The 56,580-nt window shown below is 72.2% G+C and carries 50 protein-coding genes and 3 pseudogenes (2 of these 53 cut by a window edge); 31 read left to right on the top strand and 22 right to left on the bottom strand.

Annotated elements, in window-relative coordinates; translation table 11 throughout:
* Positions 1 to 638 carry the 3' portion of an urease accessory protein UreG gene (ureG, locus tag KSK32_RS31380; RefSeq protein ID WP_374226734.1) on the top strand. The gene continues 154 nt to the left of window position 1, outside the view, so the window shows 638 of its 792 coding nt (coding positions 155-792); its start codon lies off the left edge, out of view; its stop codon occupies positions 636 to 638.
* Here ureG and KSK32_RS34685 read toward each other — a convergent pair.
* Positions 593 to 853: a hypothetical protein gene (locus KSK32_RS34685; RefSeq protein ID WP_289256450.1), complete on the bottom strand. Its 261-nt coding sequence runs from the start codon at positions 851 to 853 to the stop codon at positions 593 to 595. The genes ureG and KSK32_RS34685 overlap by 46 nt on opposite strands.
* Here KSK32_RS34685 and KSK32_RS31375 point away from each other — a divergent pair.
* From KSK32_RS31375 to KSK32_RS31355, 5 genes and pseudogenes are all read left to right on the top strand, one after another.
* Positions 755 to 1,162: pseudogene (locus KSK32_RS31375) on the top strand (urease accessory protein UreD); the annotation flags it as partial. The gene KSK32_RS34685 and the pseudogene KSK32_RS31375 overlap by 99 nt on opposite strands.
* Before the next feature lie 58 nt (positions 1,163 to 1,220).
* Entirely contained in the window at positions 1,221 to 1,730 is a 510-nt protein-coding gene (locus KSK32_RS31370) for an ATP-binding cassette domain-containing protein (protein ID WP_254187268.1), read from the top strand.
* Complete coding sequence (gene urtE / locus KSK32_RS31365; RefSeq protein WP_254187267.1) at positions 1,727 to 2,422, top strand: urea ABC transporter ATP-binding subunit UrtE; 696 nt, start codon at positions 1,727 to 1,729, stop codon at positions 2,420 to 2,422. The genes KSK32_RS31370 and urtE overlap by 4 nt, the downstream gene beginning before the upstream one ends.
* Before the next feature lie 199 nt (positions 2,423 to 2,621).
* Entirely contained in the window at positions 2,622 to 3,689 is a 1,068-nt protein-coding gene (locus tag KSK32_RS31360) for a lytic polysaccharide monooxygenase (RefSeq protein WP_216935395.1), read from the top strand.
* Between the two features lie 141 nt (positions 3,690 to 3,830).
* On the top strand, positions 3,831 to 4,415 hold the full coding sequence (locus KSK32_RS31355; protein ID WP_216935386.1) for a hypothetical protein: 585 nt from the start codon (positions 3,831 to 3,833) through the stop codon (positions 4,413 to 4,415).
* A 134-nt stretch (positions 4,416 to 4,549) separates the two neighbouring features.
* Here the strand turns inward: KSK32_RS31355 and KSK32_RS31350 are convergent, their stop codons facing one another.
* Positions 4,550 to 5,299 (bottom strand): maleylpyruvate isomerase family mycothiol-dependent enzyme, encoded by a 750-nt coding sequence (locus tag KSK32_RS31350; protein WP_216935385.1) that lies wholly within the window; start codon positions 5,297 to 5,299, stop codon positions 4,550 to 4,552.
* A gap of 144 nt (positions 5,300 to 5,443) precedes the next feature.
* Between KSK32_RS31350 and KSK32_RS31345 the strand changes: the two genes are divergently transcribed.
* From KSK32_RS31345 to KSK32_RS31340, 3 genes and pseudogenes are all read left to right on the top strand, one after another.
* Positions 5,444 to 5,845 (top strand): nitroreductase family deazaflavin-dependent oxidoreductase, encoded by a 402-nt coding sequence (locus tag KSK32_RS31345; protein WP_289256449.1) that lies wholly within the window; start codon positions 5,444 to 5,446, stop codon positions 5,843 to 5,845.
* A 156-nt stretch (positions 5,846 to 6,001) separates the two neighbouring features.
* A pseudogene (locus KSK32_RS35020) lies at positions 6,002 to 6,127 on the top strand (sugar hydrolase); the annotation flags it as partial.
* Between the two features lie 195 nt (positions 6,128 to 6,322).
* Entirely contained in the window at positions 6,323 to 7,552 is a 1,230-nt protein-coding gene (locus KSK32_RS31340) for a serine protease (protein WP_216935383.1), read from the top strand.
* A gap of 141 nt (positions 7,553 to 7,693) precedes the next feature.
* Here KSK32_RS31340 and KSK32_RS31335 read toward each other — a convergent pair whose 3' ends face one another.
* Genes KSK32_RS31335 through KSK32_RS31320 form a run of 4 tightly spaced genes read right to left on the bottom strand, consistent with a single transcriptional unit; the run spans position 7,694 to position 11,012 of the window.
* Positions 7,694 to 8,581 carry a cytochrome c biogenesis CcdA family protein gene (locus tag KSK32_RS31335; protein ID WP_216935381.1) on the bottom strand — a complete coding sequence of 296 codons (888 nt, stop codon included), beginning with the start codon at positions 8,579 to 8,581 and terminating at the stop codon, positions 7,694 to 7,696.
* Between the two features lie 2 nt (positions 8,582 to 8,583).
* Entirely contained in the window at positions 8,584 to 9,171 is a 588-nt protein-coding gene (locus KSK32_RS31330; protein ID WP_216935379.1) for a redoxin domain-containing protein, read from the bottom strand.
* 46 nt (positions 9,172 to 9,217) lie between these two features.
* A complete protein-coding gene (locus KSK32_RS31325; RefSeq protein WP_216935376.1) occupies positions 9,218 to 9,688 on the bottom strand; it encodes a hypothetical protein in 471 nt (156 codons plus the stop codon).
* Entirely contained in the window at positions 9,681 to 11,012 is a 1,332-nt protein-coding gene (locus KSK32_RS31320) for a molybdopterin-dependent oxidoreductase (protein ID WP_216935375.1), read from the bottom strand. Before KSK32_RS31320 ends, KSK32_RS31325 begins: the two co-directional genes overlap by 8 nt.
* Positions 11,013 to 11,198: 186 nt before the next feature.
* On the opposite strand from KSK32_RS31320, the gene KSK32_RS31315 reads away from it, so the two are divergent.
* Positions 11,199 to 12,260: an NAD(P)-dependent oxidoreductase gene (locus tag KSK32_RS31315; protein ID WP_216935373.1), complete on the top strand. Its 1,062-nt coding sequence runs from the start codon at positions 11,199 to 11,201 to the stop codon at positions 12,258 to 12,260.
* A gap of 45 nt (positions 12,261 to 12,305) precedes the next feature.
* On the opposite strand, the gene KSK32_RS31310 is transcribed toward KSK32_RS31315, so the two are convergent.
* Positions 12,306 to 13,787: a hypothetical protein gene (locus KSK32_RS31310; RefSeq protein WP_216935371.1), complete on the bottom strand. Its 1,482-nt coding sequence runs from the start codon at positions 13,785 to 13,787 to the stop codon at positions 12,306 to 12,308.
* A 145-nt stretch (positions 13,788 to 13,932) separates the two neighbouring features.
* On the opposite strand from KSK32_RS31310, the gene KSK32_RS31305 reads away from it, so the two are divergent.
* The 3 genes from KSK32_RS31305 to KSK32_RS31295 are packed head-to-tail and all read left to right on the top strand — an operon-like array spanning position 13,933 to position 15,922.
* Entirely contained in the window at positions 13,933 to 14,607 is a 675-nt protein-coding gene (locus KSK32_RS31305) for a glycosyltransferase family 2 protein (protein WP_216935369.1), read from the top strand.
* Entirely contained in the window at positions 14,604 to 15,278 is a 675-nt protein-coding gene (locus KSK32_RS31300; protein ID WP_216935362.1) for a DUF2064 domain-containing protein, read from the top strand. The genes KSK32_RS31305 and KSK32_RS31300 overlap by 4 nt, the downstream gene beginning before the upstream one ends.
* Positions 15,275 to 15,922 carry a bifunctional 2-polyprenyl-6-hydroxyphenol methylase/3-demethylubiquinol 3-O-methyltransferase UbiG gene (locus KSK32_RS31295; RefSeq protein ID WP_216935360.1) on the top strand — a complete coding sequence of 216 codons (648 nt, stop codon included), beginning with the start codon at positions 15,275 to 15,277 and terminating at the stop codon, positions 15,920 to 15,922. Before KSK32_RS31300 ends, KSK32_RS31295 begins: the two co-directional genes overlap by 4 nt.
* Positions 15,923 to 16,003: 81 nt before the next feature.
* On the opposite strand, the gene KSK32_RS31290 is transcribed toward KSK32_RS31295, so the two are convergent.
* Positions 16,004 to 19,081 (bottom strand): hypothetical protein, encoded by a 3,078-nt coding sequence (locus tag KSK32_RS31290; protein WP_216935359.1) that lies wholly within the window; start codon positions 19,079 to 19,081, stop codon positions 16,004 to 16,006.
* A 266-nt stretch (positions 19,082 to 19,347) separates the two neighbouring features.
* On the opposite strand from KSK32_RS31290, the gene KSK32_RS31285 reads away from it, so the two are divergent.
* A complete protein-coding gene (locus KSK32_RS31285) occupies positions 19,348 to 22,761 on the top strand; it encodes a BTAD domain-containing putative transcriptional regulator (protein ID WP_216935357.1) in 3,414 nt (1,137 codons plus the stop codon).
* A gap of 33 nt (positions 22,762 to 22,794) precedes the next feature.
* Here KSK32_RS31285 and KSK32_RS31280 read toward each other — a convergent pair whose 3' ends face one another.
* From KSK32_RS31280 to KSK32_RS31270, 3 genes are all read right to left on the bottom strand, one after another.
* Complete coding sequence (locus KSK32_RS31280; protein WP_216935355.1) at positions 22,795 to 23,475, bottom strand: hemerythrin domain-containing protein; 681 nt, start codon at positions 23,473 to 23,475, stop codon at positions 22,795 to 22,797.
* A gap of 130 nt (positions 23,476 to 23,605) precedes the next feature.
* Positions 23,606 to 24,424, bottom strand: a complete 819-nt coding sequence (locus KSK32_RS31275; protein ID WP_216935353.1) for a formate/nitrite transporter family protein — start codon at positions 24,422 to 24,424, stop codon at positions 23,606 to 23,608.
* On the bottom strand, positions 24,421 to 24,567 hold the full coding sequence (locus KSK32_RS31270; protein WP_216935351.1) for a hypothetical protein: 147 nt from the start codon (positions 24,565 to 24,567) through the stop codon (positions 24,421 to 24,423). The genes KSK32_RS31275 and KSK32_RS31270 overlap by 4 nt, the downstream gene beginning before the upstream one ends.
* A 190-nt stretch (positions 24,568 to 24,757) precedes the next feature.
* Between KSK32_RS31270 and KSK32_RS31265 the strand changes: the two genes are divergently transcribed.
* The 7 genes from KSK32_RS31265 (at position 24,758) to KSK32_RS31235 (ending at position 32,519) form a co-directional block, all read left to right on the top strand.
* Positions 24,758 to 26,014 (top strand): cyanophycinase, encoded by a 1,257-nt coding sequence (locus KSK32_RS31265; RefSeq protein ID WP_216935349.1) that lies wholly within the window; start codon positions 24,758 to 24,760, stop codon positions 26,012 to 26,014.
* Positions 26,015 to 26,146: 132 nt separating this feature from the next.
* On the top strand, positions 26,147 to 27,574 hold the full coding sequence (locus KSK32_RS31260; RefSeq protein WP_216935347.1) for a pre-peptidase C-terminal domain-containing protein: 1,428 nt from the start codon (positions 26,147 to 26,149) through the stop codon (positions 27,572 to 27,574).
* Between the two features lie 96 nt (positions 27,575 to 27,670).
* Positions 27,671 to 28,555, top strand: a complete 885-nt coding sequence (locus KSK32_RS31255) for a MurR/RpiR family transcriptional regulator (RefSeq protein WP_289256448.1) — start codon at positions 27,671 to 27,673, stop codon at positions 28,553 to 28,555.
* A 92-nt stretch (positions 28,556 to 28,647) separates the two neighbouring features.
* Complete coding sequence (locus KSK32_RS31250; protein ID WP_216935345.1) at positions 28,648 to 29,589, top strand: transporter substrate-binding domain-containing protein; 942 nt, start codon at positions 28,648 to 28,650, stop codon at positions 29,587 to 29,589.
* 115 nt (positions 29,590 to 29,704) lie between these two features.
* Positions 29,705 to 30,562, top strand: a complete 858-nt coding sequence (locus KSK32_RS31245) for an amino acid ABC transporter permease (protein ID WP_216935337.1) — start codon at positions 29,705 to 29,707, stop codon at positions 30,560 to 30,562.
* Positions 30,559 to 31,320 carry an amino acid ABC transporter ATP-binding protein gene (locus KSK32_RS31240; protein WP_289256447.1) on the top strand — a complete coding sequence of 254 codons (762 nt, stop codon included), beginning with the start codon at positions 30,559 to 30,561 and terminating at the stop codon, positions 31,318 to 31,320. The genes KSK32_RS31245 and KSK32_RS31240 overlap by 4 nt, the downstream gene beginning before the upstream one ends.
* Positions 31,320 to 32,519: a M20/M25/M40 family metallo-hydrolase gene (locus KSK32_RS31235; RefSeq protein ID WP_216935335.1), complete on the top strand. Its 1,200-nt coding sequence runs from the start codon at positions 31,320 to 31,322 to the stop codon at positions 32,517 to 32,519. The genes KSK32_RS31240 and KSK32_RS31235 overlap by 1 nt, the downstream gene beginning before the upstream one ends.
* Positions 32,520 to 32,617: 98 nt before the next feature.
* On the opposite strand, the gene KSK32_RS31230 is transcribed toward KSK32_RS31235, so the two are convergent.
* Genes KSK32_RS31230 through KSK32_RS31220 form a run of 3 tightly spaced genes read right to left on the bottom strand, consistent with a single transcriptional unit; the run spans position 32,618 to position 34,574 of the window.
* Complete coding sequence (locus KSK32_RS31230) at positions 32,618 to 33,184, bottom strand: TetR/AcrR family transcriptional regulator (RefSeq protein WP_216935333.1); 567 nt, start codon at positions 33,182 to 33,184, stop codon at positions 32,618 to 32,620.
* Positions 33,181 to 34,074 (bottom strand): NmrA family NAD(P)-binding protein, encoded by an 894-nt coding sequence (locus KSK32_RS31225; RefSeq protein WP_216935331.1) that lies wholly within the window; start codon positions 34,072 to 34,074, stop codon positions 33,181 to 33,183. The genes KSK32_RS31230 and KSK32_RS31225 overlap by 4 nt, the downstream gene beginning before the upstream one ends.
* A complete protein-coding gene (locus KSK32_RS31220; protein WP_216935329.1) occupies positions 34,071 to 34,574 on the bottom strand; it encodes a nitroreductase/quinone reductase family protein in 504 nt (167 codons plus the stop codon). Before KSK32_RS31220 ends, KSK32_RS31225 begins: the two co-directional genes overlap by 4 nt.
* A 124-nt stretch (positions 34,575 to 34,698) precedes the next feature.
* On the opposite strand from KSK32_RS31220, the gene KSK32_RS31215 reads away from it, so the two are divergent.
* The 4 genes from KSK32_RS31215 (at position 34,699) to KSK32_RS31200 (ending at position 38,387) form a co-directional block, all read left to right on the top strand.
* Entirely contained in the window at positions 34,699 to 35,880 is a 1,182-nt protein-coding gene (locus KSK32_RS31215) for a sensor histidine kinase (protein ID WP_216935327.1), read from the top strand.
* Positions 35,877 to 36,554, top strand: coding sequence for a response regulator transcription factor (locus KSK32_RS31210; RefSeq protein ID WP_216935325.1), 678 nt, complete (start codon positions 35,877 to 35,879; stop codon positions 36,552 to 36,554). Before KSK32_RS31215 ends, KSK32_RS31210 begins: the two co-directional genes overlap by 4 nt.
* A gap of 91 nt (positions 36,555 to 36,645) precedes the next feature.
* Positions 36,646 to 37,566: an ATP-binding cassette domain-containing protein gene (locus KSK32_RS31205; protein ID WP_216935323.1), complete on the top strand. Its 921-nt coding sequence runs from the start codon at positions 36,646 to 36,648 to the stop codon at positions 37,564 to 37,566.
* Positions 37,563 to 38,387, top strand: coding sequence for an ABC transporter permease subunit (locus KSK32_RS31200; protein ID WP_216935321.1), 825 nt, complete (start codon positions 37,563 to 37,565; stop codon positions 38,385 to 38,387). Before KSK32_RS31205 ends, KSK32_RS31200 begins: the two co-directional genes overlap by 4 nt.
* 138 nt (positions 38,388 to 38,525) lie before the next feature.
* Here KSK32_RS31200 and KSK32_RS31195 read toward each other — a convergent pair whose 3' ends face one another.
* Entirely contained in the window at positions 38,526 to 39,572 is a 1,047-nt protein-coding gene (locus KSK32_RS31195) for a hypothetical protein (RefSeq protein WP_216935320.1), read from the bottom strand.
* A 508-nt stretch (positions 39,573 to 40,080) separates the two neighbouring features.
* Here KSK32_RS31195 and KSK32_RS31190 point away from each other — a divergent pair.
* The 3 genes and pseudogenes from KSK32_RS31190 to KSK32_RS35015 form a co-directional block, all read left to right on the top strand.
* On the top strand, positions 40,081 to 40,341 hold the full coding sequence (locus KSK32_RS31190; protein ID WP_216935319.1) for a hypothetical protein: 261 nt from the start codon (positions 40,081 to 40,083) through the stop codon (positions 40,339 to 40,341).
* Positions 40,342 to 40,638: 297 nt separating this feature from the next.
* Positions 40,639 to 43,635: a BTAD domain-containing putative transcriptional regulator gene (locus KSK32_RS31185; protein WP_216935317.1), complete on the top strand. Its 2,997-nt coding sequence runs from the start codon at positions 40,639 to 40,641 to the stop codon at positions 43,633 to 43,635.
* Positions 43,636 to 43,769: pseudogene (locus KSK32_RS35015) on the top strand (SDR family NAD(P)-dependent oxidoreductase); the annotation flags it as partial. It abuts the gene before it with no gap.
* 115 nt (positions 43,770 to 43,884) lie between these two features.
* Here KSK32_RS35015 and KSK32_RS31180 read toward each other — a convergent pair.
* The 7 genes from KSK32_RS31180 to KSK32_RS31150 all read right to left on the bottom strand — a co-directional run bounded on the left by KSK32_RS31180 (position 43,885) and on the right by KSK32_RS31150 (position 53,005).
* On the bottom strand, positions 43,885 to 44,880 hold the full coding sequence (locus KSK32_RS31180; protein ID WP_216935309.1) for a LacI family DNA-binding transcriptional regulator: 996 nt from the start codon (positions 44,878 to 44,880) through the stop codon (positions 43,885 to 43,887).
* Between the two features lie 197 nt (positions 44,881 to 45,077).
* Positions 45,078 to 46,544, bottom strand: coding sequence for a family 43 glycosylhydrolase (locus tag KSK32_RS31175; protein WP_216935307.1), 1,467 nt, complete (start codon positions 46,542 to 46,544; stop codon positions 45,078 to 45,080).
* Between the two features lie 87 nt (positions 46,545 to 46,631).
* Positions 46,632 to 47,984 carry a glycoside hydrolase family 43 protein gene (locus tag KSK32_RS31170; RefSeq protein ID WP_254187264.1) on the bottom strand — a complete coding sequence of 451 codons (1,353 nt, stop codon included), beginning with the start codon at positions 47,982 to 47,984 and terminating at the stop codon, positions 46,632 to 46,634.
* 216 nt (positions 47,985 to 48,200) lie between these two features.
* Entirely contained in the window at positions 48,201 to 49,739 is a 1,539-nt protein-coding gene (locus KSK32_RS31165; RefSeq protein ID WP_289256446.1) for an alpha-N-arabinofuranosidase, read from the bottom strand.
* A 23-nt stretch (positions 49,740 to 49,762) separates the two neighbouring features.
* Entirely contained in the window at positions 49,763 to 50,566 is an 804-nt protein-coding gene (locus KSK32_RS31160; protein ID WP_216936466.1) for a carbohydrate ABC transporter permease, read from the bottom strand.
* 53 nt (positions 50,567 to 50,619) lie between these two features.
* Positions 50,620 to 51,570: a carbohydrate ABC transporter permease gene (locus tag KSK32_RS31155; protein ID WP_289256445.1), complete on the bottom strand. Its 951-nt coding sequence runs from the start codon at positions 51,568 to 51,570 to the stop codon at positions 50,620 to 50,622.
* A gap of 73 nt (positions 51,571 to 51,643) precedes the next feature.
* On the bottom strand, positions 51,644 to 53,005 hold the full coding sequence (locus KSK32_RS31150) for an ABC transporter substrate-binding protein (protein WP_216935296.1): 1,362 nt from the start codon (positions 53,003 to 53,005) through the stop codon (positions 51,644 to 51,646).
* 296 nt (positions 53,006 to 53,301) lie between these two features.
* Here KSK32_RS31150 and KSK32_RS31145 point away from each other — a divergent pair, with 296 nt between their 5' ends.
* The 3 genes from KSK32_RS31145 to KSK32_RS31135 all read left to right on the top strand — a co-directional run.
* The gene (locus KSK32_RS31145; RefSeq protein ID WP_216935294.1) at positions 53,302 to 54,324 is read left to right on the top strand and encodes a LacI family DNA-binding transcriptional regulator; all 1,023 of its coding nucleotides are present in this window, start codon (positions 53,302 to 53,304) and stop codon (positions 54,322 to 54,324) included.
* Between the two features lie 469 nt (positions 54,325 to 54,793).
* Complete coding sequence (locus KSK32_RS31140; RefSeq protein ID WP_254187263.1) at positions 54,794 to 56,299, top strand: family 43 glycosylhydrolase; 1,506 nt, start codon at positions 54,794 to 54,796, stop codon at positions 56,297 to 56,299.
* Between the two features lie 53 nt (positions 56,300 to 56,352).
* Positions 56,353 to 56,580, top strand: the 5' portion of a protein-coding gene (locus tag KSK32_RS31135) for a family 43 glycosylhydrolase (RefSeq protein ID WP_216935292.1). The gene runs 1,281 nt beyond the window's last position; the window shows 228 of its 1,509 coding nt (coding positions 1-228); its start codon is at positions 56,353 to 56,355; its stop codon lies off the right edge, out of view.

Genomic DNA, 56,580 nt, shown 5'->3' with positions numbered 1-56,580 from the left:
GGGCGCTGCGCGTCGGCATCGGCGGGCCGGTCGGGTCCGGCAAGACCGCCCTGGTGGCGGCCCTGTGCCGGGCGTTCGCCGGCGAGCTGCGACTCGGCGTGGTCACCAACGACATCTACACGACCGAGGACGCCGACTTCCTCAAGCGGGCCGGGGTGCTGGACCCGGCCCGGATCCGCGCCGTCGAGACCGGATGCTGCCCGCACACCGCCATCCGGGACGACATCGGGGCCAACCTCGACGCGGTGGACGAACTGGCCGAGGCGGTCGGCCCGCTGGACCTGGTGCTGGTCGAGAGCGGCGGGGACAACCTGACCGCCACGTTCAGCCGGGGCCTGGTGGACCGGCAGATATTCGTGGTCGACGTGGCCGGCGGGGACAAGGTGCCGCGCAAGGGCGGACCGGGGGTGACGTCCGCCGACCTGCTCGTGATCAACAAGACCGATCTGGCCCCGATGGTCGGCGCGGACCTGGCCGTCATGGACCGGGACGCGCGGGCCCGGCGCGGCGACCTGCCGACCGTGTTCCTGTCGATCGTCGGCGACCCGACGGCGGGGCAGGTCGCCGACTGGATCCGCCACGAACTGGCCCATCACGCGGCCCTGCACCCGATCGCCGCGCGGGTCGGCCCGGCCTGATGCGCGCGCACGCCCGGCTGGTGGCTCGGGCCGACGGCCGGGGCGGCACGGTCCTCGCCGAGCTGCGCGGTGAGGTGCCGCTGCTGCTGCGACAGACGCCCGGCAGCGGTCGTGTCGTGACCGTGTACGTCGTCGGCGGGGCGGCCGGCCCGCTCGCCGGCGACGACCTGCGGCTGGAGATCGACGTGGGACCGGGGGCGGCGGTGCGGGTACACACCGTCGCCGCCTCGGTCGCCCTGCCCGGCCGGCCCGATGCCGTGTCACGGATGGCGGTCCGCGCCGTGGTGCACGACGGCGGCGCACTGCACTGGCTGCCCGAGCAACTGGTCGCGGCGGCCGGCTGCGCCCACCTCGCCGAGTCCCGGGTCGAGCTGGCCGCCGGGGTGAGGCTGACCTGGCGCGACGAGGTGATCTGCGGCCGGTACGGCGAGGCGCCGGGTGGCGCTGTCGTACACACCCGGGTCGACTACGACGGCTGGCCGCTGCTGCGCCAGTCGCTCGCAGTGGGACCGGGCGCGCCCGGCTGGGCCGGCCCTGCGGTGCTCGACTGCGCGTCGGCCACCGGGTCGCTGCTGGTGGTCGATGTCGACGGTCTTCGAGGAACTGTCGGTCGTGCAGAACCTCGACATCGCCGCGGGCGCCCGCCGGAGCTGGGCCACCCTGGCCCGGCGTCGGCGGGGTATCCCCGACGAGGTGGGCGCCGCGCTGGAGACCATCGGGCTGACCGGCCGGGCCGACCAGCTCGCCGGCACGCTCGCGCACGGCCAGAAGCAGTGGTTGGAGATCGGCATGCTGCTGGTGCAGGACGCGCGGCTGCTGCTGCTCGACGAGCCGGTCGCCGGGATGAGCCACGAGGAGCGCGACGCCACGGGCGCGCTGCTGGAGACGGTGAGCCGGGATCGCACGGTGGTGGTGATCGAGCACGACATGGACTTCCTGCGTCGCTTCGCGCGTAGCGTCACCGTGCTGCACGCGGGGAAGGTGCTCAGCGAGGGCACTGTGGCGCAGGTCCAGGCGGACCCGCGCGTGCAGGAGGTCTACCTCGGCCACCCGGTCGACGCCGGGTCGGTCCTCAGCGGTCTGGAGGCATGATGCTGACCCTGCGTGGGGTGCACGCCGGATACGGGCGTTCCCGGGTGCTGCACGGCGTGGACCTCGCCGTCCCGCCCGACGGGGTGGCCGCGGTGCTCGGGCACAACGGCGCCGGTAAGAGCACCCTGCTGCGGGTCGCGGCGGGCCTGCTGCGCCCGACCGCCGGCACCGTCGAGCTGGACGGCGAGGACGTCACCCGTCTCGCGCCGCACGAGCGGGTGGCGCGCGGCATGGCGTACGTCCCGCAGGGCCAGCAGTGCTTCCCGCACCTGACGGCGGCGGAGAACCTGCGCCTCGTCGCCGACGCCCGGCGCGACGGCGCGGTGGCGACGGCGGAGGTGCTGGACCTGTTCCCGGCGCTGCGTCCGCTGCTGCGGCGGCGGGCCGGGCTGCTCTCCGGTGGTCAGCGTCAGCAGCTCGCCGTCGCCCGTGCGTTGATCACCCGGCCGCGGCTGCTCATGCTCGACGAGCCGACCGAGGGCATCCAGCCGTCGGTGGTCGCCGAGATCCAGGAGCGGATCGTCGAGCTGACCCGGCAGTCCGGCTTCAGCGTGCTGCTCGTCGAGCAGCACCTCGGGTTCGCGCTGCGGGTGGCGAACCGTTACCACGTCCTCGAATCCGGCCGGGTCACCTCGCACGGTGACGGGGGATCCGCGGCGGAGCGGGAGGTGCGGGCGGCCCTCGCGGTCTGACCCGGCCGGGTGTGCCGGTGCATCGGTATCGATTTACATTGACCGCGGTCTCTACTAATATCGTGGCTGGGAGTCGCCAAGCGCTGCTGGGCAGCAGTGCCGTCCACCTCTCGGACGGCTTGAATCGATCGGCGTCACCTTCTCCGGGGTGGGCACCCAGCGAGGGCCACCGGGCGCCGGTGCATCCACTGGAGCATCGATGAAAATCTCACGGACAGCACGCCGTCTGGGACTGGGCGCGGTCGCAGTTCTCGTCGCCTCGTTCACGATGGTCGCCGTCAACCAGGCCGGTCCGGCCTCGGCGCACGGATCGGTCACCAACCCGCCGTCACGCAACTACGGATGTTACGAGCGCTGGGGTTCCGACCACCTCAACCCCACGATGGCCCAGACCGACCCGATGTGCTGGCAGGCGTGGCAGGCCAACCCGAACACCATGTGGAACTGGAACGGCCTGTACCGCGAGAACGTCGGCGGCAACCACCAGGCCGCCGTGCCGGACGGACAGTTGTGCAGCGGCGGTCGCACCCAGGGTGGCCTGTACGCCTCGCTCGACGCCGTCGGCGCGTGGACCGCGAAGCCGATGCCGAACAACTTCACCCTGACGCTGACCGACGGTGCTCGGCACGGCGCGGACTACATGTTGATCTACATCACCAAGCAGGGTTTCGACCCCACCACCCAGCCCCTCACCTGGAACAGCCTCGACCTGGTACTCCGCACCGGCAGCTACCCGACCACGGGGCTCTACGAGGCGCAGGTGAACGCCGGCAACCGCACCGGGCGGCACGTCGTCTACACCATCTGGCAGGCGTCCCACCTCGACCAGCCGTACTACCTCTGCAGTGACGTGATCTTCGGCGGCGGCGGCAACCCGCCGCCGACGACCCCGCCGCCGACGACGCCGCCGCCCACCCCGCCGCCGCCGACGACCCCGCCGCCTACCACGCCGCCGCCGGCCGGAAACGGTGCCTGCACCGCCACCTACCGCAAGACGAACGAGTGGTCCGGTGGATTCGGCGCCGAGGTCACCGTCCGGGCCGGCAACGCCGCCATCTCCGGATGGACGGTGGCATGGACCTGGCCCAACGGCCAGAGCATCACGAACTCCTGGAACGCGACGGTCACCTCGAGCGGTTCGTCGGTCACCGCGTCGAACGTCGCCTACAACGGTTCCCTGAGTGCCAACGCCACCACCAGCTTCGGCTTCAACGCCTCCTGGAACGGCACCAACTCCGCACCCACCCTCACCTGCACCGCTCGGTAACAGCATCGGCGGTGGGGTGGCGCGGCACGTGCCACCCCACCGTCGGCAGGGCCCCGCGCGCCGCGGGCATTGCTGTGCCGGCAGTGCGTCGTCCGCTGCCCTCCGCCACCATCAGGAACCGCGACGAGGTGAAGAACGATCATGATTTCCCGGTTGGGCGTCGGCGGCTGGTACCGCAGCCGCTTCGTGTGGATCGAGGTGTGCCTGCTGGCCGCGTCGATCGGTGTGGCCGCCGTGGTCACCTCGACCACCACGAGGACGGATCCGGCGGTTCTCCGCCAGGAGATCCTGGCCCGGATGCGTACGACACTCGAGCAGGCGGACCCGGCACATCACCACCACGCCGGGCACACCGCCGCCCAGGTGCCGGCCGGAGAACAGGCCGCGCCGCCGGTCATCTGCGGAGTCCATGTCTACGGCCACGAGCCCACCGGGGCCGCCACACTGGCCGAGGTCCGGACGATCTACGGCTTCCACCTCTGCGGCGTCGCCGAACAGAAGCGCCATTGGGACGGAGCGGTCAAACTCGTCGGCCCGGTGATCATGGACATGACCACCGAACCTCCGGGCATCAGGGTGGTCGAGGCGACCGCCGACGTCAGGTTCGTCGACCGGCTACGCGAGATGTTCCCTGACAAGTACGAGGAGCTGGCACTCAGGGAGGCGTTACCCACATCGGAGATGGCCGACCTGCGGCGCCGGTACGACGCCGCCGCCGGCCTCTGACCACGCCGAGCGGCCGACACCCGCGGAACCACGGCTCCAATTCTCAGGCGGAGACGGCACGGGCGTTCGGTCGCGTCGATGTGGACGGGAGCCACGGTGGGCGGAACCTGGATGACCTTGCCGGGACGGCCGCGTCAGCTCCAGGTGATGGTGGCCCGTGTCCGCCAGAGATCCAGGACGGCCGCGTCCCCGCGTAGCTCGAGGCGTTCGGTCCCACCCCGGTTCCACAGCAACAGGTAGAGCTCGGATGCAGGTCCCGTGACGGTCAGCTGGGCCGGCATCTCACCGGCGACCAGACGGTGCCCGGCCGGCTCGATGTAGGTGGTCCATCTCGCGTCGGCATCAGTGGGCACCAGGGCCATGCTGAGGGGTGGATCGGCCACCAGACGCCCACCCGGCCGGCCGAAGAAGCCGTTGAGCAGCTCGTCGATGCCGTCGGCGGCGAAGGGCGGATCCCAGTACGGGACCGTGGAGACAGCCGACTCGGCATCGGCGCGGTGTACGGCGGTCTCGTGAGCCTGGCGACGTGCCCAGAACGCCAACGGCGAGGGCGCGGGCAGGAACGTCCAGCACTCGACGCTCTCGTCAGCCGCTGCCAGCGCATCCACGAGGGCGCGGTGGCCTTCCCGGAACCGGTCCAGCAACTCGTCGTCGTCGACTGCCGCGAAGAACTCCGCCTCTTCCCGAGTGGAGTAGGGCAGGCGGCGTCCGGTGGTCACGTGGGCCCTGGCCCAGCGGTGTACCCCGCTGACGTGGTGCAGCAGGTCGCGGACCTGCCAGCCGGGGCAGGTGGGCACGTGTGCGTCCAGACCCGCCCGGCCCGCCGCCTCTGTCAGCCGGAGGCCTTCCTCATCCAGCGCGGCAATGTGCTCGGCGATGCGCATGACGCGAGCGTCCCACGCGCCACCTGCCCTCCGCCAGGCCGGCGTCGTGCCGTGGATGGCGCCTTCATCTGGCACCCCTGCGTGCCAGGTCCCGGCAACGGTCCGTGGCGGCCCCGGCGTGACAGCTGCCAATACAGTGGAGGAGTGACCGAGCCGCACCTGCGCCCTGCCAAGAAGCCGTGGTTGCCGCCCCGTTGGTTCATCCGGCTGTTCTGGTCGGCTCATCGGGGCCTTCTCCGGCGCTCCGGCGGCCGGGTCGGACTGTCGCGTCCGCGCAGCAACCGGTACGGCCTGCTGCGCCTGACCACCGTCGGGCGTCGCACCGGCCGGCAGCGCAGCGTGATCCTCGGGTACTTCGAGGACGGCGCGAACCTGGTCTCGCTGGCCATGAACGGGTGGGGGGAGCCCGAGCCGGCCTGGTGGCTCAATCTGCAGGCGCACCCGGACGCGACTGTTGACCTGGTCGGCGGGCCGCGGCAGGTGCGTGGTCGCGCGGCGACGGGCGACGGGCGACGAACGATCGCGGCTGTGGGCCCGCTGGCGTGAGATCGACAAGAACCTGGACGGCTACGCCGCACTGCGGTCGTCCGAAACCGCTGTGGTGGTTCTGGTGCCACGGCCGTGACCCAGTTGCGCAACGCCTCGTGACGCACCCCGAGCTGGCGGATCGCCGGCTTCGAGGACGACTCCCGATATAGCCGGACCGCACGCGTCCGGGGCTGCGACGGCGACCGGCCCGCGCCGAACGACCAGGTCGTCGGGCCGGTCCCGCGCACGCTCTGCGCCACCCTCAACCGGGGCACGCTCGGCACCATCGACACCCGGCCCGGCCCGGCCCGGCACCGCCGACTTCTACCGCCACGCCGCACCGCGGGCCGGCGACCGGGCGGCGCCTTCGACGTCGCTGCCGGCCCGGCCGATCCGGCGGTGTCGCATCCCGCCGGCAATCGATATGCTTCTATCAATGGCTCCGGTGAGGAGCCTGTCGGGACGGCATCCGCCGTTCCTCGGGAAGGAGTGCGGATGAGAGACATGTTGCGGCACGGTGCGCGGCACACGGCGGTGGTGCTCGGCGTGTGGGTGCTCGGAGCGAGCCTGCTGTCGGCGCCCGCCGCCGGGGCGGATCCGGCCCGGCCGGTGGCGCCGGCGTCGGTCCGGGCACCGGAGGCGGACCAGTTCTCCGCCGAGGGCGTCACCACGGTGGGTGAGCTGCGCACAATCGACGCTGTCCGCACCGCCGCCAGGCCAGGCGCGCGTCAGGTCATCCGGCACCCCGGTGCCACCTACATCAAGGTCCACTTCAGCGCGCTGCGGCTGAACGAGGGAGACCACGTCACGGTGTCCAGCCCGGACGGTCGGGAGAGCTATCGGTACGACCGGAACCTCGACCGGAAGACCGGCTCGGACTACACCACCGACGGCGAACCGGGTTTCTGGGCGATGTCCGTGACGGGGGACACCGCCGTGGTGACGCTGCACAGCGCGCGCCCCGCTCGCACGGTCGTCGACGTCGACCGGTTCTGGCGGGGCTACGACCAGGCCGAGATCGCTGCGCACAACTTCTCGACCACGTCCGTCTGCAGCACCGACGCCCGCCGGGACGTGGTCTGCTACCAGAGCACCCACCCCACCGAGTACGCCCGGGGCCGGGCGGTGGCACGACTGCTCATCGGCGGCGGCGGACTGTGCACCACCTGGCGGGTCGGGAACACCAACCGGATGCTGACAAACAAGCACTGCTTCTCGACCCAGTCCACGGTCAGCGCCAGCGAGGCGCAGTTCAACTACCAGTGCGCCACCTGCGGCGGCAACAACCCCGGCCCGGGCACGAAGGTGAGCGGTGCGACCCTCTACCGGGTGAGCAGCGGTGGCTCGGGCGAACTGGACTACGCGCTCTACTCGGTGAACAACTTCGCCACGATCCAGGGATTCGGCACGCTCTACCTGAGGACGACCGCGACCAGCACCGGCACCCGGATGTACGTGCCCGGGCACGGTGACGGCAGCCCGAAGCGACTGTCGATCTACGAGAACACCCAGAACGGCGCTGTCTGCACGGTGCGCAACGCCAACTACAACACCTGGAACATCAGCTACAGCTGCGACACCTCGGGCGGCAACTCGGGCTCCCCGGTGCTCGACGCCAATCACCGCGTCATCGCCCTGCACCACCTCGGTGGATGCCCGTCCAACCAGGGCGCGAAGGCACACCTGATCTACAACGAGATCGCCGGCCTGATCGACAACGGCTGACGGGCGTGCCCCGGTGGCTCGTCGGCCGCACGCGGCGGGCGAGCCACCGGCACGACGACGCCCGGTCCGGGAAGCCGATGGCGGACACGACGACCGGCCCGCAGCCCGGCAGGCCGGGTGATCGGCGTACCGTCCCGATCCTCAGCCGGACGGGCGACGGCCCTGCGCGGCCGGTGCTCGGCGCCGGCGCGCCAGTGTCACGCCGCCCGCCAGGGCGAGCAGTGCCAACGCCGTCGCGGCGACGGCCCACGGGCCCAGCCCCGCCAGCCAGCCGCTCAGCGCTGTCTGAACGGCGCCGGCCGCGTCGATGATCGGGTCGTCCGGGTCACCTCGGCCGGTGAGGACCCGTATCTCGTACCAGCCGTACCAGGCCACATATCCACCGGTGACCATCAGCAGCAGGCCGGCGACGCGCCCGAGCAGGGGGGCGGCCCGCCGGCTGCGACGTACCAGTGATTCGCGGGCCAACGCGACGGCCAGCGCGGCGGCCCCCACCGCGAGCCCCATGCCCACGGCGTACGCCACGAAGAGGCCGATTCCGGAGAGCGCCGACCCGGCACGGAAGCCGGCCACCACGACGGCCAGGAAAGGACCGATGGTGCAGCCGAGCGAGGCTACCGCGTAGGCCATGCCGAACAACACCATCGAGCCGAACCGTCGGCGGACCGCCGGTCCGGTCGCGACGCTCGGGGTGAAGGCCGGCAGTTGGCGTCCGGCCAGCAGCCAGCCACCGGCCGCCACCAGGGCGAGACCGATCAGTATCGACACCCGGGGCAGGTGCCGGGCGACCGCGTCCGCTGCGGGAGCGGCGAGCAGCCCGAACGAGCCGAACACCGCGACGAACCCGAGTGTCATCGCGCCGGTCAGCGCGACCGCCCGGCCGATCGGTGCGAGCGGGGACTGTCCGGCCGCCGGCTCGTCACCGAGCACCAGCATCGACAGGTACGCGGGCAGCAGTGCGAAGCCGCACGGGTTGACCGCGGCGAGCAGCCCGGCGGCGACAGCGAGGCCGTACGGCGTGTCCGGCATGGTCAGTTCAGTCCGGCAACCCGCTTGCGCAGGTCCGCCTGGGACAGCGGTCCCGAGTGCACGACGGTGCCGGCAGAGTCGAGTAGCACGTACTGCTCCTGACTGGTCACCTTGAAGCGGCGCCACACCTGGCCGCCGTCGTCGGCCAGGTGGGGGAAGCCCTCGATGCCGGTCTCCTCGGCGAATCGCCGCATGGCCGCGTCGCCGCTGCCGAGCCCGGCCACGCCGACCACGTTGACCCGGCCGGCGTTCTCCCGCTGCACGGCGGCGACCTCGTCGGCTACGCCGCGGCAGCGGCTGCACCAGGCCGCCCAGAACCACAGCACCGCGGGCTTGCCGGCGAGACTGCTGCCCGAGAACGCCCCGCCGTCGATGGTCCGCCCGGTGAACGCGAGCGTCTCCGGGACCGGCGTCTCCGTCGTGCCGCCAGCGGTCGGGGCGACAGTGGTCGGTTGCGCTGTCACGTCCGGCCCGGCGCTCGTACCGTCGGGCCCAGCGGGCGGCTCGGTGCCGCCGCAGGCGGCGAGGGCGAGAACGACAGCGGTCAAGGCGGCCACACCGGGCAGGAATGCGGTACGAGGACCGGGCATGATCGGATATTAGCCCGGCCCCGGGCCGAGCAGGATTACCACATTCTTACGGCGCCGCGCGCCGGCCGCGTCGCGCCGGCGCTCGACGATGCCGCAGCGCGTACAGAGCCGCGCTGACCGCGAAGATCGCGGCGCTGGCCAGCAGCCAGCGGGCCAGCAGCGGCTGCGGGGTCAGGCCGGTCGCCGCCGTGTACGTGTCGCCGCCGAGCCCGAGGACGCCGGGAAGGTAGACGAGCAGGAGCAGCCCGGAGGCGAGCGCGGGCACCCGCACGTGATTCAGCGCCGAGCGGCGTCCGGGGCCGCCCAGCGCGGCGCGCAGCGCCCGGTCGACCAGCGCGTAGAGCGGGAACAGGAGCAGGTCGTGGGCGATGACCGCACCGACGAACCAGAGCAGCATCCGCCCGGCGGCCGGTTCCGCGGACAGCCGCAGAGCTATCCAGCCGGTCACCGCGAAGCAGCCGAGCAGGAGCACCAGGTGCCAGGGTGCGGCGCCGTAGCCACGCCGGAACTCAGTCATCGGGCTGCTCCTCGAAGGTGATGTCACGGACCCACTTCGTGCAGTGGACGCCCGGCAGAGCGGGCACGATGATGCGGGCGGGATAGCCGTGGTCGGCCGAGAGGTCGACGCCGTTGACTCTCAGGGCGAGCAGCGAGTCGGGGTGGCGGACCTGGTTGACCTGCAACCGGGCCTGACGGAACAGGCCGCCCCGTTCCAACGACTCGACCTGCGCCACGGCGCTGCCGGGTGCGCCGACCAGAGCTGCGAGATCCCGTAGCCGCACCCCCGTCCAGGTCTGCGTCGTCGACCAGCCCTCGACGCAGGCGATCGGCAGGTCCGCGGTGTGCTGCGTCATGGCGAGCAGGCCGTCGCGGTCCACCTTTACCGTGCGGCTGCCGCCGCGCACCGTCAGACGCCACTGAGCGCCGGTGTCGGCGGGCTGGACACCGGCCGCGGCGGCGGTCCGGTTGACCGGGAAACCGTTGGGTCCGTCGTCGTGCTGCCGGCCCCGCGGTAGCAGCAGCGCGGTCCGGCGCAGCACCCCGTCCAGGCTCTGCCCGACGGTCAGCGCCGCCAACAGCAGGGCGCCGCCCCCGGTCAGGGCGAGAACGCCACGCCGGCTCATCGTCGCCGGGCCGGGCCGGCGGGCCACCAGCCCGTCCGGATCCGCCGGCTCCGGCACGGTCTCCTCCGTGGTCGTACGGGTGAAGCCCGGGCCGCGCAGCGCGGAGATCGTACGAGGAAGCTTGATCAGGACGTGCGCGACGAGGGCGGCGGTGAAGACCCAGGCGCCGTACCAGTGCGCGGTGTAGAAGTCGAATCCGAACAGGTAGGCGTACTGGATGTTGAGCAGGCCGGTGGCCGTCTGGAAGAGGATTCCGCCCACCAGGAGCAGCAGGGAGAGCCGTTCGAGCACCTGGGCCACGGAGCGGGCCGGCGGCCAGTCGAACAGCTTGGGCACCACTGACCAGAGTTTCGCCACGACCACCGGTACCAACACGATGCCGAGCGTCACGTGCAGCCCCTGAGTGAGCCGGAACAGCCAGGCGGGACGGGTCGGCCAGTCGAAGACGGGAGGGTGCAGCCAGCCCACGTCGCTGGGAAATGCCTGGCCGAGCCGGGGGCCGTAGGCGATCCAGTCCAGGAGCCCGGTGATGATCACCAACGGAAGCGTGGCGAGCAGGACGACGCCCAACACGGATGTCAGCCAGGGACCACGCACCGGACTGCGCCACGCGTCGGTGGCGGCGTCGGCTCCGGGAGGGCGGTGCCGGTCCAACGTACGCCACAACCGCGCCGGGTAGGCGGCAGATGGTTCGTCGGACGGCGGGTCGGCTGGCACGGTTCCTCCAGTCGGCGAGGGCGTCGGACCGGACGCGACGGGCTTCGTGCAGGACGCTAACCGGCAACGGCGCCCTCGGAAGGGCTTTGCCGCATTACCGAAGGCTTACCGGCCGTCCCCTTACGAAGTGCTGACGTCGGAGCCGAACGAGCCCCGGCGGCCGCTCCGCTGACCTAGCGTGACGCAATGCGGGTACTCGTCACCGGCGCCGCCGGGTTCATCGGATCGCAGGTCGCGGACCTGCTTGTCGCGCAGGGGCATCAGGTGGTGTGCCTGGACGCGCTGTTGCCCCAGGCGCACGGGGGTGAGCTGCCCGAGTGGTTCCGCCGCCATGATCCGGTCGTCGGCGACATCCGCGATGCGCACCTGCTCGACGACCTGCTGGCGGGCGTCGACGCCGTGTGTCACCAGGCGGCGATGGTCGGGCACGGACTGGACCCGTCGGATGCTCCCGACTACGTCAGCCACAACGACTACGGCACGGCGGTGCTGCTGGCGGCGATGCACCGGACCGGCGTGTCACGCCTGGTGCTGGCCAGTTCCATGGTCGTCTACGGCGAAGGGCGATACACGTGCGCCCGGCACGGCGTCGTCCCGGCGGCCCCACGGCGCGCGGCCGATCTCGCCGTCGGCCGGTACGACCCCACCTGTCCGGTCTGTGCTGGTGCACTCACCAGCGCCCTCGTGCCGGAGGACGCCCCGCTCGAACCGCGCAGCACCTACGCGGCCAGCAAACTGGCCCAGGAGAATCTGGCCGCCGCGTGGAGCCGGCAGACCGGGGCGGGGGTCTGGGCACTGCGCTACCACAACGTGTACGGCCCCCGGATGCCCCGCGACACGCCGTACGCCGGAGTCGCGTCGATCTTCCGGTCGGCGCTGGCCCGCGGCCGGCCGCCGCGGCTCTACGAGGACGGCTTGCAGCAGCGCGACTTCGTGCACGTCTCCGACGTGGCGCGCGCGAACGTGCTGGCGCTGACCGCTCCGGCTCCGGACGGCCTGGTACCGGTGAACGTCTGCTCCGGCCAGCCGCACACCGTCGGCGATCTCGCCACCGCCCTGGCGGCGGCGATGGACGGGCCGGCGCCGGTGGTCGTCGGCGGCGCCCGCCCGGCCGACGTGCGGCACGTGGTCGCCGATCCCCGCCGCGCACGCGACCTGCTCGGTTACACCGCCCGGGTCAGCTTCGCCGACGGGGTGGCCGCCTTCGCCACGGATCCGCTGCGGGAACGTGCCGCCGTGTCGGTCTGAGCGCCCCGCCCCCACCCCGTTGCCGCCGCCGGGGCCGGGGCCGGCTCACGAGACGGTGAAGACGAGGTGATTGACGGCGAGGGCGGTGAGCGCCTGCCCGGCCAGCCACCAGCGGTGCGTCGCGGCGGGTAGGTGCGCCACGGCGACGAGCAGCCAGACCGTGAACGGTAGCCAGATCCGCTCGACCTCCGCCTTGCTCATGCCCGACAGGTCGGCGGCGAGCACCGCCAGCACCGCGGCGGCCGGTAGCAGAACGGTGGGCCCCAGTGTCCCGACCCGTCGCGCGAACGCGCCGAGCCGCCGGCTCCGCACCGGGACGTGGATCAGCGGGTCGCCACCCGGTCCTGGTCCGCCGGTCCCCGGCGTCGACGCGGCCGGTGCCGGGGAACCGTCCCGCGCTCGCCAGACTCCGCGGGCCGCGTGCAGAGTGCGGCGCAGTGCCGGTCCGACGACCGGCCCGGCAGAGAGCAGCAGCGCCGCCAGGTTGGCCCAGACCCAGTAGGCGTACGGACGGTCGGCCGCCCAGCCCTGGTAGTAGCGCTCGACCACCCGGTCGTATCCCTGCCACCAGTGGAAACCCGCGACGGTGAACGCCGTTGCCACAGCGGCCACACCGGTCGCACCGGCGAGTAGCGCGGCAACCCGGCCTCCTGGACGCAACGCGAGCACGACGAGAGCCAGGGGCGCGACGAGCACGAAACCGTAGGACAGGTACAGCGCGAAGCCGAGCAGTACGCCGCCCGCCAACGCGGTCGCGGTTCCCCGCACGGCCAGCAGCGCGAGGCCGGCGGCCACCACCCCGGTGAAGAGACCGTCGGCGGAGGCACCCACCCAGACCGCTCCGGGCAGCAGCACCAGGAACGGCAACGACGCGCGGGCGGCCCCTGCGGCGCCCAGTGCCCGCAGGGCGATCGGCACGGACACCACGACGCTTGCCCCGACCAGGACGCAGGCCATGGCCGCCGCCGTGCCGCCGCCCAGGCCGACCCGGTCGAGTGCGACGAACACCAGCAGGGCACCTGGTGGATGGCCGGCGGTGTGGGTGGACCACGAGTCCGGCTGGAAGTCCAGGATGCGGTCCGCGAAACCGGCCAGCATCCGCCCGACATCGGTGACCCGGGGTACCTCGTGCAGATACTCCGCCTGCGGGGTGAGCCGTCTTGTCAGCCCCTCCGACCAGCCGTCCACCAGCGCCAGGGCGAGCGTCCAGCCGACCGCCGCCAGGTAGCCGGCGGACAGCAGCGGGCCCCACCGGGCGGTGCGGGCCCACTGCGTTCCGGGCCCGACCACCGCGACGGCGATTGCCAACGCGGCCGGTGTGCCCCAGCCCAGGTGCGGTCTCCAGGTGGCGTAGAGCGGTGCGGCGTCAGCGTGCAGGCCCACCCCCGCGCGGTTGAGCATCGCGCCCACCGCCACGGCGGAGACCAACAGCGTCGCCTCGACGCCCAGCACCAGCAGGTCCCCCCGGTGTCGATCCGGGATGCGGTGGTGGACGGACGAGCGGGAAACGGTGGCACCGGGTCTCATGTCGACCGGACGGTACGGCTCTGTTCCGTCCGCTGTCAGCCGCTTCGCCGGTACGTCACCGGACGGTAAGAAGTGTCGGCACGGTAAGTGTTCCGTAAGGTTGAATCGAGCACGGACCGCCTGGGCCGGCCCTAGCGTCGGCGGTATGCCGACACAGATCGACGTGGTGCTGCCGTGCCTGGACGAGGCCGCTGCCCTGCCCGCCGTGCTGACCGCGTTGCCGCCCGGGTACCGGGCGATCGTCGTTGACAACGGGTCGCGCGACGGCTCACCCGAGGTGGCCGCCCGGCACGGGGCGCGGGTGGTGCACGAACCACGGCGGGGGTACGGAGCGGCCGTGCACACCGGGATCGAGGCCGCCGACACGGAACTGGTCTGCGTGCTGGACGCCGACGGCTCCTTCGCTCCCCGGGAGTTACCCAATTTGGTCGCCCTCGTCGCCGACGGGGTCGCTGACCTGGCCGTCGGCCGTCGCCGACCGGTCGGTGCCGGGGTGTGGCCCTGGCACGCCCGGGCGGGCACGGCGCTGGTCGCCGCGCTGCTGCGGCACCGGGGCATGCCGCTGCGCGACCTCAGCCCGATTCGGGTGGCCCGCCGGGAGGCGCTACTCGCCCTCGGGGTCACCGACCGGGCCTTCGGCTATCCGCTGGAGCTGTTGATCCGAGCCGCCGCGGCGGGCTGGCGCATCCACGAGGTGGACGTCACCTACGCCCCGCGCGCTGCCGGCACCCGTTCCAAGGTCTCCGGCTCGGTACGGGGCACCCTGCGGGCCACCCGGGACTTCGCCGCCGTTCTGCGTACCGTCCGGAAGTCCCGGTGACCGTCGTACTGGTGATGGCCAAGGCGCCCGTGCCCGGCCTGGTGAAGACCCGGCTGTGCCCGCCGGCGACCCCCGTCCAGGCCGCCCGGCTGGCCGCCGCCGCGCTGCTCGACACAGTGGAGGCCGTCCGGGGGACACCGGGGGTGACGCCGGTTCTGGCGTTGGCCGGACAGCTCGCGGAAGCCGTGGACGGCGTGGAGCTGACCGCCGCCCTCGCCGGTTGGTCGGTCCTGCCGCAGCGCGGCACGGACCTCGCCGACCGGCTCGCGCACGCCCACCTCGACGTCGCCGAGACGTTCCCCGGCCGCTGGGTGCTGCAGATCGGGATGGACACCCCGCAACTGACCCCGGCGTCGCTGGCCGCCGCCGTGCGCCGGCTCGAGGATGCCGACGCAGCGCTCGGCTTCGCCCACGACGGCGGCTGGTGGGCGCTCGGGCTGCGCGACCCCCGGCAGGCGGTGATGCTACGCGCGGTGCCGATGTCGACGCCCGTCACGGGCCGATCGACATGGTCCGCGCTGACCGGACGCGGGTTGCGCCCCGTGCCGCTGCCCGTGCTGCGGGACGTCGACAACTGGTCCGACGCGCACGCCGTGGCGGCGGCGATCCCGGACGGCCGGTTCGCCCGCCAGGTCGAGGCCGTGCGTCGCGACATGGTGGTACGCGCGTGAACGGGGACGGATTCGCCTCCGCGCTGCGCGACCCCGCCGGAGACGTGCACTGGCTGGTGCCTGCGGACGGGCCCAGCCGCCGCCTGCCGGTGGAGCGGTGGCACCGGCCGGCATCCTCCGCGGAGGCGACGGTGGTGGCCCGATGCGCCGGTCCCACCCTCGACCTGGGGTGCGGTCCGGGCCGGATGGCGGTGGCATTGACCAGGGCCGGGCTGAGCGCTGTGGGGGTGGACGTGTCGCCGCGGGCGGTGGCGTTGACCCGGGCGCGCGGCGCGGTCGCCGTGCACGCCGACCTGTTCGGTCCGCTGCCGGCCGAGGGACGGTGGGCCCACACGGTGCTGCTCGACGGGAACATCGGCATCGGCGGCGACCCGGTCGCGCTGCTGCGGCGGTGCGGCTCGCTGCTGTGTGCGTCCGGCACGGTGCTGGCCGAGCTGGAACCGCCCGGGGCCGGTGCCTGGCAGGGGCAGGTCCACGTGGAGAACGGACGACACCGGGGTCCCCCCTTCCGCTGGGCGTGGCTGGACCCGGAGGCGATGTCAGGTGTCGCTGCGGCGGCGGGACTGAGGGTCGGCGAGGTGTTCCGGTCGGGCGGTCGCTGGTTCGCCGAGTTGACCCGAGCGGACTGCCCCGCCGCGCCATGACCTCCACCTGGTGGACACGGTCGTCCGGGTGACCGGGGCGGGACGGTGGCCCGTCCCGCCCCGGTCACCGTGCGGCTCGGTTCAGGCCGCGGGGTGCAGTGCCGCGCTGGTGGCTCGCAGCAGCCCCACCACGCTGCGCACAGGCGCCAGCCCCTCCCGGTGGCTTCCGGCCGCGATCCGGCCGGACCAGTACGCGTACCGCTGCGTCAGCTCGTCGCTGCGCGTCGCGGCTGCCTGGACGATGCAGGAGGCGAGCGGATCGCGCGGTGTGTTCGCTCCCGTCGCGGGCGGGCAGCCGGTGCCGAACTGCTCCTGACCGGCCAGCGGGCTCAACCCCGAGACGTCACCCTGGCACGGATCCCAGTCCACCTGCTGGACGCATCCGGCGTAGTTCGTCAATGCCTTCTGGTAGGCGTTGCGCAGGTGCAACGAGCCGGTGTTGTAGCTGCTCTGGCTGCGCGGCAACCGGAAGTCGGCGGGCAGCGCCCGATCGCCGAAGAGCCGCCCGTGCAGGACGTCGTCGCGTTCGAGCGCCGACGACCAGCCCAGCTCGCTGAAGATCTGCAACATCCGTACCGCGTCGGAGACCTTCTTGCCGGCGTCCCAGAGCTTCTGGGAAACCCCCCAGCTTCCCGCCGGGGGACGGTCCACCCCGGTGCCGAGCGCCGCGGCCCGGTAGAAGTAGCGCTGCTTGCCCGCCAGCATCGCCTGGACCTTGGTACGCGCCTCGGCCAGCGCCGCAGGATTGTCCACCACCGTGCCGTTCGCCTCCACCGCGGCCCGGTACGTGGTCGCCCACTTGTTCGCCATGTAGTAGTGCGGATCCCGGCAGTAGCCGGTCGGCGGGTTGGCGCGCTGATCCCACAGGCAGATGTCGAGCAGCCGGGTCTTCCAGGTGACGGTTCGCACGTCCTGCCACTGGCCACCGTTCCACTGTGCCTGCTGGCGGACGATGACCTGCAGTTCGCCGTTGGTCCGCTGGGTACGGGGCCCGTCGATCACCTCGACGTTTATGAAATCGGCCTCCACGCACGAGCGCAGTTGCGGCCGGTGGGCCGGGGCCATGCCGTAGTTGCCGAGGTGGTGGACGTTCGGCAGCGCGGACCGGTTGACCGGTGCCGGGGTGGCCCACAGCGGCAGGGTGCTGCCGCAGTAGGGAATCTTCGCCTCGTCCGGGATCCGGTCGGCAGCCGGGATCTCCTGGTCGGGGCTACCCCACATGTCGTACGAGCGGTCCCCTTCGACCCACCGTACGCCTTGCCCCACCTCCTCCAGGGCGGCGGACCAGCCGGTCATCGCGGTGCGGTAGTCGGCGAGCAGCCGCTCGAACAGCGCGTTCGTGCCGCCGTTCGCGGCCGGGGCGCTGAACTGCCGGACCCGGCGGTTCACCGCCTCGCCCGCGGCGACAGTGGTCTGCGTCTCCGCCGTCGACAGCTGGGCCGCGTACTGCGGATTCTGGAGCTGCAGGATCAGGTTGGCGCGGGCGCCGAGCAGCCACGCGGAGGGGTTGGCCACTCCGGAGGCCGGGCCGTCACCGGGGGCGGGCGTGAGCGCGATTCCCCTAGCGCCGGCCCACTGCGCCAGGTAGTCGATCGATCCGGACGGCAGGGCGAGACCCACTGTGGAGACCGGGTCGGCGAGGGAGGTGCCGGTGGGGACCACGAAGGGCGCCTGCCGGGCCGCGTCGACGGCAAAGGTGCGCGTGGGCGAGTCCGCCTTGTCGAAGTAGGTGGCGTACGAGTCGATGGCCGGCACACCCCGGGCCTCGCGGTGCACGTACAGGTCCACGCTGTTGCGCAGCGGCGCACCGGCGATCTGCTCGAAGGCCGCCTGGCTGGCCAGGGCGAGCGCGTCCACCCGCTGGTCGAGCACGATCAGCTGACCGGCGATGACCGCGAGCTGGACACGGACCTCCGCCAGATCCCGGGCGAGCGCGTCGAGCTGGGCGGTGAGCCCTTCGTACATGACCCCGAGCATCTTCTCGATCCGGTCGAACCGGCGATCCATGCCGACCGCCAGCCGGTTGATCTGATCCCGCAGGACCGCGATCTGGCCGCCGGTGCCGTCGTCCGCGCCGCCGCCGGAGGTGAAAAGCGGAAGCAACGTCATCGCCACACCGACGAGTGCTCCGACCAGGGTGAATGTCGACATCGCCGCCGCCGCGAAGGTGAGGCCGGCGGCGGACATGGCGGCGGTGTACGTGGTGATCGCGGTGATCGCGCCGACCACCGCCTTGGCGATGGTCTCGATCTGCTTGCCGAACTGCTTGTCGACCATGCCGGCGAGCTTTCCGAGCACGCTGACGGCCTGGCCGAGCTGCTCGTTGACCTTGCGGTCCGACTCCGCCTTGGCCTTGGCCGCCGCCTCGTCCGCGCTGGTCGGCTTGTTCGGGCCGTCGATCGGGAACCGGTCGGACTGTGCGACGGCGTCGGTCACCGCCTGCACGGTCCGCTGCTGCAACGCCGTGATCGCCACGTCCAGCTGGCTCTGCACCTCCGCCCGGTACGCGGCCTTGTCGTCGAGGCGCGCCGTGATCGCCGTCAGGTCGAGGTGCCCGGCGAGATCCGGCGACTGCGCCAACTCGGCGGACGGGGTGTCCACGCCGAGGCCGATGCGGGATCCGACGGCGCCGTTCCACACCTGCGTGAGGACCGGGTCGGTGGCGGCCTGCTGGTGCAGCGCGCCCCACACCGTGCCGAGGGCGCCCCTGGAGACGATCTCCCACATGTAGTCCTGGGTGCCGCTGCGGATCTGCTCGATCGGCGAGACGATCCCCTTCAGCTCCTCACCGGTGGTGCTGCGCAGCAGACCTCGCACGGTGGGCCCGCTGAGGTGCGCGGCGTCGCTGCCGGCCAGCCGCTCCATCGCCGCGCCCAGCAGGTGCAGTCGCGCGGGCGACTCGTCGCCGGGCGGTACCGCGCCGGCGACCAGCCCGGTGACGGTGTTCAGGTGATTCAGGACGGTGGCGGCGTCGGCATTCGGATGCACCGCGCGCCAGTCGCTCAGCTCGGCGGCGATCACCGCGTCCACCAGGCCCTGCGTGCCCCCGTCGCGCACCTGCACGACCGCGGCGAACAGGGCGTGGTTCATCTCCTGCTCGTCGTACTGCACCGGGTCGGCCGCGATGGCCGGCCCGGTCAGCGACACAGCCAGGCTCACGCCGGTCACCGCGGCGAGCCACCGCCGGCTCCCGCGGTGGTGACGTTGCTGTCTTCTCATGGATGTCCTCTTTCCGGCCGCACCCGGAGGGGTGCGCTGTGACGCCCATGGAGCACCTCGGCGGTTGGCCGGCACTTAACGCCGCCTTGGCCTGCGGTTGCCGCAGTGGTGTGGGGCCGGTCCGTCCGCTCATGATCGGCGCCGGCCGGCGTCACGTGTCAGATGGGGGATCGTGCGGCCGGTCCCGGACCACTACGGTTTCTCGCGTGACGACGATCGGTGTGCTGGGATCGATACGGGCCGATCGAGCCGGCACGGCGATCGATCTCGGCCCCCCGCGGCAACGCGCGGTGCTGGCCCGGCTGGTCGCTGCCGGTGGGCAGGTCGTCTCGGTCGACCGGTTGGTGGACGACCTGTGGTCCGCCGATCCGCCGCCCCGTGCGCAGGCGGCGCTGCAGGTCTACGTCTCCCACCTGCGCCGGCTGCTCGAGCCGGGCCGGCCACCGCGCGTGCCCGCCCGGCTGCTGGTGACCGCCGCCCCCGGCTACGCGCTGCGACTGCCGACCGACGCGGTGGACGCGTGGTGCTTCGAGGCGACGTTGCGCCGTGCGGCGATCACGGGCGACGCGGAAATGGCCGACGTGCTCGCCACCGTTGATGCGGCCCTGGCCTGCTGGTCCGGCCCCGCCGCCTACGCCGAGTTCGCCGGCGAACCGTGGGCCGACCGGGAGAACGACCGGCTCGTCGGGATGCGGTCGACCGCGTTCGAGCGACGGGCCGAGTTGTTGCTCGCGCTGAACCGGCCGGACCGGGTGATCCTCGACCTGGACGCGCACGTCCGTGAGCATCCGCTTCGCGAGGCGGCGGCCTGTCTGCTCGCCACGGCGCTCTACCAGGTGGACCGGCAGGCGGACGCGCTGGCCGTGCTGCGCGCGACTCGTACGGCCCTCGCCGAGCAGCTCGGCGTCGACCCCACTCCGGCGCTGCGGGCACTGGAGCTGGACCTGCTGCAGCACCACCCCCGGCTGCGCGTCGCGCCGGCGCCTGCCGCGCCCGTCGTGGCGCCGGCCCGGACGGTACGCCTGCCCGCCGCGGCCACCGGTCCGGGCCGCTCGCCCGGCCCTGGCCGCGCCGACGAGCCGCTGGGCCGGGACGGCGAACTGGCCCGGCTGCGTGCGGCGGCCGACCGCGCCCGGACCGACGGCGCGACGCTGTGCTGGTTGCACGGTGACCCGGGCGTCGGCAAGTCGGCGCTGGTCCGCCACCTCGTCGACGAACTCACCGCCGCCGGCTGGGCAGCCGCCGCCGGCACCTGCCCGGACGTGGCGGGTGCGCCGCCCGGTTGGGCCTGGCACGAGATCGTCGAGCGGCTCGACGCCCAGGTTCCCCTCCGCGCGGCCGAGCAGCGCGGCCTGCGGCTGCTGCTGGGGCGGGACGGACCAGCCGGTTCGGGCACCGACCCCCGGAACGGCTCCGACGGCGTGGGCGAGCCCGGTGCCGCCGGCGACGGGCGGGGTGGCCGTCACGCCGAGTTCCACCTGCGGCGCAGCCTCGCGGACTACCTCCGGCGCACGGCGACCGGCCGACCCCTGCTCGTGGTGGTGGAAGACGTCCACCGGGCCGACGGAGAGACCCTGCGCATCCTGCGCCACATCGCCACGACGATCGGCTCCTGCGCCGTGCTGGTCGTCGTCACGTACCGCCCCACCGAGGTCACCGACGAGCTGCGCGCGGCCCGCGCGGCGCTGGCCGGCGTTCCGGCGGTCGAACTGAGCCTCGGCGGCCTGCCCGACCGTGCCGTCGTCGACCTGTTGGCCCGGCACGGCGTGCCGGGCGCCGACGCGGAGGTGCTGCACGCCGTCCGCGAACGCTCGGGCGGGAATCCGCTCTTCGTCGTGGAGCTGGCGAAGCTGATCGCCGCCGAGGGCCGGGAGTCCGCGCTGGACGGCGTGCCGGCCGGACTGAGTCACGTCCTGCACCGACGGCTCGCCCGGCTGCCGGCGGCGGCCCAGACCGTGCTGCGGCAGGCCGCCGTCCTCGGACCGGAGTCGGAGGTCGACGTGCTGGTGGCGGTGGACGGCGGCACGGAGGACACGGTGCTCGACGGCCTGGAGGCCGGCATCACAGCGGGTCTGCTGGTCGAACCCGCACCGGGCCGGGTCCGGTTCGCCCACGCGCTGATGCGTGACACCCTCTACGGCGCCGTGCCGCTGCTGCGCCGCACTCGTATGCACAGCCGGGTCCTGGCCGTGCTGCGCGAGCAACGACCGGACGACGTCGCGGCGCTGGGCCGTCACGCGCTCGCCGCGCTGACTCCGGCGAGCGCACCGGAGGCGGTACGCCACGCCGCCGGCGCCGCGCGACACGCCGCCGCGTTGGGCGCGCCCCGGGAGGCGGCGACCCTGTGGGCCGGGGCGTTACGCGCCGCCGACCTCGCGCCCGACGACGTCGCCGCGGACGTACGGCTGGGCCTGCTCTGCGGGCTGGCCAGGCAGAGCGCGCTCGCGGGCGATGTGCTGGCCGCCCGCGACGCCCGCGACCGGGCGATCCGGCTGGCCGCGGACGGCGACGAGCCGGACGCGCTGCACACCGCGCTGACCTGCTTCGACGCGCCGGTCACCTGGACGATCCGGCCGGACCGGATCGTCGACGAGCCGTTGGTGCGACGGCTGGAGGAGGCGTTGCGGCGGGTCGGCCCGGATCGGGCCGGGCTGCGCGGCCGGCTGCTCGCCACGCTCGCGTTCGAGATCGAGGGCAGCGACCTCGGGCGAGCGGACACGGTCACCCGGGAGGCGGTCGTGCTGGCCCGGTCCACAGGGGAGCCCGAGTTGTTGTGCCGGGCCCTGAACGCCCGCTACTTCGTGGCGATCGCCCCGCCGTTCCGCGCAGAGCTGGCCGGGATCGGCGATGAACTGCTCGCGGTCGGCGAGGCGGCCGGGCTCACCGCGTACCAGTGCGAGGCCCACCACATCCTCTATCAGGCGGCTCTGCTGCGCGCTGACCTGACGCAGGCGCGGCACCACGTCGACCAGGCCGTCACCCAGGCCGCGTCGGGACAGTTGGGTCTGATCCTCGCGGTGATGGGCTGGTTCGAGGGCCTCACCGCCCTCTTCGCCGGTGACCTCGACGCGGCGCTGCACCGCTACACCGAGGTCAGTGAACGGATGGGCCGGCTCGGTGGACCCAACGCCGCGGTGATGGGGCTGATGGGACAGTTCACGGTGTTGACCACGGCGGGCCGGGGGCACGAGTTGATCGAGCCGCTCCGGCGGGTGCACCGCCGGGTTCCCGAGGACACCCACGACGTGCTGGCCCACGCGCTGCTCTCTGCCGGTGACGTCGCGGGCGCCCGCGAGGTGTGGCGGCCCCGGCAACCGATCCGCCCGGACTACCTGTGGCTCTACTGGATGACGCTGCGCGGTCAGGTGGCGGCCGGGTTGGCCGACCAGGAGGCGGCCCGCCGCTGCTACGCGGAGCTGCTGCCGTGGGCCGGGCACTTCGCCGGGCTGGAGTGCGGGTCGATCTCACTCGGCCCGGTGGACCAGACTCTGGCGGCGCTCGCCGTCGTTCTCGCCGACCCGGCGGCCACCGCGGCGCACCGCGCCGCCGGGCTCAGGCTGGCCCGTACGGTCGGCGCGGTGCCGTGGGCCGACGAGTCGGCGTACGCCGGTGCCGGCTGACATCTCGCCGGCCGGTCGCGGCCACCGGCCGGTTCACCCGGCGAAGACCGTCGCCTCCCGACGCCGGAATCCCGGTCGCAGCACGGCCAGCATGATCCGCAGCACCGGACCCGCGACGGCCTTGAGCTCCGCCAGCTCCTCGGGCCGGGCGTACCGTTCCATCCGGGGAAGCTCGAAGCGCAGCGCCCCGCCCTTGCGCACCGCCGCCTCGACGGTGTTCCAGTCGGCGACGCTGACGTAGCGCCGGATCACCGGGAAGAGCAACCGCTCCTCCTCCTCGATGTGTTCGTCGAGGAGGTCCCGCAGCCGGGCGAGGACGTCGGCGAGCCGTGCGGCGACCTGCCGGGTCGCCGGCACGTCGGCGGAGGAGAACGCCCCGACGAGATCGTGCGCGGCGGCCCGGATCTCGTCCAGTACCGGGTCCAGCGCCACGTGGTCCTCGGTGAGCTCTCGGAGATCCACCTCGGCCCCGGCCGAGCGTTCGAGCACGGGCCAGAGCACCTCGTCCTCCATCCGGTGGTGGTGATGGATGCCGTCGCAGAGCAACCGCAGGTAAGTCCGGAGCGCGATCGCCCGGCGCCGGTCGTACGCGATCTGCCCGGTGGCGACCCGGGCCAGCAACTCGGCCAGGCGCCGGGTGTCGGCCCGCATGGTGCGATGGTTGACCTGGAGGCCGGTCGTGTCCGGCGTGGTGTGTGCGGTTCTGGTGTCCATCTCGTCTCCCCTGCCGCCCGCAGCGGCCGCTCGTGGTGGGGCTCGACGATGCGGCACGGCACTTGGCGCACGCTTAATGCCCGCCTGACTGCCCGGCCGTCACGCCGGCCCCGGAGCCGCTGTTGACCGCTCACCGCTGCCGGGACCGCTCGTTGGCGAGCTCGCGCGGCACCCGGGCGAGCCGGAGGACGGTGACGAGGCCGACGCCGCCGACGAGGTTGCCGAGCACCGACCAGCAGAGAGCGCCGAGCCAGGCGAGGTAGCCGAACGGCGCCGGCCCGGCGATGAGCGCGGCGAACATCATGATCGAGTCGAGGACGCTGTGGAAGAGCTGCCCGCCGGTGAGCAACGCGCCGAACAGCAGGGACGGCACGAGGCGCACGCCGAGACTCTCGGTGGCGTGCTGCATCCTGGTCATCAGCGTGATCACCAGACCGGCGAGCACGGCCAGGACGAACGAACGGAGATTGACGCCGAGCGCGGCGTAGTGCGTGCCGGTCTCGACGGCGACGGGTCGTAGCCGGGGCAGGCCGCGGATGATGAGCCAGGCCACCAGCCAGCCACCGACCAGATTGCCGACCAGCGTGACGCCCCACAGCCGGAGCAGCGAGCGCACGCCTGTGCGTCCGGCGGCCACGGCGGTCACCGGCACCAGGAAGTTCTCGGTGAACAGCTCGCTGCGGGCGAGCAGGAGCGCCACGAAGCCGATGCCGAAGGCGAGCCCGGCGAGCAGGATCTGCCCGGTCGCCTCCAGCACCAGCAGATAGGCCAGCACGCCGGTGCCCACGTCGACCCCGCCGAGCAGCCCGGTGACGACCAGCGCCGGCCAGGGGCGGGTCAGCCGGGTGGTTCCCTCCTCCACCAGGCGGCTGAACGCCTCGGCGACCTCCGGTTCGGAGCCGGCGGACGAATCCGCTCCGGCCTGCCGCGGTCGCTGCTCCCTTCTCACTGCTCGCCGTGGTTGCCTTGCCAGTGCCCGCCCGGCGGCGGGATGTCGGCCCGGATCGCCGCGTGGCCGCCGTCCAGGTCGTCCTCGATCACGCGGCGGTTCAGGCAGCTTCCGTCCTCGGGCGGTGTCACCGGACCTGGCACGGATTCCTCCTCTGGCCGCCCGGCGACGGCGACCGGGGTCCATCGGTCACGGTACGTGATCCGCCGGCCCCGGCGGCGTCGGTTCGCGAAGCCCGGTACGCGCGCAACCCGCCCCGCGGCCCGTTGTCCGGCCCGGCCGGCTGCCGTACGCTCGGTCCCGGCTCGCCCTCACGATCCGTGAGGAGCAATCATGCCCTTGAACCGCCTGCTGACCTTCGGGGTCGGTGCCTGTACCGTCGTCGCGCTCAGCGTGCCGGTCGGCGCGGTCCCGGCCTCGGCGTCGCACCACCGCACCGGTGGCAGCCTGGTGCTCGTCGGCGGCGCGCTCGCCGACGACAACCGGGAGATCTACGAGGACATCGTGCGGCTGGCCGGCGGCCCCGGCCGGGCCCGGATCGGCATCGTCACCGCCGCCGCGCCGGTGCCGGCCGAGGATCCGGACGCCGGCACCCCGGACTGCAACAACAGCGTCTGCAACGGCGACTACTACGCCGGCCTGTTCCGGTCCTACGGGGCGGCCGACGCCCAGTGGATCCCGATCGACCTCGACCACCCGGGCGCCGCCGACGACCCGGCGGTGGTCCGGCAGATCGAGTCGCTGACCGGTTTCTTCTTCGGCGGCGGCGACCAGTACCGCTACGTCACCACGATGACCCGCGGCAAGGCGCAGCGGGACAGCGCGGCGCTCGCCGCCGTGCGGCGCAAGCTGCGCGGCGGCGCGGTGGTCGCCGGCACCAGCGCCGGCGCGCAGATCATGGCCGGCCGCGACATGATCACCGGTGGTTCGACCGAGCCCGGGCTGCGGGACGGTGCGAAGCCGGGCTACTTCGACGACCCGGCCGTGCTCGGCTATCTGCCCCGGGGCGGGTTCGGGTTCTTCACCGCGGGGCTTGTCGACACCCACTTCTCCCGTCGTGGGCGGGAGGCGCGCTCGATCCGGCTCGCCTCGGACACCCGGCACGCCCGGGTCTTCGGGCTGGACGAGAACACCGCGCTGGAGGTGACCGGCGTGGGTGGTCGCCGTACCTCGCTGCGGGTGCTCGGGCAGCGCGGCGTCAGCGTGCTGGACCTGCGCCGGGCGCGGGTGACCGGCCACGGCGGGGTGTGGGGTGTCGAGGGCGTGCGGTGGAGCCGGCTCACCGCCGGTGACACGTACCTCGCGCCACGCTGGACCGTGGTGCCCGCCGCCGGCAAGCCGCGCGTGCGGCCGGCGGCGGGACCGTGCACGGCGACGCCGTCCGAGGACGTCTTCTACGACTACGCGATGGTCGGCCTGGTCGAGGAGGGGCTCGCCGCTCGCACCGGCTGCGTGGCGGTGGGCGGCACGTCGTACGAGAAGGATCCGCAGTGGGCGGCCCGGCTGACCCGGGGGGCCGGGTTCGCGGCGTACCGGGGTGCGACGGCGACCACGTTCACCGGCGTGGTGATCGGCATCCGAGCGGTCTGACGTGGGTGCGGCGGCGCCGGGCCGGGGGTCCGGCGCCGCCGTCACGAAGCCGTAACAGAAGTTACGTATTGAGCAGTGACCTTAGTGGATGTAACGTTTGTTTCATTGCTTCGTGGCCCCTCGGAGGTGCCCATGTCCCCTTCCCGCAACCCTCGCCGGCTCGCCGTGACGGCGGCCGCCGCGGCACTGCTGACCGTCGCCCCGCTCGGCGTGACCGCCGCCCACGCCCAGGTCACCCGGGTACGCCAGGGCAGCGCCACCGACGCCAGCCGGGCCACCTGGTCCGGCCCGGCGTACACCATGAACGGCTCCGGCGGCATCGTCACCGCCACGATGACCAAGGCCGTCGACGCGATCCGCGGCGGGTCCGGCGCGATCGACGTGGTGGTCATCGCCGGCTCCGGCTCCGGCACCCCGGAGTGCGACGTCATCAGGCCGCTGGCCGGCGTGAACTCCTGCACCACGCTCACCCTCACCGCCGCGGCGGACGGCAACAACAGCCAGGTCAACACCGATGTCCGCAACGCCGAGTTCGTCTACTTCGCCGGTGGTGACCAGTGCCGGTACGTGGCCTGGAAGGGCACCGCCCTGGAGGCGTCGGTCGAGTCGGTGGTGGCCAAGGGCGGCGGCGTCGGCGGCGGCAGCGCCGGCCACCACGTCAACAGCGACATCGTCTACGACGCGTGCACGGCCAGCGCCACCTCCTCGGGCGCGCTGGCGAACCCGTACGACCGGTCGTTGACGTTCACCACCGGCATGTTCCGCTGGCCGAACTACGCCGGCACGATCAACGACTCGCACTTCGTCACCCGGGACCGGATGGGACGGACCATGGCGTTCGTGGCCCGCGCGGTCGCCGACGGGCTGGCACCCGGCGGCAAGGCGTGGGGTGTCGGGGTCGAGGAGGGAGCCTCGCTGTTCGTCGACCGCGCCGGCCGGGCCACGCTCAGTGGTCCCAGCGCGTACGTGGTGCTCGGCGACCACCAGCCCGAGGTGGCCGTCGCCCGGCAGCCGCTGACCTACACCAACTTCAAGATCTGGAAGCTGACCAACGGCCAGAGCTACGACTTCGCCAACCGGCCCACCTGCGGCTACTACCTGCGCAGCGTGCGCGCCGGCGTGCCGGACGCCAACCTCTACAGCGGCACGCCGGTCACCGACTGCTCGACCACCCCGCCGCCGTCCGGCGGGTCCGCCTTCGCCGAGGTGGAGCCGAACGACAGCCGCACCGCCGCTAACGGCATCTCCGGGCTGACCTTCCCGGCCACCGTCACCGGGGACATGAAGAGCTCGTCGGACCGGGACTACTTCTCCCTGACCATCGGCAGTGGACAGACGCTGACCGTGAACTGCGCCGTGCCGTCGGCGTACGACGCCGACCTCTATCTGCTCAGCGCGAGCGGGAGCACGCTGACCCGATCGGTGAACGACGGCGCCGGTGCGGACGAGTCGGTCACGCTGACCCGGACCTCGTCCGGCACCGGCACCTACTACCTGGACCTGGAGGCGTACGCCGGCTCCGGCACGGCCGACTACTCCTGCACGGTCGCGAAGTCCTGACCCGGCACCCCCGAAGGGTCCGCGGGCGGGCGGCGACGCCCGCCCGCGGATCCGCCGTCGCGGGGGAGCGCGGCGGCGGGCCGCTACGCTCTGCTCGTGGCGAACCCCGTACCTGCCGACGAGACCCACGCCGTGGGGGTCGCGGCGCTGATCCGCCAGCGGCTCGGTGAGTGCAGCCCGGCCGAGCGCCGGGTGGCCCGCGCCCTGCTCGCGTCCTATCCGTCCGCCGGCCTGGGCACTGTCGCGGCGCTGGCCGAGCGGGCCGACGTGAGCGCCCCGACGGTGCTGCGCTTCCTGTCCCGGCTCGGCTTCGGCGGCTACCCGGAGTTCCAGCGGGCGCTGCGCGACGAACTGGCCGAGCGGGAGACCTCGCCGCTGACCGCGTACCGGGCGACCGAACGCAGCGGGGCGCCGCCCCACGGGGCGCTGTCCCGGGCCGCCGCGGCGCTGCCCGAGGCGGTGGCCGGCACGCTGGCCGACCTTCCGCAGGGTGAGCTGGACGTGGCCGTGCGCCTCCTCGCCGACCAGCAGTACCGGATCACCGCGGCCGGCGGCCGGTTCTCCGCGTTGTTCGCCAACTACCTGGTGCTGCACCTGATGCAGGTGCGCGGCAACAGCCGGCTGCTGCCCGCCGGCCCGGTGGAGCGGGCCGACATGCTGGTGGACGTCGGCAGGCGGGACCTGGTGGTGCTCTTCGACTTCCGCCGGTACGAGGAGCCGACCCTGGCCCTGGCCCGGGAGGTGACCGGCCGGGGTGCCCGGGTGGTGCTGTTCACCGACCGGTGGCTCTCGCCGGTGGCCGGCCTGGCCGAGGTGGTGCTGCCCGCCCGGGTCGACTCGCCGTCGCCGTACGACAGCTTCGTGCCGACGTTGGCGCTGGTGGAGACGCTGGTGGCGGCACTGATCGACCGGCTCGGCCCGACGGCCGGCGCTCGGCTCAAGGCGATGGAGGGAGCGCAGCAGGCGTTCGGCGTACGCTGAAACGTACGTTACAGAAAACTGTAACCCCACCGAGATCGTAACGTGGGTTACAGTCCGGGGGCTGGCTGTTCCGGCCCCCGGAAGGACTCCCCATGCGCATCCGTTCCCTCGCTCTGCTCGCCGCGACCACGGCGTTGCTCGCCGCCACCGCCGCCTGCGGCACCTCCTCGGCCGGTGGCTCCACCGACGAGATCACGCCCGTCTCGGTCACCATCGACGGCGTCGGCGCCGTCGAGACCGACAAGGCCCTCGCCGGCAAGGTTCCGGCCGACGTGCGCGGCCGTGGCACCGTCACGGTCGCCACCAACGCCCCCTACCAGCCGTTCATCGACTTCAAGGTGGAGGGCCGCACGGACGAGTTCGTCGGCCTCGACCACGACCTGTTCCAGGCCGCCTCGGCCCGGCTCGGCCTGAAGGCCACCTTCACCCAGCAGCCGTTCGACGGCCTGGTGCCCGGCCTCCAGGCCGCGAAGTACGACGCCATCGCCGGCGGCATCACCGACAAGAAGGAGCGCCAGCAGGTCGCCACGTTCGTCGACTACTCCGCCTCCGGCACCGGCTTCCTGGTCGCCGCCGGCAACCCGCTCGGCGTCAAGACGGTGGCCGACCTCTGCGGCCGCACCGTGGCCGTGCAGAAGGCCAGCAACCAGGCGAAGAACCTGGCCGCGTACGCCACCCAGAGCTGCGCCGGCCGGCCGTTGCAGGTCAAGGAGTACCCGGAGAACCCGCAGGCGGTGCAGGCGCTGATCGCCGGCAACGTGCAGGTGGTCGCCGCCACCCGGGTGAACCTGGTGGACACCGTGGGCGAGCTCGCCGGCAAGGCCGAGCTGGTCGCCGACCCGTCCTCGCCCAACGGCTGGCTGGCCAGCCCGAACGGCTTCGGTTTCCTCAAGGCCCAGAAGGAGCTGGCCGAGGCGTACCGGGCCGCGGTGCAGTCGCTCATCGACGACGGCACCTACGGCAAGATCCTGGCCCGCTGGAAGCAGACCCCGATCGCCGTCGAGAAGGCCACCATCGACCAGGCCATCGACTGACCCGGCGGACCACCGCCCCCCGAACCGCGGTCGCCGGGCGTCCTCCCATTCCGTGAGGGCGGGCCCGGAGGCGTCCGGCGACCGCCGCACCCCCCTTGCCGGAGGCACTGTCACGATGACCACCACCGACACCCCGGCGGCGCGGGTCGTCCCCGTCCGCCACTACGGCCGCTGGCTGACCGCGCTGGTCGTGGCCGGGCTGGCCGCGCTGTTCCTGCGGGCGCTGCTGACCAGCCCCAACCTCGAACCGGCCACCGTCGCCCACTACCTGTTCCAGGACTACGTGCTCGACGGCGTGCTCACCACGCTCTGGCTCACAGTGCTCGCCATGGTCCTCGGCACCGCCGGCGGCATCCTGCTCGCCGTGCTGCGGCTGTCGGACAACCCGGTGCTGCGCGGCGTGTCCTGGACGTTCATCTGGGTCTTCCGCGGCACTCCGCTGCTGGTGCAGATCATCTTCTTCGGCTTCCTCGGCGCGTTGTTCCCCCGGATCACCCTGAGCGTGCCGTTCACCGGCACCGTCCTGTTCGACCGGCCCACCAGCGTGGTGGTCACCGGCACCGTCGCCGCCGTGCTCGCGCTGTCGCTCAACGAGATGGCGTACGCCGCCGAGGTGATCCGCGGCGGCATCCTGGCCGTCGACGACGGCCAGACCGAGGCCGCCGCCGCCCTCGGCATGGGCCCCACGCTCACCCTGCGCCGGGTGGTGCTGCCCCAGGCCATGCGCGTGATCATCCCGCCGATGGGCAACGAGACCATCACCATGCTCAAGTCCACCGCGCTGGTGTCGATCATCGCCGGGCGGGACCTGATGACCGCCGTGCAGAGCGTCTACCAGAACAACTACAAGGTGATCCCGCTGCTCGTGGTGGCGGCGATCTGGTATCTCGCCCTGGTCAGCCTCCTCTCCGCCGGCCAGTGGCTGGTCGAGCGCCGGTTCGGCCGCGGCTTCGCCCGGGGAGGCGTGCGATGACGGCGATGGTCAGTGCCGAGGGCGTCACCAAGCGGTTCGGCCCGGTCGAGGTGCTCAAGGGCATCGACCTGACCGTGGCCCCCGGCGAGGTGGCCTGCCTGCTCGGTCCGTCGGGCTCCGGCAAGTCCACGTTCCTGCGCTGCGTCAACCACCTGGAACGCATCGACGGCGGGCAGCTCTCGGTCGACGGCGAACTGGTCGGCTACCGCCGCCAGGGCGACCGGCTGTACGAGCTGAAGGCCCGCGAGGTGGCCGTTCGCCGCCGCGACATCGGCATGGTGTTCCAGCGGTTCAATCTCTTTCCGCACCTCACCGCGCTCGGCAACGTGACCGAGGCGCCGGTGCGCGTGCTGCGGACCCCGCGCGAGCGGGCCCGCGAGCAGGCGCTGCGCCTGCTCGACCGGGTCGGGCTGGCCGACCGCGCCCACCACTACCCGAGCCAGCTCTCCGGCGGGCAGCAGCAGCGGGTGGCCATCGCCCGGGCGATGGCCATGCGCCCGAAGCTGATGCTCTTCGACGAGCCCACCTCGGCGCTCGACCCGGAGCTGGTCGGCGAGGTGCTGGACGTGATGAAGGGCCTCGCCGCCGACGGCATGACCATGGTCGTGGTGACCCACGAGATGGGCTTCGCCCGCGAGGTCGCCGACCAGGTCGCGTTCCTCGACGACGGCGTGGTGGTCGAGGCCGGCCCACCGGACGAGGTGCTCGGCCGCCCCCGTCACGAGCGCACCCGCGCCTTCCTCGACAAGGTGCTCTGATGGACCCGCTGCTCCGCGCGGCCGGTGACCGGCTGTCCGCGTACCACGACCGGCTCGCCCGGCTGGTCGCCGTCGACTCCGGCTCCGGCCAGGTCGACGGGCTGCGCGAGGTCGGCGACATGGTGCAGGGCTGGTGTCTCGGCGCCGGGCTGGCCGTCGAGCGGGTGCCGGTCACCGACCCCGCCGGCGGGCCGCTCGGGGACGTGCTGATCGCCCGCCGCCGCGGCGCCGGCACCCGGCGGGTCCTGCTCGCCGGTCACCTGGACACCGTCTTCCCGCCCGGCACGGCCGCCGCCCGCCCGTTCCGCGTGCAGGACGGCCGGGCGTACGGTCCGGGCGTCAGCGACGACAAGGGCGGCGTGCTCGCCGGGCTGGCCGCCGTCGAGGTGCTCACCGCGCTGGACCGGCACCGGTACGGCGAACTGGTGCTGGTCTGCACACCGGACGAGGAGATCGGCTCGGTCGGCAGCCGTCCGCTGCTGCGTACCCTCGGGGCGGAGGCCGACGTGGCGCTCTGCCTGGAGTGCGCCCGCGACAACGGCGACCTGGTGTCGGCCCGTAAGGGTGTCGCCGACCTCGCGGTGACGCTGCGTGGCCGGGCCGCGCACGCCGGCATCGAGCCGGAGCGGGGCGCCAACGCGCTGCTCGCCGCCGCCCGGCTGACCGTCGCGCTGGACCAGCTCAACGGCCGGTGGCCCGGAGTGACGGTGAACGTGGGCGCGCTGGAGGCGGGAGGACGGCCCAATGTGGTCGCCGACCGGGCCCGGATGCTCGTCGACCTGCGTGCCTGGCGCACCGGCGAGTACGAGGCGGCGCTGGCCGAGATCCGCCGGCTGGTCGCCGAGCCGGTGGTGTCCGGGGTGCACGCCGAGCTGACCGTGCACGCGCCCACCCCGCCGTGGGAGCCGGGGCCGGCCGGGCGCCGGCTGGCCGAGCTGGCGGCGAAGGTGGGCGCGGGGCTCGGCGTACCGGTCTCGCACACCGCGACCGGCGGCTGCGCGGACGCGAACCTACTGGCCGAGGCCGGTGCGGCCGTCCTCGACGGGCTCGGCCCGATCGGCGGTGCCGACCACAGTCCGGGGGAGTGGCTCGACCTCGACTCGGTGGTGCCCCGGGTGGCGTTGCTGGCCGGCCTGATCGACGCGGTCGGACCGGGCGGCCGCTCGGACACGGAAAGTCAATTCCGGGCGCGCTGCTGATCTCGGGAGGCGCCCGGTGCCCGTACCGCTCGCGCCGCCCCGTGGGCGGGGCCGCCGATCCCGTGTCGTGCCCGGCGTGCAATCCCTGAGGCGCGGGCTCAGCGCGTGTAGGCGCCGAGAACGCGGTCGACCAGCCGTTCCGCGAAGCGCCTGTCGACGTCGCCGCGGGTCGCGCGGCGGTAGAAGACCGGGCCGGCGAGAAGGTCGAGCACCTCCGCGGGATCCGTCCCGCGGGGGAGCTCGCCGCGCGCGACGGCGCGTTCCACGATCCGCAGGATCACGCCGTGCCGGGTCTCGGCCTCCCGGTGGTGCAGCTCGCGCAGACGCGGGTCGCGTTCGGCGGCGTCGACCAGCGCGAACCACAGCCCGGCGGCCGGCCCGCGGGAGACCGCGGCGGCCAACCCGGTCACCAGGGCGAGGAGGTCGCCGCGCAGGGTGCCGGTGTCCGGGTCCGCAGGTGGGCTCCGGACGCCGGCGAAGGCGTCGAGCACCAGTGCCGCCTGGCCGTCCCAGTGCCGGTAGATGGTCGTCTTCGCCACGCCCGAGCGCTCCGCCACCGCCTCGACTGTGGTGCCGGCGACGCCACGCTCGGCGAGCAGAGCCAGCACCGTGTCGATCACGAGGGCGCGGGTACGCCGGACCCGCGGGTCGGTGGGCGGGCTCATCCCCCCATCTTCGGCGGGGTCGGCCCGTCCGTCCACCGCCACCGGTCGACGTGCTCGGTCACGTAGTCCCGTAGCGTCCGGGCCGGGCGGCCGAGCAGGACCGGCAGGGTGGGGTCGACCCGATCCGCCTGGCCCCGGCGCAGGCCGGTGTGCAGGACCGTCTGCACCACCGCCTGGGTCACCGGAACCCGCCGCCGGTGCAGGTGCCGCAGATAGCCGCCGACGGTGGCGGCCTGGTAGCGGACGGGCCGGCCGAGCGTCTCCGTGAGTAACGCCGCCACCTCCGCGAAGTCGAGTGCCCGCGGCCCGGTCAGCGTGTAGGCGGCGCCCCGGTGCGCGGCCGGGTCGGCGAGCACGGCCGCGGCCACGTCACCGATGTCCCGGGTGTCGACGAAGGCCACCCGGCCCGAGCCGGCGGGCAGGTAGATCCGATGATCCTCGCGGATGTCCCGCCGGTACGCGTCGGCCAGGTTCTGTGCGAAGAAGCCGGGTCGCAGGATGGTGTGGGGCAGTCCGCTGGCGCGCAGGTGCCGCTCGACCCGGTGGTGGGGCACCACAGGGTTGCGGTCCGCCCCGGTGACCGAGGCGAACACCACGTGCCGGACGCCGCGCCGCGCGGCGCGGTCGACCAGCGCGTTCAGCGTGGGGCCGACCCGGGCGATCTGCGGCGGGCGGAGCAGGAACAGCGTGGCCACGCCGTCCAGCGCGGCGTCGAACGTGCGCGCGTCGCCGAAGTCCAGGCGCGCCGCCGGGATGCCGGGGAACCGCTCCTGCAGCTCGCCGACGTCCGTGCCGGCCACCCGCAGCGCGACGCCGGCCGTGCGCAGGGAGCGGGCGACGGCACCGCCGACGTTGCCGGTGGCGCCGGTGACGAGGGCCGGCCCGGTCACGGTCGCACCTCCGGTACGTCCAGGTGGACCAGCGCCAGACCGTCCCGCCGGGCGGCGTCGGCGAGTTCGCCGTGGGTGGGAGTGCGCGGCACGTTGATCCGGATGCCCATCCGCCGGCCGGCCCGCCGGTGACCGACCGCCTCGATCAACGCCCGGTAGACGACGGCCACCCGGTCGGGGTCCTCGACCAGCTCCGCCCGGGCCGGGCGGAGCTGGCCCTGCAACGTCACCTCGACGTCGGGCCGGCCGCGCAGGTTGACCCGCCACCCGGAGTTGGTCAGCACCAGCAGCCGGCCGTCCGCACCGTGCCGGTAGGCGACCGGGAAGACCAGCTCCCGTCCGGTCCGCCGGCCGGACACGTGCAGCAGCATCAGGTGCCGGCCCACCCGTCCGGAGCGGGCGGGTGTCGCCAGCAGCCAGCGCATGACCCGGTTGACCAGCCGGTACGGGGCCTTGGGCGGGCGTACCCGCTGTACCGGGGGACGGGAAGAAGGTCGCATGCCATCACCGTAACGCTACGGGACCGTAGCGAAAAGGGGGGTGCTCGATCTCGCCTCGGTGCCCCGCGCCGGCCCGGTGCCCCGCGCCGGCCCAGCGCGGCGCCCCGTGGCGTACGGTGACGGCATGGGACGCCTCGCCCGGTGGCGTCGGGCGGCCCGGGAGCATCCGACCGTGGCCGACGCGGTGCTGGCCGCGGCGCTCTTCACGGTCAGCCTGCTCCCGGTCAACCCGCCCGGAGGGCCGCCCCGGGATCCGTTGACCGCCGGTGCGGTGCTGCTCGCGCTGGCCGGCTGCGCCGCGCTGGTGCTCCGGCGCCGTCGTCCGCTACCGGTCCTCGTCCTGGTGACCGGCGCGGCGGCCACCTCGCTGCTCGCCCAGCAGGCACGTGGGCCGTTCGTGCTGACCGTGGCGGTGGCCGCCTACACCGTGGCCACCCGCACCGACCGCCGGACCGCCGCGGCGGCCGGCGCGGCGAGCGGTCTGATCCTCGGCGGATCGGCGGTCGTCGCGTTGGGTGTGGGCTGGCTGGACCCGGCGGTCGTGGTCCTCCTGCTCTGGTTCGGCATCGCGGTGGCCGCGGGTGACGCGGTACGCAGCCGGCGGGCGTACGTGGCCGTGCTGGAGGAACGGGCGCGGCGGGCCGAGCGGACCCGGGAGGAGGAGGCCCGCCGGCGGGTGGCCGAGGAGCGGCTGCGCATCGCCCGGGAGCTGCACGACGTGGTGGCGCACCACATCGCCCTGATCAACGTGCAGGCCGGCGTGGCCGGGCACCTGCTGCGTGACCAGCCGGACGCGGCCGAGGAGGCCCTCGGGCACGTCCGGTCCGCCGCCCGGACCGTGCTGGACGAACTGGCCGTCCTACTCGGCCTGCTGCGCCGGGGCGAGCCCGAGGCCCCGACCGAGCCGGCGCCCGGACTGGGCCGGCTCGACGCCCTCGTCGACGGTTTCGCCGCCGGCCAGCCGGTCCGGTGGAGCCTGACCGGGCGGCCCCGCCCGCTGCCCGGCGCGGTGGACGTGGCCGCCTACCGGATCGTCCAGGAGTCGCTGACCAACGCGCACCGGCACGCGCCCGACGCCACCGTCACGGTCGAGGTGCGCTACACCGACACCGCGGTCTTCGTGGAGGTCCGCGACGACGGTCCGGGGCCGGCCGGCCCGGGTGACTCCGGAGCCGGTCTCGGCCTGCTCGGGATGCGGGAACGAGCCGAGGCGGCCGGCGGCGCGTTCCATGCCGGTCCCCGTCCGGAGGGCGGCTTCGTGGTCCGCGCGGAGCTGCCCGCCCCGATCCCGCAGGAGGTGACGTGACCCTCCGGGTCCTGCTCGCCGACGACCAGACGCTCATCCGCGCCGGCTTCCGCGCCCTGATCGACTCGGCGCCGGACCTGTCCGTGGTGGGCGAGGCGGGCACCGGCCGGGAGGCGGTCGTCCAGGCCCGGGCCACCCGGGCCGACGTGGTGCTGATGGACATCCGGATGCCCGACCTCGACGGCCTGGCCGCCACCCGGCAGATCACCGCCGACGAGGACCTGGCCGGCGTGCGGGTGCTCATCCTGACCACGTTCGAGGTCGACGAGTACGTCTTCGAGGCGCTGCGCGCCGGCGCCAGCGGCTTCCTCGGCAAGGGCGTGGAGCCGGTCGAGCTGCTCGACGCGATCCGGACCGTCGCCGCCGGGGAGGCGCTGCTGTCGCCGAAGGCCACGCGCGGGCTGATCGCCCGGTTCCTGGCCCAGCCCGACCCCGAGCCCCGGGCCACCCCGGAACGGCTGCGGGTGCTCACGGAACGGGAACGCGAGGTGGTGGCGCTGGTCGCCGCCGGGTTGAGCAACGACCAGATCGCGCAGCGGCTGGTGGTGTCCCCGCTGACCGCGAAGACCCACGTCAACCGGGCGATGGCCAAGCTCGGAGCCCGGGACCGGGCCCAGCTCGTGGTGCTCGCGTACCAGAGCGGGCTGGTCCGGGCCGACCCGCCGGCGCGGTAGTCGGGCCGCCCGGATACCGCGACCGCGGTACGCGCAGGTGTCCGCGCCGGGCCGACGCGGCTGCCGGGGTACGCGCGCCAGGGTTGAGCACATGATCGAAGCCCGCGACCTCAGCAAGCGCTACGGCGACCGGCTCGCCGTCGACTCCCTGACCTTCACCGTCGCGCCGGGCGTGGTGACCGGATTCCTCGGTCCCAACGGCGCCGGCAAGTCCACCACCATGCGCATGATCCTCGGCCTGGACGCACCGACGGGGGGTGACGTGCGGGTCAACGGCCGCCGGTACGCCGACCACCGGAACCCGCTGCGCCAGATCGGCGCCCTGCTGGAGGCGAAGGCGGTGCACACCGGCCGCTCCGCCCGCGACCACCTGCTCGCCCTGGGCGCCACCCACGACATCGGCCGGCGCCGGGTCGACGAGGTGGTCGACCTGGTCGGGCTGCGGGAGGTGGCCGGCAAGCGGGCCGGCGGGTTCTCCCTGGGCATGGGTCAGCGGCTCGGCATCGCCGCCGCGCTGCTCGGTGACCCCGCCGTGGTGATGCTCGACGAGCCGGTCAACGGCCTGGACCCGGACGGCATCCGCTGGATCCGCGGCCTGCTGCGGGGCCTCGCCGCCGAGGGCCGCACGGTGTTCGTCTCCTCGCACCTGATGAGTGAGATGGCGCAGACCGCCGACCACCTGATCGTGGTCGGCCGGGGCCGGTTGCTCGCCGACGTGTCCCTCGCCGAGTTCACCCGCCGGGCGTCCCGCACCACGGTACGGGTGCGCTCGCCCCAGGCCGCCGCGCTGCGCGACCTGCTGGCCGGACCGGACGTCACCATCACCGTCGCCGAACCGGGCCTGCTGGAGGTCAGCGGGCTGCGCCGCGAGGTGATCGGTGACCGGGCCGCCGCGGCGGGCCTGACCCTGCACGAGCTGACCGCACCCGGGGCGTCCCTGGAGGAGGCCTTCATGACCATGACCCGCGACGCCGTCGAGTACGCCGGCGCCACCGCAGGAGAGACCCGATGACCACCACCAACGCGCCCACCGCCGTCCCGGCCGACGCCCGGATCACCGGCCCGCGCGTGGTCCGCGCGGAGTGGATCAAGTTCCGCTCGCTGCGCTCCTCGCTGATCATGCTCGCCGCCACCGTCGTGGTGTTCGCCGCCCTCGGGCTCGGCTTCTCGGCGTTCCTGGCCGACGCCACCATCGAACCGGGCACCCCGGCGCCACCCGGCGGCCCCTCGTCGCTCGACCCGCTCGGCGCCAGCCTCGGCGGCGTCAACCTCGCCCAACTGCTGATCGCCACGCTCGGCGTGCTGCTGACCGCCGGGGAGTACGCCACCGGCATGATCCGTACCTCTCTCGCCGCGGTGCCCCGGCGCTGGCCGGTGCTCACCGCCAAGGTGGCCGTCCTGAGCGGCGTGTCGCTCGCCGTGCTGCTGCCCACGGTGCTGCTCACCTTCCTCGGCGGACAGGCGGTCCTGGGGGAGAAGGCCATCGCCCTCGGCGACGACGGGGTGCTGCGCGCGGTGCTGGGCACCGCCGCGTACCTCGCTGGGACCGGCGTGCTCGGTGCGGCGCTGGGCTCGCTGCTCCGTACCACCGCCGGTGCGCTGACCAGCGTGGTCGCACTGCTGCTGGTCGTGCCCGGGGTGGTGTCGCTGCTGCCGGAGAGCTGGTCGGAGGCGATCTTCCCGTACCTGCCGTCGAACGCCGGGCAGGCGTTCATGAGCCTCGGCGGCGACCCGGACCTGCTCTCCCCGGGAGCCGGCGGGGCCGTGTTCGCCGGCTGGCTGCTCGCCCTCGTCGGCGCCGCCCTGATCCGGCTGCTCCGGCGCGACGCCTGAGCCCGGCGTCCCGGACCGGCGGCCGACCTGGACCGGGCGGCGCCGCGGCCACCTCGCCCCGCCGGAGGAATCCGGCGGGGCGAGGCAAACCGCGTCGTGCGGCGGTGACCGGCCCGGGAGAACCGGGTCGGGTGCCGGTCAGTTGAAGGTCGCGTCCAACGCCCCGGCCAGCTTGTTGTGGCCCGATTCGTTGGGGTGGGGAGAGCCGCCGAAGGCCGTCTTCTGCAGGTCGGCTACCCCGAGCGCCGGGGGCGGAGCGAATCGCACCTTCGGGTGGTTCGCCGGCAGTCCGGCGCGGATCACCAGGTTGAGTTCGTTCGTCCAGTCGGCGACCGTCGCCTTCCAGCCCGGGTCGTCGATCAGGTCCCGTTCCTGGGAGGGGATCTGCCCCGGCAGCCAGCCGTTCAATTTCTGGGCCAGGTTCACCCGGTACTGCTCGGCGAGCCGGCCGACGTCGAACCGGGCCGGGCTGATGTCGTAGTAGCCCATCCACACCACCTTGTCGGCGCCGGCGTCGAGCACGTCGTCGACGATGTCCTCGACGTCGGTCTTGATCTGGTGGTAGAGGGCCGGACCGTCCCAGACGGGGACGTCGATCCGATGGTGGATGTACTGGATCCCGGTGACGTCGCCGACGACCTTGCCGTGGCACGCGCCCCCGGCGATGATCTTCGATTTCGCGATGTTGTTGCCCGCTAGGTCGAACCAGTCCATCTGCGCCTGCAGGGGCAGATCGTGGTCGGCGAAGAACGTCTGCATCAGGAACCGGTAGTGGTCCATCAGCCCGCACTTGGCCAGGGCCGTGAGCAGATCCGTCCACGCGGTGTTGTTCACCCCGCCGGTGCTGACGAAGTAGGCGGCCTTCCGATCCGCCTTGGCCTGCTTGATGGCCCGGGTGGCCAGCTCGACCGGTGGCCAGTTCCGGGCCCAGGGGTTTTTGCAGGCGTCCAGGTATCCGAAGGGCGCGCCGAGGATCTGCTGCGTGCCGTAGCCGGTACGGGCGAAGTTGTAGTACTCCACGACCCGCTGGTTGCGGTTGACGGCGTACTTGCCGGCGTAGCTGAACAGCATGTCGTTGCCGGGCAGGCCGCGGAAGTCGGCCTTGGTGTTACCCGCGCAGGCGCCCATCGGGTAGGCGTTGAAGAGCTGCAGATGGGCGGAGGTGACCGAGTCGCCGGTGGCCACCAGTACGACCGGCTGAGCCGGGTTGCGGTTCGGCGGGCAGTAGCGGTCCTTGCGCGCCTCGGTCAGCTTCGCGTCGGTGGCGTTGCCCGGGCACGGCGGGGCGGTCGTCGGGCTGGGCGGCGGAGGCGGCGGGTAGGTCGGAGTGGGCGGCGGCGTGGTGGGTGAGTGACTCGGGCCGCCGGTCGGGGAGCTGCTGGGGCTGCCGGAGGGTGATCCGCTGGGGCTGCCGGTCGGGGAGCCGCTGGGGGAGCCGGAGGGTGATCCGGTCGGGGAGCTGCTGGGGCTGCCGGAGGGTGATCCGCTGGGGCTGCCGGTCGGGGAGCCGCTGGGGGAGCCGGAGGGTGATCCGGTCGGGGATCCGCTGGGGCTGCCGGAGGGTGATCCGCTGGGGGAGCCGGACGGGGAACCGCTCGGGCTACCGGACGGTGATCCACTGGGGCTGCCGGAGGGTGATCCGCTGGGGCTGCCGCTCGGGCCGGGTGACGAACTGGCGCACGGCGAGGGACTGGTGCTCGGACTGCTGCTGGCCGAGGCGGTCGGGCTGCCGGTGGCAACGCCCGGATATGTCCCGGCGGGCTGCGCATCTCTGGCCACTGTCGGCTCTCCGGCCCGGGTCGGCTGTGCCGAGGAAGCCGTCGCGCTCGGAGTCGCCGACGGGCAACCGCGCGCGTCCCGCACGTCCTGCTCCAATGCCTGGATCACGTCGGCGGGCAGCGGCTGCCCGGCCGGGACGCAGGGGTCGAAGGTCCAGCGGGTGAGCACTCCCTGATAGGTGATGTCGCGGGTGCAGATGTCCGGGTCTGCGCCGGGCTCGGCGGCCACCGGGCTGATGGTCAGTTGTTCAGGGGGCGCGACGTGAGCGCCGATCCCCAGAGTGAGGCTGAAGACTGCCGCCGCCGCCAGGGCGGCAGTGACGGCGCTCCAGGTTCTCCCCCTGCGGTGAAACGCGGATCTCATGAGCTGGCGTCTCCTCTCAGGCTGTCAGCCGGGGCGCGCAGCACCGAGTTGTGCCCCCACGCCTCGCGGGGAAGCTAGCGACAGGTGATAATTCATCGATGAATCCGCGGTGAAGCGATGGGACGGGGCCGTGCGGATAAAGGCGCTGGGGCCGGTGCTGATCTGGGACGGCACGCAGTGGATGCCGATCACCGCGCCGCATCACCGCATCGTGCTGGCCGTGTTGCTGGCCGAGGCCGGGCGGCCGGTGAGCCGGGACCGACTCGTCCACGAGATCTGGGGCGCACGCCCCACCCGGACGGCGAGCAGCGCCGTCAACGGTTACGTCATGCGCCTGCGCCGGATGCTGCGTGCCGGTGCGGCCGGCGACGTGGTCAGCCGCGCCGCCGGCTACGAGCTGGTGACCGGTGCGGACACGGTCGACATCCAGGTGTTCGAGCGGATGGTGCGCGCCGGCAAGCGGGAGGCCGCCGAGGGCCGGACCGCCGACGCGGTACGGCAACTGACCGAGGGACTGGCGCTGTGGCGGGGACCGGCACTGGCCGACGTACCCGACACGCTCACCGTGTCGGCGGAAGCGGCCCGGATGGAGCAGTTGCGACTGGCCGCGTACGAGGAACGGTTCGCCGCGCAGCTGGAGTTGGGCCAGCATGGTGAGATCGTCGAGGAGGTGGCCGCGCTCGCGGCCGTACATCCGACGCGCGAGCGGCTCTGCCGGCATCTGATGATCTCGCTCTACCGCTGCGGGCGCCGCGCGGAGGCGCTGGAGGCGTACCGCCGGGTCCGTGACGTGCTGGGCACGGAAACCGGGATCGAGCCCGGTCCGGAGCTGCGGAACCTGGAACGCGCCGTGCTCACCGACGATCGGAGCCTCGCCGCGCCCGCCGTCCGGCCGGTGACTCCGGCGCAGTTGCCCGCCGCGGTCGCCGACTTCGCCGGCCGTCGCGACCCGCTGGCGGCCCTGGATGCCCGCACGGCGCAACGGCCCGCACCGCCGGTGGTCATCACCGGCCTGGCCGGGGTCGGCAAGACCGCCCTGGCCGTCCGCTGGGGGCACGCGGCGCGCGACCGCTTTCCCGACGGCCAGCTCTACCTCGACCTGCGCGGCAGCTCACCCCGGCCACCGGTGACGCCGATGGCCGCGCTGGTCCATTTCCTGCAGGCCCTGGGCGTGCCAGCCGATCAGATCCCGGCGCAGCTGGACGAAGCGGTCGGGCTCTACCGCAGCGTGACCGCACTCCGGCGGATCCTCGTGATCCTCGACAACGCGGCGGAGCCCGACCAGGTCCGCCCGCTGCTACCCGGGGGAGCCGGCTGTGTGGTGCTGGTGACCAGCCGCGAGCAACTACGGGGGCTCACCGCCCGGGAGGGCGCGGTCATGCTGCGGCTGGACGTCCTTTCCCGGGACGAGGCCGGTGACCTGCTGGCCATGCTGCTGCCCGGCGCGGCGAGGCAGGACACGGCGGAACTGGCGCGGCTCTGCGGTCACCTTCCGCTGGCCATCCGCATCGCGGCCGCCAACCTCCGGGCGGAGCTGACCTCGATCGAGCAGTACAATCAGCGGCTCGAAGCCGGTGACCGGTTGGCGGCGTTGGGAATCCCCGGCGACACCGCGACAACCACCGTGGCCACCTTCGACCTTTCATACCAGGCGCACTCCCCGGCCGCCCGCCGGCTGTTCCGGCTGCTGGGCATCGCTCCGGGGGACGGTGTCACCGCACCGACGGCCGCCGCCCTGGCCGGCGTGGCGGTGGCCGAGGTCGAGCCGTTGCTCGACGCGCTCGCCCGGGCCCACCTGCTGGAGCAGACCGCCCCCGGCCACTACCGCTGGCACGATCTGGTCCGCCTCTACGCCCGGCGACGGAGCCTGGTCGAGGATACCGACCGGGAGGCCGCCCTCGACCGGCTCTACGACCACTACCTGTCCACCATGGACCACGCCGTGAGCCTGCTCTATCCGAGCGTCGTCCGGCTGCCCCTGCCGGCGGAGGTGAGCGCGCGGCACCGGGTCGGGTTCCCCGAAGCCGCCTCGGCGCTGCGCTGGGTGGAGACCGAGCGGGACAACATCATCGCCGCGATCATGGCGGCCGGGCCGGAGCACCGTACGGCCGCCTGGCGGCTCACCGACCATCTGCGCTGGCACCTGGACTTCACCTCGCCGTCCGCGGAGTGGTTGCCGGTCACCGAGGCCGCCCTGGAGTACGCCCGCTCCGACGACGACCCGCTGGGGCAGGCCGCCGCGTACCTGAGCCGGGCCACCGTCCTGTTGGCCGCCAGCCGGTACACCGAGGCGCTCGACGACTTCCGCCGCGCGCTCGACTTCGCCCGGCGGGGTGGCTGGGCCGAAGGCGAGGGCAGCGCCCTGAACAATCTCGCCCACGTCTCGTTCGAGACCGGCAGGTTGGACCTGGCCGCCCGGTACAGCCTCGACGCCCTGGAGATCGACATCAGGATCGGGCGGCTCGCCGGCCAGTTGGCACGGTTGACCAATCTCGGCAACATCCGCCTGCAGCAGGGCCGGCTGACCGAAGCCATCACCTACTGTGAGCAGGTCGTCGAGCTGGAGAGCAGGCTCGGTGAGTGGCACGGGCAGGGCACGGCGCACGGCTGCCTGGGCGAGGCACACCTGCTGCTCGGCCGCCACGACGAGGCGTCGGCCTACCTCACCCAGGCACTGGCCGTTCACCGCCGGGCCCGGGCCCGTAGCTGCGAGGCCGACACCCTGCGCCTGCTGGCCGTGGTACACGGGGCGACGGGTGACCTCGACGACGCCCGTAGCGAGGCGGAGGAGTCCCTGCGGATCGCTCGCGAGGCCGGCGACCGCTGGGTCGAGGCACACGCCCTGCTCGCGCGGGCCGGTCTCGACCTCGCCGCCGGTGACGCCGACCTGGCGAGCGCCCATCTGCGGCAGGTCCTCGCCCAGGCCCGGGGTGACGGGGCCCGGCACGCCGAGGCGCAGGCGCTGATCGGTCTCGCCCGGGCTTGCCGGATACGCGGCGCGACCGCAGTCGACGAGGCGAAGGCGTACGCGGCGCAGGCGTTGAGCATCTGCCGGGAGTACGGCTACGAGCTGTTGGAGAAGGAAGCGCTGACGGTGCTCAACTAGCAAGTTCAGGCCGCCGGCCGCGTCGCGCTCGTCACCGGTGCCGGTTCCGGAATCGGCCGGGCCGTTGCCCACCGGCTCGCCGCCGAGCGGGCCCTCGCCTGGTCGTCACCGACCGCGACGCCACCGCCTCAAGGGTCGCCGGCGGCTGGCAGGCGGCATGTCGCCGTGGCGGCTGCGTCCCCGCCTCATCGTGCCCTCGTCGGCAAGCTGTAGCCGGAGGAACAGCGGCGGCGTACGAACAGCAGGCGTTCAGCCCGGAACCCGGAACGCCGCCGTGCTGTGTCTGATCACCAGCTCAGGCACGAGCAACTGCCGCCTCGACACCGGCGGACCCACGTCGTCCAGGAGGGACAGCAGGAGCCCCAGGCTGAGCCGGCCCAGCTCGGCGAAGTCCTGGCAGACCGTGGTCAGCGGTGGCAGGTAGTGTGCGCCGTCCGGCGTCCCGTCGAAGCCCACCACGCTGACGTCCTCGGGGACTCGTCGGCCGGCCTCGTGCAGGGCTCGCAGCACACCGAGAGCGAGCTGGTCACTGGCGCAGAAGACCGCCGTCACACTCGGATCCACCGCCAGCCGCCCGCCCTGCTCGTACCCGGCCCGCGCACTCCAGTCCCCGGAGATGACGGAAGGGAGCGGCCGACCGGCCTCCCGCAACGCGTCGCACCAGCCCTGGTGCCGTTCGCTCGCCTCGGGCCAATCGTCCGGTCCGGCCACGAGGTGGACGGTACGGTGTCCCAGCTCGAGCAGGTGCCGGGTGGCCAGCCGTGCACCTGCGACGTTGTCGATCCGGGTACTCGGCACCGCATCGATGCTGCCCCCGCCCACGGTAACGCAGGCGATCGTCGGCGACGCCTCGGCGAGTGCGCCGGCCATTGCCGATTTCGGCGCGATGGCGATGATCCCCTCGACCGACTGCTGGCCGAGCCAGTCGATCGCGTCGAGCACCGACCGGCGGTTCAGGTGGCGAACGCTGGCAACGCTTACGAAGTAACCTGCCGACCGGGCGGCCCCCTCGATCGCGTACAAGGTCGACGTGGGCCCGAACAACGGGCTTTCGTAGCCGATGATCCCCACCGTGCCGGACCGCCGGGTGACCAGCGCGCGGGCAGCGGGATTCCGCCGGTAGTCCAGCTCACGCATCGCGTCCAGCACCCGCTGGCGGGTTGCGGCCATGACGTGCGGGTGCCGGTTGATCACTCGGGAGACCGTCTGCGGGGACACCCCGGCCAGCCTGGCGACGTCACGCATGACGGGGCGGTCGCGCCCTCCGCCCGGTCGGATCGGAGCCTCCGGCCACGGGCCGCCCCCCGCCCCGGGGCCGTTCACGTCGACCACGACCCACTCTCCTCGATCGGTCGGAAGATGCCGGTGTGTTCTGGACGAGTGGTCACTACCCGCGCCGGGCGAGGTTGCCCGGCGCGGGTAGTGGCCGGATCGTGACGGAACTATTCGCCGGACGGCGCGGTCAGCGTCGTGCCCAGCCGGACCGGCGTGCCGAAGTTGGGCGTGCCGTCGGCGTTCCAGGTGAACTTCTGCGCGCGGGTGGAGCGGTTCATGTCGCACCCACCGGAGGCCGAGTCGTTGGCGTGGTAGACGATCCAGTCCTCGGTGCCGTCCGGTGACTTGAAGAACCCGTTGTGGCCGGGTGCGAACACACTGTTCGAGTCGTTGCGCTGGAACACCGGGCTGGACTTCTTCGTCCAGTGCGCCGGGTTCATCGGGTCGGTGCCGGTGAGCGTGAGCAGCCCCAGCTTGTAGTCCGGGCCCCAGCACGCGGAGGCCGAGTAGACGACCATCACCTTGCCGTTGTGATAGAGCGGCTCGGGCCCTTCGTTGACCGCCCCGGTCTGCCGTTCCCAGGACAGCGTCGGTGAGGAGAGCCGGGCCCGCGGGCCCTGCAGGGTCCAGGGGTTGGACAGCCGCTGGATGGAGTTGCTCTGTCCGGCACCGTCACCGCCGTAGGTTGCCAGCAGGTAGAGACTGCTGCCCACCCGCAGCACGCTGGCGTCGAGGGACCAGTCGCTGCCGAGGTCGGCCTTGAAGGTGTACGGGCCCATCGGATCGGTGCCCGCCGACTCGAGAACGTGTAGGCGTTGGGTGGGGTTGTAGTCCGGGACGTTGCGACCGGCGGTGTAGTAGAAGTACCAGCGGTTGCCGTTCGGACCGTTGATCAGGTGGAACTCCGGTGCCCACATGTTGCAGCAGCCGTTGGTCCGTCCGGTCAGGTTGAAGATGACCTGGTCGGGGGCGGTGGCCAGGCCGGCCAGCGTCGCCGAGCGGCGCATGGTGATGGTGGAGTTCCAGGTCGTGGTGGCCAGGTAGTAGTAGCCGTTGTGGTACTGCAACCACGGGTCCGGGCCGTTGCGCTTGATCGGATTGGTGAAGGTGCGGGCGCCGGCGCCGAGGGGGATGAGCTGCCACTGCTGGTTGGCGCCGTCGAGGTCCTGGTACTGCGAGACCTTCGCGCCGTCGGCGGTGGACCACTCCCAGACGTCGAGGACCTTACCGCTGTTGCGGTTGACCAGCCGGACGTGACCGCCGGCGGAGTCAACGAGCCGGAACTGCTGACGTGCGTCGTTGCGGTCGGCGTTCTGCACCAACTGGACGCCGTCGGCGGTGGTGGGCAGATCGAGGACCTTACCGCTGTGTACCGATTGCAGGCGATACCAGCCGCTGCCGGAATCGAGGAAACGCCATTGCTGCCAGGCGCCGTCGTTGCGGGAGTACTGGTTGATCGGGGCCCCGTCGTTGGTGGCCAGGTTGTAGACGTCGAGGGCCTTGCCGCTGTTGCGGTTGACCAGCACGTAGGACACGTTCGGTTGCACCGTGGCGGCCTGGGCGGTCGGGGTGGCGATCGCCGTGCCGGCCGCGACGAGCAGCGCCACCACGCCGGTGATCAGAGCTTTGCGCATTGCCGGTTTTCCTTTCCAGTCGGTGGACGAGTACGGGGGACGTCGACGCGACGCGGCGACGTGATCTCCGGCCGCACCGCCTTGCGCTCAGGAGACGCGGAATGTGGCATCCTGGCGGTCGACGGCGCTGGAGCTCGAACTGAGAGGGTCGATGCGCAGCAGGTAGTTGGCGTGGCGCAGGTAGCGGTCCGGGAAGTTGTAGGACCGGAACGACGACCAGGTGGAGTCGGCGAGGCCCGGAACGCGCTGGAAGGTCGCGTCGGCGCGGAGCAACGCGGTGCCGTCATCAGCGGCCAGCCGGATCGCGTAGTCGCTGTGCCGCAGGTAGCGTCCGGGAAAGTTGACCGACTCGAACGACACTCCGGCGGGGTCGGCCAGGCCGGCGACCATGCGCCACAGTTGGTCCTGGTAAGGGTCGAACGGGTAGGCGTCGATCCGGCCCACGTCGCTGGCGTGCCGCACGTAGTAGTCGGGAAAGTTGTACGACTTCAGCCGGACCCAGGACGGCAGGCCCCAGCGGGACACCAGACCGTCGTACTCGGCCGAGGTGATGCCGACGATCGAGCCGTGCTTGGCGTTCAGCGGCGGCGTGAAGTCGCGCTGGCTCAGTGGCTGCCAGGAGTTGCCGCCCACGTTGGAGGTGGACCAGGCGTAGTAGTCGCTGTTGACCGGGCTGAACGAGTCGCCCCACAACCGCCAGCCGCTGCCGGTGTTGTTCTTGATCAGCAGCGGAGCCTCCATCGCGCCGCCCTGTCGCAGCCCGCCGGTGTAGGTGGTGTAGCTGTTCGGCGCGCCGGTCGACGACCGGGCACCGTAGACCAGGCCATCGGACATGTTCTTGTAGTACATGTAGAAGGTCGACCCGTCGACCACGATGTCGGCGTCCAGCACCGGGAAGCCCGGGCTGAAGTAGACCTGGTTACCGCTCACCGTTCGAAAGTCCGACGTGTAGTTGACCATGAAGACGTCGGTGCCGTTGTTCGCGGAGTAGACGATGGCGTACTGGTTGCGCGACGGCACCCAGAAAGCGGTCGGCGCCCAGGTGTGGGTGGCCAGGCCGTGCATGCGGAGCCGGCGGTAGCCGGTGAAGCTGCGCAGGTCGACCGAGTCCCAGACGTGCAGGTACTGGTTGTTCTGGTTGAAGATGCGCCCGCGCAGGTCGGTGGCGAGCACGACGAAGGTGCCGTCCTGCTTGCGCAGGATGAACGGGTCCCGCAGCCCGAGCGTGCCGGCGGTGGGGGTCACCACCGGGTTGTTCTGGTTCAACGGCCGCCAGTTCAGGCCGTCGGTGCTGACCGCCAGGTGCAGGGCGTAGCTGTCACCGCTCTGGTCTTGCGTCTCCTTGAAGTAGCCGAACGCGTAGGCGCTGTTGGCGGCCAGCGCGACCGTTGGCACCGCCAGCGCGGCCGCTCCGCCGCCGACGGCGGCCAGCGAACTCATGGCGGCAAGTCTGGTGAAGTCTCTTCGGGACAGTGGCACAGCGGGCTACCTCTCTGGATCCGGCGCCACCCGGGACAGGATCTCCGGGGTGCGGCGCCGCCGGGTCGATGACGACTTGAAGGCGTGAGGATGACTATGGTGTTAACGCTAACATCAGTATCAGTCAATTGACAGCTAGTAGGGCGGTCGTGCAGTAGTTGCAGACAAGCTCGGAGGTTAATTAGCGTTAACATTTCTGGCTCGAGTGCCGAGTCGGATGGCCGTCCAGGACACCGGGGGCAGGGTCGCGCGAAGCAACCCGCCGTCCACCTCGACGTCGTCCGCCGGCCGAGTGGTCACCCGGTCCGGGGCGTCCGCCGTGTTCACCGCCAAGAGGTCGTCGTCGGCAAGCGTCCACGATTCCGCTACCCGGAGGGCAGCGCCGAAGCTCGTCATCGGAACGGAGAGTGTCGCCGCCTGTGACTGATGCCGGTTGACCACGAAGACGGCGACGTCGCCGGTGTCCGCGTCGTAGGTGGCGACCGCGTCGAGCGCGGGCACCGCACCGTGTCGCGCGGTCTCGTACGTCGGGCAGCGGGGTTCCACCCGTAGCACCTCGCCGCGGGCCAGGCGGGAGGTGATGGCGAAGGGGTGGAAGATGGTCTGCCGCCAGGCCGGGCCGCCGGGTTCGGTGCGGATGGGTGCGATGACGTTGACGAGCTGGGCCTGACAGGCGGCGGTGACCCGGTCGCTGTGCCGCAGGAGCGAGATCAGCAGGCTGCCGACCACCACGGCGTCCGCGACGTTGTAGCAGTCCTCGATGACGCGCGGCGCCACCGGCCACTCGGTGGATCCGGCGTCCAGTCCGTCCTGGAACTCTCGCAGGTACCAGACGTTCCACTCGTCGAAGGAGATCTTCAGGCGTTTGGGGTTCTTGAGCCGGGCGCCGACGCTGTCCGCGGTGGCGACCACGCTGGATACGAAGTGGTCCATGTCCACGGCTGAGGCCAGGAAGCTGGCCATGTCGCCGTCGACCGGCTCGTAGTAGGCGTGCGCCGAGATGTAGTCCACCGCGTCGTACGTCAGCTCCAGCACCTCCGCCTCCCAGGCGGCGAATGTCGGCATGGACGAGCTGGAGCTGCCGCAGACGACCAGCTCCAGCCCCGGTTCGGCCGAGCGCAGCGCACGTGCCGTCTGCCCGGCCAGCCGGCCGTACTCCTGGGCGGTCTTGTGTCCGGTCTGCCAGGGTCCGTCCATCTCGTTGCCGAGACAGAACATCCGCACCCCGTACGGCTTCTCGGCGCCGTTCGCCCGGCGCAGCTCGGCCAGCCGGGTGCGGTCGGGGTGGTTGAGGTACTCCTGGACGTCGAGCGCCTCCTGCACGCCGCGGGTGCCCAGGTTGAGTGCGTACATCACCTCGACGCCGGCCTTGCCCGCCCAGCGCATGAACTCGTCGATGCCGATCTCGTTGGTCTCCAGGCTGTGCCAGGCCAGGTCGCGGCGGACCGGCCGGTCCGTGACCGGTCCGATGCCGTCCTCCCACCGGTACCCGGAGACGAAGTTGCCGCCGGGATAGCGCACGAGGGAGACCCCGAGTTCGCGAACCAGGGCCAGGACGTCCCCCCGGAAGCCGTCGGCGTCCGCGGTCGGATGTCCCGGCTCGTAGATCCCGGTGTAGACGCACCGGCCCATGTGCTCGACGAAGGAACCGAAGGTGCGCCGGGACACCGGGGCGACGGTGAAGGACGGGTCAAGGGTGAACGAGGAGGCAAACACGGATCTCCCAGCGCGTCAGCGCGTCACTTGAGGCTGCCGACCGCCAGCCCGCCCTGCCAGTACCTCTGGAGGGTGAGAAAGGCGATCACCAGCGGAATGATCGAAACGAGCGAACCGACGATGATCAGATTCCACAGCGACTGGCCACCCCCGTTGTTGGAACTGGCCAGTTGCGACCACAGGCCGATCCCCACGGTCAGCGGATAGAGCTTGGAGCTGGACAGCATGGTCAGCGGTAGGAAGTAGTTGTTCCACGTGCTGACCACCGACAACAGCAGCACGGTGACGACGCCGGGCCGCATCATCGGCAGCGACACCCGCAGGAACGTGCGCAGTTCACCGGCACCGTCGATGCGCGCCGCGTCCAGCAGTTCGTCCGGCACCGAGACAGCCGCGTAGACCCGCATGAGGTAGACGGCGAACGGACTGAGCAGCGACGGCAGAATCACCGCCCAGATCGTATCGGTGAGCCCGACGTTGCTCATCATGACGAACGTCGGGATGACCAGCGCGGTGAGCGGGACCATGACCGAGCCCAGGACAAGCGCGAAGACGGCTCGCCGACCGCGGAAGTCGAACTTGGCGAAGCCGTATCCGGCCAGCACCGACACGACCGTGCAGCCGACGCCGCCGGCGGACGCGTACAGCACCGAGTTGCCCAGCCAGCGCAGATACTCCCCGTTGTTGACGGTGAACAGGTCGCCCAGGTTGTCGAACAGGTGGAAGCCCGAGAACCACAGCGCGCCGGAGCCCGAGAACAGGCCCGGGGCGTCCTTGGTGCTGGCCACCACGAGCCACCAGACGGGCACGAGGAAGTAGCACACCATCGCCAGCAGCAGCAGTTTCGCCCAGAGGTGGCGGGGCCGGCGCCGCGCGTCGCTCACGTGAAGATGCTCCCCTTCTTGCGGGTGACGATCATGAAGGCGGCGACCGCCACGAAGACCACGAAGCCCAGCGCGAAGGAGATCGCCGAGGCGTAGTTGAACTGGGCGTAGCGGAATGCCAGATTGAACGCGTAGATGTTCGGGGTGAAGTCGGGGGTTACCGTGCCGTTGGCGATCGGCCCGAGGATCTGCGGCTCGGTGAAGAACTGCAGGGTGCCGATCAGCGAGAAGACCAGGATGAGGGTCAGCGCCGAGGTCACCAGCGGCACCTTGATCCGGAGCGCGATCTGGCGGGCGTTCGCGCCATCCATCCGGGCCGCCTCGTAGACCGATGAGTCGATGCTGCGCAGCGCCGCGTAGATGATGATCATGTAATAGCCGGCCCACTGCCAGGTGACCACGTTGAGCAGGCCGTAGAAGATGTTGCCCTGGCTGAGCAGAAACGGCGCCCGCACGTCGAACGCGGCGGCGATCTGCTCGACCGGCCCGAAGCTCGGACTGTAGAGGAAGCCCCACATCAGCGCGCCCAGGACCGCGGGGATCGAGTACGGCAGGAAGATGACCAGACGGGAGAAGCGGGCCAGGCGTCCGGTCACCTCGTCCAGCACCAGGGCCGCGACCAGCGCCACGATCATCTGCAGCGGGATGACCACGAGACTGAAGCGCAGGACGAACCACAGTCCCTTGCGGAACGACGGGTCGCCGAAGGCGCGGGTGTAGTTGTCGAAGCCGGCGAACGTCGTACCCGTCGCCAGCCCCTTGGTGTAGAGACTGAGGTAGCCCGCGTACGCCAGCGGAGCGATCAGGAAGACCACGAACACGACGAGGAAAGGGAGGACGAACAGCCAGCCCAGGGCGCCACGCCGGGCTCGCCGACGGCGAACCGCCGGTGGAGCGGCGGCGACGGCGCGGGGTGCGCCTGTTCCGGTGTCGACGATGCTGGCCACGCAGCCGTCTCCCTTCCTGCGTGAGATGGGGCCCGGGGCGGCCGACGGGGTGCGGCGACCGCCCCGGAGCGGATCAACGTACGGTGAAGCCTTGGCTCTTGGCGTACTTGACGATCTCGTTGTGCAGGTCGACGGCGGCCTGCGCGCCGGTCGTCTCACCCGCGTTGATCTTCACGATCTGGGCCTGAAGCTGCGCGTAGTAGTAGACGGTGAACGGGCTGTAGATCGCACCCCGGTAGGCGTTCGCGGCCGGGATGTAGACGTCCTTGTTGGCCGTCTGGCCGCCGAAGAACTCGCTCTCGGCGTTGACGAACTCGTCGGAGGTCAACACGCCGGTGTTGAGCGGGAAGATGGTCTGCGACTTCCAGCCGTCGGTCAGGGACGGCTCGTCGGCGTACAGGCCCATCGCGACCTTGGCCGCCGCCGCCTTGTCACTCGCCTGGCTGGTGACCGCGAAGGTGGAGCCGCCCCAGTTGACCGCGACCGGGTCGGCCGGGTCCCACTGCGGCAACGGCGCCACGGCCCAGACGTCCTTCTCCTTGCCGCCGCCGACGCCCGCACCGGTGAGGTAGCCGGGTGCCCACGCGGCCGAGACATAGGTGGCGTACTTGCCGCCGACCATGCCGGCGATGTAGTCCGTGGTGAACTGGTCCTCCTTGCCGACCAGACCCTTGCTTGCCAGGTCGCCCCAGAAGGAAAGGACGTCCTTGGTGGCCTGGTCGTCGAGCTTGATGGTGATGTTCTGCTTGTCGGCCAGGTCGTAGGTGAACGGCTGGGCGCCCTTCTGCATCATGAGCGCGGTGGTCACGGCCGGTACGTTGCTGCCGAAGTCACCGAAGGCCGGGCCGCCGGCCGCCTTCATCCTGGCCGCCGCCGCGGCGTATTCGGGCCAGGTCTTCAGTGGAACCGTGATGCCGTACTTCTTGAACACGTCGGTGCGGTAGATCAGGGCCATCGGACCGCCGTCGACCGGGATGGCGTAGACGGCCTCGCCCTGGGAGACGTCCTTCCACGCGCCTTCGCTGAAGTTCGCCTTCACCCGGTCGGCGCCGAAGGGTGCGAGATCGACAAGCGCGTCCTGGATCTCGAATCCGACCAGTTGGTCGGATTCGAGCATGATGACGTCGGGTGCGCCCTTTTTGGCCACGATCGCGGTCTGGAACTTCTCGTACTGCGGCTGGCCCTGCCCGGCGTTGGTCCAGCAGACCTGCACGTCGGTGTGGGCGTTGTTGAAGTTGTCGACGACCTTGGCCATGTTCGGGTACCAGGCCCAGACCGAGACGCGGCTGGCCTCCTCATGGACGATCTTGTTGGTGCAGTTGGTGGGCTTCGCTCGGGGCCCGTCGGCGCCGCCGTCACCGCCGCTGCACGCGGGCAGGCCGAGCACGACCGCGGCGGCGATGACGAATGCGGGCAGACGTTTACTGGTCGGCATTGCGGTGCGCCTCCTGAAGGGACTTCGAACACCGGTTTGCGCGCAGGCCGCGTTGGCGGGCAGGACGACCCGGCCCTGTCGTGGGGCACGGATCAAGGCTGGGGCGAGGCGCTACTCCGGAAAAGTTTGTCGGCGGATGCGAGGTAACAACGCATCGACGCTGATGTGTCGTGTAGATTGCATTGCAGCGCTGCAAAAGACTATGCACGGCGACTCTGGCTCTGACAAGAGGCAACATGACGGAAATACCATCGTCACTGCGAGAGCCCTTTCACCCGCACGGCAGGAAGGCGCCCATGGGGGAGAGCACGCTACGGGACGTCGCGGAACTGGCCGGAGTGTCACCCCGCACGGTGTCCAACGTGGTCAACGGCTATGCCCGGGTCACCGACGCCACTCGGAGCAAAGTCGAGCGTGCCATCGCCGTGCTCGGCTACCGCCCGAACGTTCTGGCCCGCAACCTGGCCACCGGCCGATCGGGGCAGATCGTCGTCGTGGTGCCGTACCTCGACACCCCGTACTTCGCGGAGCTGCTCCAAGCGATCATTCCCGCGGCGCGCAAGGCCGGCTACAACGTGTTGATCGACCAGACCGACGGCGACCGCGACCACGAGGTCGAACTCATCGGACGGGGGCGGCGGCGTTTCTTGTTCGACGGCATGATCATCAGCCCGCTGGGACTGTCCCAGGCGGATCTCTCGCTCCGTGATCCGGCCCTACCCCTGGTGGTGCTCGGTGAACGCCCCTCCGACGGCACCTTCGATCATGTCGGCATCGACGATGTGGCCGCCTCCACCGAGGCCGTACACCACCTCATCGCCATCGGGCGCCGCCGGATCGCCGCGATCGGCGACCAGCCCTATCCCACCGGCGAGGCGGCTCAGCTGCGGACCAAGGGCTTCCGGGCCGCCCACGCGGCCGCCGGCCTGCGGGTCGACGAATCACTGATCATCAGCACCACCCGCTTCAACCGGGTCGACGGCGCGACAGCGATGGCCACCCTGCTGGATCGGCCGGAGCCGCCGGACGCAGTCTTCTGCTACAGCGACCTGGTCGCCTCGGGCGCCATCCACACGGCACTCCAGCGCGGGCTGCGCGTCCCGGAGGACATCGCCGTGATCGGCTACGACGACATCGAGGACGGGCGGTACGGACGACCCGCGATCAGCACCATCTCGCCGGACAAGAAGGCCATCGCCCAACTCGCCGTCGACCGGCTCATCATGCGTATCGGCAGCACCGAGCCTGTGCCCGGCATGGAACTCCGCGCTGCCCACCGGCTCATCCCCCGGGAGAGCACGCTACCGGTGGTCTCCTGACCGGTTGCTGGTCGAGTGGCGCCGCTTCCGGCCGACGTTGCCGTGCCGGCTGGAATCGATCATCCTGTCGCCAGGTTGAGAAGCCCTATGTTATCGCTAACAGGGGCGCGGTCGGCTGGGGATCCGTCCTGCCGGGGCGGCCGAAGATCGTGCCCCCGGGCTGGGTGCTGATCGGGCTTGCTGAGAACCGTCCCGTGAGTACGCCGGTCGCTGATCCAAAGCGTTTCGACAAAGATTGATGCGAGGATGGCCTTGACGGACACGTGTTGTTAGCGTGAACATCGATAGGTAACTCGGATGTAACGAAAATGCCACGGTTGTCGGCACCCGTTCGCCCTCGCCGGCCAGGCAGCCGTCGCGCCGTCCGAGCTGCCGGAGCGGGCAGTCGCACGTCCGTCACCGAACACCGCTCGTCGGCCCACGGAACCAGGTGTCGCGAGCCGGAGAGGACCAGTCACAGGAGGATCCGATGACGACTACAGGGATGGATCAGGCGCCGCGGGCCAGGTCGCGGTCGCGGGGCTGGCGGGTGGGGGCGGTCGCGGGCGCCGCGGTGCTGCTGCTCGGTGCCGGGATGGTGCACGGCTTGCCGTCGGCTTCGGCGGCGACAGTGGACACGTCGGCGTCGTACGTGTTCGTGAACCGGCACAGTGGCAAGGCGATGGACCTGTACGACTGGTCGACGGCGGAGAACGCGCCGGTCAACCAGTGGACGCGCAACGATCTCGCGGTGCAGCAGTGGCAGTTCGTGGACGCCGGTGGTGGGTTCTACAAGGTGCGGTCGCGGCACAGCGGGAAGGTGCTGGAGCTGCCGAACGGCAGCGACGGTACCCGGTTGGTGCAGTCCACGGACCGGTCGTCGGCCACGCAGCAGTTCCGGTTGCAGGATTCCGCGGGTGGGTTCGTGCGGTTCGTCAACCGGCAGTCGAACAAGGTCATCGACGTGTGGGAGTGGTCGACGGCCGACGGTGGGCGGCTGGCGGCCTACGCCGACACCGATGGCGCCAACCAGCAGTGGCAGCTGGTCCGCCTGGGCGGCGGGACCCCTACCACTCCGCCCGGTCCCACCACATCCCCGCCCGGCACCCCGCCGCCGGCGTATCCGCAGCCCAGCCGGGTCACCGGGGACATCGGCGTGCACGACCCGACGGTGGTCGAACGACCCGATGGCGCCTACCTCGTCGCGCACACCGGTAACGACATCGCGTTGAAGACCTCCACCGACCGGGTCGCCTACCGCAACGCGGGCGTCGTCTTCCCCGGTGGCGCACCGTGGACCACCACGTACACCGGTGGCGCGCGCAACCTGTGGGCCCCGGACCTGTCCTACCGCAACGGGCGCTACCACCTGTACTACTCGGCGTCGACGTTCGGCTCCAACCGCTCGGCGATCTTCCTGGCCACCAGCACCACCGGGGCCTCCGGAAGCTGGACCAACCAAGGGCTGGTCATCGAGTCGCGGACCTCGGACAACTTCAACGCGATCGACCCGAATCTCACGGTCGACGACCAGGGCCGCTGGTGGCTCAGCTTCGGCTCGTTCTGGTCCGGCATCAAGATGATCCAGATCGACCCCGCCACCGGACGCCGGCTCGGCAGCGCCATGCACAGTCTCGCCGCCTACGGCCCCGGCATCGAGGCGCCCGTCCTGGTCAAACGGGGATCCTGGTACTACCTGTACGTCTCGTTCGACCGCTGCTGCCAGGGCGCCAACAGCACGTACCGGGTCATGGTCGGCCGGTCTGCGAGCCCGACCGGCCCGTTCGTCGACCGCTCCGGCCGGGACATGCTCTCCGGGGGAGGCACCCAGATCCTGGCCTCGCACGGCAGCGTGCACGGCCCCGGACACCAGGCATTCCTCGCCGACACCGACGGCGACCAGCTCTTCTACCACTACTACGCCGACAACGGCGTCGCGCTGCTCGGCATCAACCGCATCGGCTACGACGCCGCCGGCTGGCCCTACGTCTACTGAGCGCCGGTATGCCACCTCCTCCGACCAACATTCTCGACCAATCGGGAGTGCGCATGTCGCACCAGCAACCTGTCCACGTGGCCGACCGGGCGGTCAACCCGGCGCTCGTCACCGTGCCCGCCACCTGGCGGCTCCGAGCGCTCCTGGCCGCGTTGCTCGCGGTGGTCGCCGTGTCGGCCGGCGTGCCGATGTCCCGGCCCGCGCAGGCGGCGCCGGCGGTGGCCTACACCAACCCGCTGGTGAACCAGCGGGCCGATCCGCACATCGTCAGGCACACCGAC

Source organism: Micromonospora sp. WMMB482 (assembly GCF_019038635.1).
In the GTDB taxonomy this organism is placed as follows: domain Bacteria; phylum Actinomycetota; class Actinomycetes; order Mycobacteriales; family Micromonosporaceae; genus Micromonospora; species Micromonospora marina.
The sequence above is the reverse complement of the archived record's forward strand: the minus strand, read 5'-3'. Positions and strand labels throughout refer to the sequence as shown.

Excerpts from the sequence above, each read along its gene's own strand:
- KSK32_RS31230 (WP_216935333.1), bottom strand. The coding sequence starts at position 33,184 with ATGAGCCCGCCCACCGACCCGCGGGTCCGGCGTACCCGCGCCCTCGTG.
- KSK32_RS31160 (WP_216936466.1), bottom strand. The coding sequence starts at position 50,566 with ATGGTGTGCTACTTCCTCGTGCCCGTCTGGTGGCTCGTGGTGGCCAGC.
- KSK32_RS31170 (WP_254187264.1), bottom strand. The coding sequence starts at position 47,984 with ATGAGTTCGCTGGCCGCCGTCGGCGGCGGAGCGGCCGCGCTGGCGGTG.
- KSK32_RS31205 (WP_216935323.1), top strand. The coding sequence starts at position 36,646 with ATGATCGAAGCCCGCGACCTCAGCAAGCGCTACGGCGACCGGCTCGCC.
- KSK32_RS31315 (WP_216935373.1), top strand. The coding sequence starts at position 11,199 with ATGCGGGTACTCGTCACCGGCGCCGCCGGGTTCATCGGATCGCAGGTC.
- KSK32_RS31370 (WP_254187268.1), top strand. The coding sequence starts at position 1,221 with ATGTCGACGGTCTTCGAGGAACTGTCGGTCGTGCAGAACCTCGACATC.
- KSK32_RS31250 (WP_216935345.1), top strand. The coding sequence starts at position 28,648 with ATGCGCATCCGTTCCCTCGCTCTGCTCGCCGCGACCACGGCGTTGCTC.
- KSK32_RS31330 (WP_216935379.1), bottom strand. The coding sequence starts at position 9,171 with ATGCCCGGTCCTCGTACCGCATTCCTGCCCGGTGTGGCCGCCTTGACC.
- KSK32_RS31245 (WP_216935337.1), top strand. The coding sequence starts at position 29,705 with ATGACCACCACCGACACCCCGGCGGCGCGGGTCGTCCCCGTCCGCCAC.
- KSK32_RS31175 (WP_216935307.1), bottom strand. The coding sequence starts at position 46,544 with ATGCGCAAAGCTCTGATCACCGGCGTGGTGGCGCTGCTCGTCGCGGCC.
- KSK32_RS31240 (WP_289256447.1), top strand. The coding sequence starts at position 30,559 with ATGACGGCGATGGTCAGTGCCGAGGGCGTCACCAAGCGGTTCGGCCCG.
- KSK32_RS31265 (WP_216935349.1), top strand. The coding sequence starts at position 24,758 with ATGCCCTTGAACCGCCTGCTGACCTTCGGGGTCGGTGCCTGTACCGTC.
- KSK32_RS31280 (WP_216935355.1), bottom strand. The coding sequence starts at position 23,475 with ATGGACACCAGAACCGCACACACCACGCCGGACACGACCGGCCTCCAG.
- KSK32_RS31260 (WP_216935347.1), top strand. The coding sequence starts at position 26,147 with ATGTCCCCTTCCCGCAACCCTCGCCGGCTCGCCGTGACGGCGGCCGCC.
- KSK32_RS31235 (WP_216935335.1), top strand. The coding sequence starts at position 31,320 with ATGGACCCGCTGCTCCGCGCGGCCGGTGACCGGCTGTCCGCGTACCAC.
- urtE (WP_254187267.1), top strand. The coding sequence starts at position 1,727 with ATGATGCTGACCCTGCGTGGGGTGCACGCCGGATACGGGCGTTCCCGG.
- KSK32_RS31145 (WP_216935294.1), top strand. The coding sequence starts at position 53,302 with ATGGGGGAGAGCACGCTACGGGACGTCGCGGAACTGGCCGGAGTGTCA.
- KSK32_RS31140 (WP_254187263.1), top strand. The coding sequence starts at position 54,794 with ATGACGACTACAGGGATGGATCAGGCGCCGCGGGCCAGGTCGCGGTCG.
- KSK32_RS31355 (WP_216935386.1), top strand. The coding sequence starts at position 3,831 with ATGATTTCCCGGTTGGGCGTCGGCGGCTGGTACCGCAGCCGCTTCGTG.
- KSK32_RS31340 (WP_216935383.1), top strand. The coding sequence starts at position 6,323 with ATGAGAGACATGTTGCGGCACGGTGCGCGGCACACGGCGGTGGTGCTC.
- KSK32_RS31350 (WP_216935385.1), bottom strand. The coding sequence starts at position 5,299 with ATGCGCATCGCCGAGCACATTGCCGCGCTGGATGAGGAAGGCCTCCGG.
- KSK32_RS31215 (WP_216935327.1), top strand. The coding sequence starts at position 34,699 with ATGGGACGCCTCGCCCGGTGGCGTCGGGCGGCCCGGGAGCATCCGACC.
- KSK32_RS31180 (WP_216935309.1), bottom strand. The coding sequence starts at position 44,880 with ATGCGTGACGTCGCCAGGCTGGCCGGGGTGTCCCCGCAGACGGTCTCC.
- KSK32_RS31335 (WP_216935381.1), bottom strand. The coding sequence starts at position 8,581 with ATGCCGGACACGCCGTACGGCCTCGCTGTCGCCGCCGGGCTGCTCGCC.
- KSK32_RS31305 (WP_216935369.1), top strand. The coding sequence starts at position 13,933 with ATGCCGACACAGATCGACGTGGTGCTGCCGTGCCTGGACGAGGCCGCT.
- KSK32_RS31325 (WP_216935376.1), bottom strand. The coding sequence starts at position 9,688 with ATGACTGAGTTCCGGCGTGGCTACGGCGCCGCACCCTGGCACCTGGTG.
- KSK32_RS31150 (WP_216935296.1), bottom strand. The coding sequence starts at position 53,005 with ATGCCGACCAGTAAACGTCTGCCCGCATTCGTCATCGCCGCCGCGGTC.
- KSK32_RS31310 (WP_216935371.1), bottom strand. The coding sequence starts at position 13,787 with ATGAGACCCGGTGCCACCGTTTCCCGCTCGTCCGTCCACCACCGCATC.
- KSK32_RS31360 (WP_216935395.1), top strand. The coding sequence starts at position 2,622 with ATGAAAATCTCACGGACAGCACGCCGTCTGGGACTGGGCGCGGTCGCA.
- KSK32_RS31220 (WP_216935329.1), bottom strand. The coding sequence starts at position 34,574 with ATGCGACCTTCTTCCCGTCCCCCGGTACAGCGGGTACGCCCGCCCAAG.
- KSK32_RS31200 (WP_216935321.1), top strand. The coding sequence starts at position 37,563 with ATGACCACCACCAACGCGCCCACCGCCGTCCCGGCCGACGCCCGGATC.